Origin of the sequence: Microbacterium sp. LMI12-1-1.1, assembly GCF_040676455.1 — a bacterium.
In the GTDB taxonomy this organism is placed as follows: Bacteria; Actinomycetota; Actinomycetes; order Actinomycetales; family Microbacteriaceae; genus Microbacterium.
The window spans coordinates 851,174-906,862 of sequence record NZ_JBEGIA010000012.1 but is presented as its reverse complement, the minus strand read 5'-3'; the positions used below and the strand labels follow the sequence as shown (position 1 = coordinate 906,862).

The 55,689-nt window shown below is 70.0% G+C and carries 51 protein-coding genes (1 of these 51 running past the window's edge); 18 read left to right on the top strand and 33 right to left on the bottom strand.

Annotated features, from left to right (window positions below):
• Nucleotides 1-504, bottom strand: partial view of a TetR/AcrR family transcriptional regulator gene (locus tag MRBLMI12_RS12630; protein WP_349426226.1) — the 5' portion only. 120 nt of this gene lie to the left of the window's left edge; 504 of the gene's 624 nt are visible here — the first part of the coding sequence; it begins with the start codon at nt 502-504; its stop codon lies beyond the left edge, outside the window.
• A gap of 129 nt (nt 505-633) precedes the next feature.
• Here MRBLMI12_RS12630 and MRBLMI12_RS12625 point away from each other — a divergent pair, with 129 nt between their 5' ends.
• Together MRBLMI12_RS12625 and MRBLMI12_RS12620 are read left to right on the top strand one after the other, a co-directional pair.
• Entirely contained in the window at nt 634-1,440 is an 807-nt protein-coding gene (locus MRBLMI12_RS12625) for a sugar phosphate isomerase/epimerase family protein (RefSeq protein ID WP_363356822.1), read from the top strand.
• Nucleotides 1,440-2,567, top strand: a complete 1,128-nt coding sequence (locus MRBLMI12_RS12620) for a Gfo/Idh/MocA family protein (RefSeq protein ID WP_363356821.1) — start codon at nt 1,440-1,442, stop codon at nt 2,565-2,567. The genes MRBLMI12_RS12625 and MRBLMI12_RS12620 overlap by 1 nt, the downstream gene beginning before the upstream one ends.
• Before the next feature lie 117 nt (nt 2,568-2,684).
• Here MRBLMI12_RS12620 and MRBLMI12_RS12615 read toward each other — a convergent pair whose 3' ends face one another.
• The 7 genes from MRBLMI12_RS12615 to MRBLMI12_RS12585 form a co-directional block, all read right to left on the bottom strand.
• Nucleotides 2,685-5,423: a Tat pathway signal sequence domain protein gene (locus tag MRBLMI12_RS12615; protein ID WP_363356820.1), complete on the bottom strand. Its 2,739-nt coding sequence runs from the start codon at nt 5,421-5,423 to the stop codon at nt 2,685-2,687.
• Between the two features lie 57 nt (nt 5,424-5,480).
• Nucleotides 5,481-5,618: a LacI family DNA-binding transcriptional regulator gene (locus MRBLMI12_RS12610; protein ID WP_363356819.1), complete on the bottom strand. Its 138-nt coding sequence runs from the start codon at nt 5,616-5,618 to the stop codon at nt 5,481-5,483.
• The gene (locus MRBLMI12_RS12605; protein WP_363356818.1) at nt 5,618-6,247 is read right to left on the bottom strand and encodes a hypothetical protein; all 630 of its coding nucleotides are present in this window, start codon (nt 6,245-6,247) and stop codon (nt 5,618-5,620) included. Before MRBLMI12_RS12605 ends, MRBLMI12_RS12610 begins: the two co-directional genes overlap by 1 nt.
• Before the next feature lie 4 nt (nt 6,248-6,251).
• A complete protein-coding gene (locus tag MRBLMI12_RS12600; RefSeq protein WP_363356817.1) occupies nt 6,252-7,139 on the bottom strand; it encodes a carbohydrate ABC transporter permease in 888 nt (295 codons plus the stop codon).
• Nucleotides 7,136-8,098, bottom strand: coding sequence for a carbohydrate ABC transporter permease (locus tag MRBLMI12_RS12595; protein WP_363356816.1), 963 nt, complete (start codon nt 8,096-8,098; stop codon nt 7,136-7,138). The genes MRBLMI12_RS12600 and MRBLMI12_RS12595 overlap by 4 nt, the downstream gene beginning before the upstream one ends.
• Before the next feature lie 61 nt (nt 8,099-8,159).
• Nucleotides 8,160-9,491, bottom strand: coding sequence for an ABC transporter substrate-binding protein (locus tag MRBLMI12_RS12590; protein ID WP_363356815.1), 1,332 nt, complete (start codon nt 9,489-9,491; stop codon nt 8,160-8,162).
• Between the two features lie 115 nt (nt 9,492-9,606).
• Nucleotides 9,607-10,683 carry a substrate-binding domain-containing protein gene (locus MRBLMI12_RS12585; RefSeq protein WP_363356814.1) on the bottom strand — a complete coding sequence of 359 codons (1,077 nt, stop codon included), beginning with the start codon at nt 10,681-10,683 and terminating at the stop codon, nt 9,607-9,609.
• Between the two features lie 85 nt (nt 10,684-10,768).
• Between MRBLMI12_RS12585 and MRBLMI12_RS12580 the strand changes: the two genes are divergently transcribed.
• Nucleotides 10,769-12,766, top strand: coding sequence for a DUF2264 domain-containing protein (locus MRBLMI12_RS12580; RefSeq protein ID WP_363356813.1), 1,998 nt, complete (start codon nt 10,769-10,771; stop codon nt 12,764-12,766).
• On the top strand, nt 12,763-13,764 hold the full coding sequence (locus tag MRBLMI12_RS12575; RefSeq protein ID WP_363356812.1) for a hydroxyacid dehydrogenase: 1,002 nt from the start codon (nt 12,763-12,765) through the stop codon (nt 13,762-13,764). The genes MRBLMI12_RS12580 and MRBLMI12_RS12575 overlap by 4 nt, the downstream gene beginning before the upstream one ends.
• 38 nt (nt 13,765-13,802) lie before the next feature.
• On the opposite strand, the gene iolD is transcribed toward MRBLMI12_RS12575, so the two are convergent.
• The 5 genes from iolD to iolC are packed head-to-tail and all read right to left on the bottom strand — an operon-like array spanning nt 13,803 to nt 20,106.
• Complete coding sequence (gene iolD / locus MRBLMI12_RS12570; protein WP_363356811.1) at nt 13,803-15,716, bottom strand: 3D-(3,5/4)-trihydroxycyclohexane-1,2-dione acylhydrolase (decyclizing); 1,914 nt, start codon at nt 15,714-15,716, stop codon at nt 13,803-13,805.
• Entirely contained in the window at nt 15,716-16,630 is a 915-nt protein-coding gene (gene iolB, locus MRBLMI12_RS12565; protein WP_363356810.1) for a 5-deoxy-glucuronate isomerase, read from the bottom strand. The genes iolD and iolB overlap by 1 nt, the downstream gene beginning before the upstream one ends.
• A gap of 41 nt (nt 16,631-16,671) precedes the next feature.
• Entirely contained in the window at nt 16,672-18,225 is a 1,554-nt protein-coding gene (locus MRBLMI12_RS12560; RefSeq protein ID WP_363356809.1) for a CoA-acylating methylmalonate-semialdehyde dehydrogenase, read from the bottom strand.
• Nucleotides 18,226-18,253: 28 nt separating this feature from the next.
• Complete coding sequence (locus MRBLMI12_RS12555) at nt 18,254-19,150, bottom strand: class I fructose-bisphosphate aldolase (protein WP_363356808.1); 897 nt, start codon at nt 19,148-19,150, stop codon at nt 18,254-18,256.
• Complete coding sequence (iolC, locus tag MRBLMI12_RS12550; RefSeq protein WP_363356807.1) at nt 19,147-20,106, bottom strand: 5-dehydro-2-deoxygluconokinase; 960 nt, start codon at nt 20,104-20,106, stop codon at nt 19,147-19,149. Before iolC ends, MRBLMI12_RS12555 begins: the two co-directional genes overlap by 4 nt.
• A gap of 172 nt (nt 20,107-20,278) precedes the next feature.
• Here iolC and MRBLMI12_RS12545 point away from each other — a divergent pair, with 172 nt between their 5' ends.
• Entirely contained in the window at nt 20,279-21,037 is a 759-nt protein-coding gene (locus MRBLMI12_RS12545; RefSeq protein WP_349426218.1) for a GntR family transcriptional regulator, read from the top strand.
• Nucleotides 21,038-21,107: 70 nt separating this feature from the next.
• Here MRBLMI12_RS12545 and MRBLMI12_RS12540 read toward each other — a convergent pair whose 3' ends face one another.
• The 5 genes from MRBLMI12_RS12540 to MRBLMI12_RS12520 all read right to left on the bottom strand — a co-directional run bounded on the left by MRBLMI12_RS12540 (nt 21,108) and on the right by MRBLMI12_RS12520 (nt 26,409).
• Complete coding sequence (locus tag MRBLMI12_RS12540; protein WP_363356806.1) at nt 21,108-22,037, bottom strand: cation-transporting ATPase; 930 nt, start codon at nt 22,035-22,037, stop codon at nt 21,108-21,110.
• 253 nt (nt 22,038-22,290) lie between these two features.
• On the bottom strand, nt 22,291-23,031 hold the full coding sequence (locus MRBLMI12_RS12535; protein ID WP_363356805.1) for a cupin domain-containing protein: 741 nt from the start codon (nt 23,029-23,031) through the stop codon (nt 22,291-22,293).
• 21 nt (nt 23,032-23,052) lie between these two features.
• The gene (locus tag MRBLMI12_RS12530; RefSeq protein WP_363356804.1) at nt 23,053-23,967 is read right to left on the bottom strand and encodes a PmoA family protein; all 915 of its coding nucleotides are present in this window, start codon (nt 23,965-23,967) and stop codon (nt 23,053-23,055) included.
• Nucleotides 23,964-25,073 (bottom strand): Gfo/Idh/MocA family protein, encoded by a 1,110-nt coding sequence (locus MRBLMI12_RS12525; protein WP_363356803.1) that lies wholly within the window; start codon nt 25,071-25,073, stop codon nt 23,964-23,966. Before MRBLMI12_RS12525 ends, MRBLMI12_RS12530 begins: the two co-directional genes overlap by 4 nt.
• 22 nt (nt 25,074-25,095) lie before the next feature.
• Complete coding sequence (locus tag MRBLMI12_RS12520; protein WP_363356802.1) at nt 25,096-26,409, bottom strand: ABC transporter substrate-binding protein; 1,314 nt, start codon at nt 26,407-26,409, stop codon at nt 25,096-25,098.
• A gap of 134 nt (nt 26,410-26,543) precedes the next feature.
• Between MRBLMI12_RS12520 and MRBLMI12_RS12515 the strand changes: the two genes are divergently transcribed.
• Entirely contained in the window at nt 26,544-27,551 is a 1,008-nt protein-coding gene (locus tag MRBLMI12_RS12515; protein WP_363356800.1) for a LacI family DNA-binding transcriptional regulator, read from the top strand.
• A 32-nt stretch (nt 27,552-27,583) separates the two neighbouring features.
• Here MRBLMI12_RS12515 and panB read toward each other — a convergent pair whose 3' ends face one another.
• From panB to MRBLMI12_RS12495, 4 genes are all read right to left on the bottom strand, one after another.
• The gene (gene panB, locus MRBLMI12_RS12510) at nt 27,584-28,444 is read right to left on the bottom strand and encodes a 3-methyl-2-oxobutanoate hydroxymethyltransferase (protein WP_363356799.1); all 861 of its coding nucleotides are present in this window, start codon (nt 28,442-28,444) and stop codon (nt 27,584-27,586) included.
• Complete coding sequence (gene panC / locus MRBLMI12_RS12505) at nt 28,444-29,295, bottom strand: pantoate--beta-alanine ligase (protein ID WP_363357052.1); 852 nt, start codon at nt 29,293-29,295, stop codon at nt 28,444-28,446. Before panC ends, panB begins: the two co-directional genes overlap by 1 nt.
• Nucleotides 29,292-30,086, bottom strand: coding sequence for a DUF2520 domain-containing protein (locus tag MRBLMI12_RS12500; RefSeq protein ID WP_363356798.1), 795 nt, complete (start codon nt 30,084-30,086; stop codon nt 29,292-29,294). Before MRBLMI12_RS12500 ends, panC begins: the two co-directional genes overlap by 4 nt.
• A 68-nt stretch (nt 30,087-30,154) precedes the next feature.
• Complete coding sequence (locus tag MRBLMI12_RS12495) at nt 30,155-31,612, bottom strand: purine-cytosine permease family protein (protein ID WP_363356797.1); 1,458 nt, start codon at nt 31,610-31,612, stop codon at nt 30,155-30,157.
• 123 nt (nt 31,613-31,735) lie between these two features.
• On the opposite strand from MRBLMI12_RS12495, the gene MRBLMI12_RS12490 reads away from it, so the two are divergent.
• The 3 genes from MRBLMI12_RS12490 to MRBLMI12_RS12480 all read left to right on the top strand — a co-directional run bounded on the left by MRBLMI12_RS12490 (nt 31,736) and on the right by MRBLMI12_RS12480 (nt 35,197).
• Complete coding sequence (locus MRBLMI12_RS12490; protein ID WP_363356796.1) at nt 31,736-32,368, top strand: TetR family transcriptional regulator; 633 nt, start codon at nt 31,736-31,738, stop codon at nt 32,366-32,368.
• 148 nt (nt 32,369-32,516) lie between these two features.
• On the top strand, nt 32,517-34,655 hold the full coding sequence (gene helR, locus MRBLMI12_RS12485) for an RNA polymerase recycling motor ATPase HelR (RefSeq protein ID WP_363356795.1): 2,139 nt from the start codon (nt 32,517-32,519) through the stop codon (nt 34,653-34,655).
• A gap of 77 nt (nt 34,656-34,732) precedes the next feature.
• The gene (locus tag MRBLMI12_RS12480) at nt 34,733-35,197 is read left to right on the top strand and encodes a hypothetical protein (RefSeq protein ID WP_363356794.1); all 465 of its coding nucleotides are present in this window, start codon (nt 34,733-34,735) and stop codon (nt 35,195-35,197) included.
• Between the two features lie 82 nt (nt 35,198-35,279).
• On the opposite strand, the gene MRBLMI12_RS12475 is transcribed toward MRBLMI12_RS12480, so the two are convergent.
• The 3 genes from MRBLMI12_RS12475 to MRBLMI12_RS12465 are packed head-to-tail and all read right to left on the bottom strand — an operon-like array spanning nt 35,280 to nt 39,339.
• Nucleotides 35,280-36,659 (bottom strand): L-serine ammonia-lyase, encoded by a 1,380-nt coding sequence (locus tag MRBLMI12_RS12475; RefSeq protein WP_363356793.1) that lies wholly within the window; start codon nt 36,657-36,659, stop codon nt 35,280-35,282.
• The gene (locus MRBLMI12_RS12470) at nt 36,659-38,059 is read right to left on the bottom strand and encodes a DUF3100 domain-containing protein (RefSeq protein ID WP_363356792.1); all 1,401 of its coding nucleotides are present in this window, start codon (nt 38,057-38,059) and stop codon (nt 36,659-36,661) included. The genes MRBLMI12_RS12475 and MRBLMI12_RS12470 overlap by 1 nt, the downstream gene beginning before the upstream one ends.
• A 50-nt stretch (nt 38,060-38,109) precedes the next feature.
• Nucleotides 38,110-39,339 (bottom strand): amidohydrolase, encoded by a 1,230-nt coding sequence (locus MRBLMI12_RS12465; RefSeq protein WP_363356791.1) that lies wholly within the window; start codon nt 39,337-39,339, stop codon nt 38,110-38,112.
• A gap of 142 nt (nt 39,340-39,481) precedes the next feature.
• Here MRBLMI12_RS12465 and MRBLMI12_RS12460 point away from each other — a divergent pair, with 142 nt between their 5' ends.
• The 4 genes from MRBLMI12_RS12460 (at nt 39,482) to MRBLMI12_RS12445 (ending at nt 46,053) form a co-directional block, all read left to right on the top strand.
• A complete protein-coding gene (locus MRBLMI12_RS12460) occupies nt 39,482-40,477 on the top strand; it encodes an Lrp/AsnC family transcriptional regulator (protein ID WP_363356790.1) in 996 nt (331 codons plus the stop codon).
• 171 nt (nt 40,478-40,648) lie between these two features.
• Nucleotides 40,649-41,863 (top strand): MFS transporter, encoded by a 1,215-nt coding sequence (locus tag MRBLMI12_RS12455; protein ID WP_363357051.1) that lies wholly within the window; start codon nt 40,649-40,651, stop codon nt 41,861-41,863.
• Between the two features lie 136 nt (nt 41,864-41,999).
• Complete coding sequence (locus MRBLMI12_RS12450; protein WP_363356789.1) at nt 42,000-43,502, top strand: flotillin family protein; 1,503 nt, start codon at nt 42,000-42,002, stop codon at nt 43,500-43,502.
• A gap of 184 nt (nt 43,503-43,686) precedes the next feature.
• Entirely contained in the window at nt 43,687-46,053 is a 2,367-nt protein-coding gene (locus MRBLMI12_RS12445) for an arylsulfatase (protein WP_363356788.1), read from the top strand.
• A 9-nt stretch (nt 46,054-46,062) separates the two neighbouring features.
• Here the strand turns inward: MRBLMI12_RS12445 and MRBLMI12_RS12440 are convergent, their stop codons facing one another.
• Nucleotides 46,063-46,719, bottom strand: a complete 657-nt coding sequence (locus MRBLMI12_RS12440) for a response regulator transcription factor (protein ID WP_363356787.1) — start codon at nt 46,717-46,719, stop codon at nt 46,063-46,065.
• A complete protein-coding gene (locus MRBLMI12_RS12435; RefSeq protein WP_363356786.1) occupies nt 46,716-48,119 on the bottom strand; it encodes a sensor histidine kinase in 1,404 nt (467 codons plus the stop codon). Before MRBLMI12_RS12435 ends, MRBLMI12_RS12440 begins: the two co-directional genes overlap by 4 nt.
• Before the next feature lie 110 nt (nt 48,120-48,229).
• Between MRBLMI12_RS12435 and MRBLMI12_RS12430 the strand changes: the two genes are divergently transcribed.
• Entirely contained in the window at nt 48,230-48,919 is a 690-nt protein-coding gene (locus tag MRBLMI12_RS12430) for a DedA family protein (protein WP_363356785.1), read from the top strand.
• Nucleotides 48,920-48,960: 41 nt separating this feature from the next.
• On the opposite strand, the gene MRBLMI12_RS12425 is transcribed toward MRBLMI12_RS12430, so the two are convergent.
• Nucleotides 48,961-49,563 (bottom strand): hypothetical protein, encoded by a 603-nt coding sequence (locus MRBLMI12_RS12425; protein ID WP_363356784.1) that lies wholly within the window; start codon nt 49,561-49,563, stop codon nt 48,961-48,963.
• A gap of 155 nt (nt 49,564-49,718) precedes the next feature.
• Here MRBLMI12_RS12425 and MRBLMI12_RS12420 point away from each other — a divergent pair, with 155 nt between their 5' ends.
• On the top strand, nt 49,719-50,162 hold the full coding sequence (locus MRBLMI12_RS12420; protein ID WP_363356783.1) for an SRPBCC family protein: 444 nt from the start codon (nt 49,719-49,721) through the stop codon (nt 50,160-50,162).
• A gap of 19 nt (nt 50,163-50,181) precedes the next feature.
• Here MRBLMI12_RS12420 and MRBLMI12_RS12415 read toward each other — a convergent pair whose 3' ends face one another.
• Nucleotides 50,182-50,595 (bottom strand): hypothetical protein, encoded by a 414-nt coding sequence (locus MRBLMI12_RS12415; RefSeq protein WP_363356782.1) that lies wholly within the window; start codon nt 50,593-50,595, stop codon nt 50,182-50,184.
• Between the two features lie 209 nt (nt 50,596-50,804).
• Here MRBLMI12_RS12415 and MRBLMI12_RS12410 point away from each other — a divergent pair, with 209 nt between their 5' ends.
• Nucleotides 50,805-51,713, top strand: a complete 909-nt coding sequence (locus tag MRBLMI12_RS12410; RefSeq protein ID WP_363356781.1) for a hypothetical protein — start codon at nt 50,805-50,807, stop codon at nt 51,711-51,713.
• A gap of 34 nt (nt 51,714-51,747) precedes the next feature.
• Here MRBLMI12_RS12410 and MRBLMI12_RS12405 read toward each other — a convergent pair whose 3' ends face one another.
• The 3 genes from MRBLMI12_RS12405 to MRBLMI12_RS12395 form a co-directional block, all read right to left on the bottom strand.
• Entirely contained in the window at nt 51,748-52,338 is a 591-nt protein-coding gene (locus MRBLMI12_RS12405; protein ID WP_363356780.1) for a dihydrofolate reductase family protein, read from the bottom strand.
• Between the two features lie 86 nt (nt 52,339-52,424).
• Nucleotides 52,425-53,222 carry an ABC transporter permease gene (locus MRBLMI12_RS12400; protein ID WP_363356779.1) on the bottom strand — a complete coding sequence of 266 codons (798 nt, stop codon included), beginning with the start codon at nt 53,220-53,222 and terminating at the stop codon, nt 52,425-52,427.
• Nucleotides 53,219-53,992 carry an ABC transporter ATP-binding protein gene (locus tag MRBLMI12_RS12395; RefSeq protein WP_363356778.1) on the bottom strand — a complete coding sequence of 258 codons (774 nt, stop codon included), beginning with the start codon at nt 53,990-53,992 and terminating at the stop codon, nt 53,219-53,221. Before MRBLMI12_RS12395 ends, MRBLMI12_RS12400 begins: the two co-directional genes overlap by 4 nt.
• A gap of 137 nt (nt 53,993-54,129) precedes the next feature.
• Between MRBLMI12_RS12395 and MRBLMI12_RS12390 the strand changes: the two genes are divergently transcribed.
• Nucleotides 54,130-54,672, top strand: a complete 543-nt coding sequence (locus MRBLMI12_RS12390) for a helix-turn-helix domain-containing protein (RefSeq protein ID WP_363356777.1) — start codon at nt 54,130-54,132, stop codon at nt 54,670-54,672.
• 44 nt (nt 54,673-54,716) lie between these two features.
• Here MRBLMI12_RS12390 and MRBLMI12_RS12385 read toward each other — a convergent pair whose 3' ends face one another.
• On the bottom strand, nt 54,717-55,325 hold the full coding sequence (locus tag MRBLMI12_RS12385) for a hypothetical protein (RefSeq protein ID WP_363356776.1): 609 nt from the start codon (nt 55,323-55,325) through the stop codon (nt 54,717-54,719).
• Between the two features lie 48 nt (nt 55,326-55,373).
• Between MRBLMI12_RS12385 and MRBLMI12_RS12380 the strand changes: the two genes are divergently transcribed.
• On the top strand, nt 55,374-55,643 hold the full coding sequence (locus MRBLMI12_RS12380; RefSeq protein ID WP_349426195.1) for a hypothetical protein: 270 nt from the start codon (nt 55,374-55,376) through the stop codon (nt 55,641-55,643).
• Nucleotides 55,644-55,689 lie beyond the last annotated feature (46 nt).

The window sequence follows — 55,689 nt, the reverse complement described above, 5'->3', positions numbered from 1 at the left end:
GATCACGAGTGCGGCGACGGCCATCGGGTCGACGTCGGACCGGATGCGTCCGGTCGCCTGGTTGCGGCGCACGCGCGCGGCGAGATCGGCGCGGACGCGCGCGAAGCGGGTGGTGGCGAACTCCCGTGCGGCCGGATGCCCCTCCTCGAGGGCCGACGCCACGAGCGTCGAGTAGAGCTGCACGAGTCCCTGCACCTCGCGGTTCGACTCGGTCCAGCCGCGCAGCATCTCCACCGGCGTCATGTCGGCGTCGGCCGGGTGCTCGTCGTCGCCGCGACGCTCGGACTCGCGGTACACCTCGACGAGCAGCTCTTCGAGCGAGCCGAAGTAGTGCTTCAGTGCGGCGTGGGTGACGCCGACCTCCTCGGCGATGGCGCGCAGGCTCGTGCGGTCGGAACCGCGCCGCGCGAACACCTCGATGGCCCGGTCGAGGATCTCCTGGCGGCGGGCCACGCCCTTCGCGTACGACCCGCGCAGGGCCGGCTGGTGCTCCTCATCCGCCATGCGAACCATGCTACCGAATAAAAACCTCCACCTGGAGGTTTTCGTGATAACGTGATGCGGTCCGGGCGATCCCCGTCCGTCGACGCCACTCAGACACCCGTCAAAGCAGACAACGAAGGAGCGCGACCGATGCCGGTCCAGACATCCATCCAGCTGTTCACCGTCAAGGACGCACTCGAGGCCGACCTCGACGGCACCCTCGCCGAACTCGCCTCCCGCGGCTTCACCGCCGCCGAGCCCTACGACTTCGTGCGACGGGCCGAGCCCCTCGCCGCCGCCCTCAAGGCCAACGGCATCGCCGCGCCCACCGGTCACGCGTTCCTCGCGTCATCCTCGTTCGTCAACCCCGACGGCACGACGACGACTCGTCCGGTTCCCACTCCCGAGGCCGTCTTCGACGCCGCGGACATCCTCGGCATGACGACGGTCATCGAGCCCTACACCGACCCCGCCCTCTGGCAGAGCCGGGAGCACATCGCCGAGATCGCCCGGCAGCTCAACGCCGCCGCCGAGATCGGCGCCGCGCGCGGCATCCGCGTCGGCTACCACAACCACGCCCACGAGCTCGAGACGACCTTCGACGGCAAGACCGGCCTCGAGGTCCTCGCCGACCTGCTCGATGAGCGCGTCGTGCTCGAGGTCGACCTGTACTGGGTCGCCCGCGCCGGCGTCGACTCGCCGACGCTGCTGCAGACGCTCGGCGACCGCGTGATCGCCGTGCACGTCAAGGACGGCACGCTCGACCCCGAGGCCGTCGCGGCCTACCCGCCGGCCGACCAGGTCCCCGCGGGTCAGGGCGTCGTGCCCCTCGAAGAGGCGCTGGCCGCGGCATCCGCTCTCGAGGTCGCGATCGTCGAGTTCGACCACTTCAACGGCGACCTGTTCGACGCCGTCGAGCAGAGCCGCGTCTTCCTGGACGAGAAGGTCGCCGTCTGATGGCCGCCTCTTCCGGAGCCGTCGGCGTCGGCATCATCGGCGCGGGCAACATCAGCGACCAGTACCTGACGCACCTCACCAGCTTCCCCGACGTGCGCGTGATCGCCATCGGCGACGTGATCGAGGACCGCGCCAAGGCGCAGGCCGAGAAGTACGGCGTGCCGCGCGCCGGCGGCGTCGACGTCGTGCTGAACGACCCCGACATCGAGATCGTCGTCAACCTCACGATCCCGGCCGTGCACGTCGAGGTGTCGGAGGCGATCATCGCCGCCGGCAAGAACGTATGGACCGAGAAGCCGATCGGCGTCGACCGCGAGGAATCCCAGCGACTGCTGCAGAAGGCGGATGCCGCGGGCCTGCGCGTCGGCGTCGCACCCGACACCGTGCTCGGACCGGGCGTGCAGACCGCGAAGCGTGCGATCGCCCGCGGCGACATCGGCCGCCCGCTGTTCGCGACGACGACCTTCCAGTGGCAGGGTCCGGAGCTCTGGCACCCGAACCCGGCGTTCCTGTACGCCAAGGGCGCCGGTCCGCTGCTCGACATGGGGCCGTACTACGTGTCCACGCTCGTGCACGTGTTCGGCCCGGTCGCCTCGGTCGCAGCGCTCGGCCTCCGCGGCGTCGAGACCCGCACCGTGAAGTCCGGAGAGCTCGCCGGCCAGGAGTTCCCCGTCGAGATCCCGTCGACGCTGTCGGTGCTGATGGAGTTCGAGCAGGGCGGTCAGGCGCAGAGCCTGTACAGCACCGACTCCCCGCTGCTGCGCCACGGCATCGTCGAGATCAACGGCACCGAAGGCACGATCGTGATCCCCGACCCGAACACCTTCGGCGGCGACATCACGATCACCCGCCCGCTCACCGACGTCTCGGTGCGGGAGCAGGAGATCCTCCAGGTGCCGCAGGAGGGCGTCCTCGCCGGTCGCGGCCTCGGTCTGCTCGACATGGCCCGCTCGATCCGCGACGGCCGCCCGCACATCGCCACCGGCGAGTTCGGCTACCACGTGCTCGACACGCTGCTGTCGATCGAAGAGGCCGCCGAGTCGCGCACCTACGTCGAGGTGCAGAGCACCGTCGGCGAGGTGGGCTCGCTGGCCGCGGACTTCGATCCGCTCGCCTCCACGCTCTGACCCACACCGGTTCACTCGAAGACCCCCTGCCACACGGCAGGGGGTCTTCGTGCATGGGAGAGCGGATGCCGCGACCCGCGGCATCCGCCGACTTCGCGAGCGTGCTCGTCGCCCCGATCAGATCTCGTCGCCGACCAGTGCGAGGCACTGCATCGCGGCGAGCCCGTACTGAGCACTGGCGTTGGTGCTGAACGGCGCCTCGTCGATCGGGTTGAGAACGGTCGGCCCCTCGATGCGCGTCGCAGTGAACGCCAGGCTCTCGGGGTAGCCCGCGTGCCCGGTGCGGAACTCCTTCCAGGCTCGTTTGGCGAGGGTTGCGTCGCCGAGCTGATGCGCGGCGTACGCGGTCGCGCGGGAGTACGCCTGGCGCAGGTTCTGATTGCCCCACGACGAGCCCGTGATCGCGATCTGCTCCGCCGAAGTGGCGTTGTAGAGGCGGCAGTAGTTCACCCACTGTTCGGTCACCTCGGGGTCGTCGATGAGGTCGATGAGCTCGGTCATGAGCTCGAACAGGCCGAAGACGGAGTCGAGCGAACCCACCTCGACGCTCTTCTCGCTCGGTCCGCTGAACGTCCCGTCCGCCAGGTTGTAGCGCACCTCGCCGCCTTGCGACCATCCGTTCGGAAGCGCCGCGATCGTCTTGGCTCCGTTGACGAGCTTCGCCTCGGCGATCGGATCGCCGTTGCGCTCCCATTCGGCGAGCCAGGCGAGCGCGAGAGCGCCCCAGTCCGTCGTGGTGGAGACGCCGAGCGCGTCGGGCTGCGGGTTGTAGACCTCGTCGCGGATCTTGCGTGCCGGATCCAGCACGAGGAAGGTCTTGTCGGCATCCACGAGATCCTTCATCAGGTCGCCGACGCGCTCGTCTGCAGTGAGGAAGTAGTAGAAGCGGCGGTAGCCGGCATTGCTGATGCGCTGCTGTTTGGCGCTGTCGGCCCAGTGCATGATGCCATGGCGGGTGCCGAGGTCACGGTATTTGCCGAGGTGATACACGTCCACCTCGCCGGTGTGCCGCGTCATCGCCTCCGCGAAGCGGAATGCCGTGGCGTCTCCCGTGCGCAGGTAGTGGTACCAGAGCCACATGTCGGTGCTGAGCTCGGAGTTGTCCCACGCGTAGCCGCCGACGTCGTACCGCCAGACATGGCGATCGCGATCGAACTCGTGCATCACGTCGCCGTAGTCCCAGAATCCGTACCACGAGCGTTGATCCACCTGGTTGATGTAGTGCTGGTGCATGAAGGCGAGCTTGTCCTCGACCGCGATCTTCGCGAGGTTGGACCGATCGACCGGCGCCCACGAGCCGAACACGCCGGCGGAGTGGTTGTGCTCCGGCGCGCTGATGAGAAGGGGCGGTGTCGCGTTGGCGTCGGCCAGCGCGCTGAAGTCCCCGGCGGTCGGCGTCGCGCCGAGCGCCCAGAAGCTCAGCTCCGTGGTCCGCGCCACGCCATACGGAGAGCCGAAGCCCGGCTCGTAGTCCTCGTAGGTGATCTCCAGCGCGTCCAGCTGCTTGGCGTAGGTGTCCTGGCCGAGCCCGTCGTGGTAGAACCGCAGGTCCATGGCCCCGGCCTTGGGCGACCACATCCACGCCGTCGCGGTGGCCCTGTCTGTCGCCGCACCGGAGATCTCGAGCTCGGTGGGGTGCAGCTGCCAGAAGTTGCGCATTCCGAACGCCAGGCCGCCGGCCGGGCTGCCGACATACGCGAGCCCGCGGGCCCGGCGTCCCGCGTCGACGCGGATCCACGAGTGCCCCGCGGATGTGCGCTTGCGGATCTCGAAGCCCTGCGCTGTCAGCTGGCTCAGGCTGTAGTCGCCCCACGCGGGGATCCACTGCAGCCGTGAGGTCACACGCTGGTCCCACGTCGCCGGATCGGGCGTCCACGTGCCCGCGATCTGTGCGCTCCGCGCCGCGGCGCCCGGATCGCGACGGAGGCCGGTGATCCCGCGCACCGCTTCGCCGAGGACGCCGGCGCCGTCGCCCGCGAACCGGATGTGCCGATCGTGCAGCTGGGCGGCCAGGGGCACCGAGAACGTGAAGCCGATCCCGGTGATGAAGTCGGCGTTCTCGTCGCCGTCGAACACGAAGCTGTGCACGACGCGCACCCCGTCGGAGCCTGCGTACAGATAGAACCGCACGTCGAACGGCAGCCAGGTGCGGTTGCCCCTCTTGTGGGTGCCGGTGACGCGCACCACCGCACGCACCGGGCCCTTCTGCTCGACCTTGACCGCCGACACCTGGCTCTGGAACTGCTCGCGGACCACCTTCTCGGCACCATCGGTGTCGGGCTTGTCCTGGCGCATGGCCACGAGCCTGCCTTCCTCGGCGATCACGGTGTCACCCCGGCGGATCGATGAGACGAGGTGCGCCCCGTTCTTCGGGAACTCGACACGGATGACGCCGGTGTCGACGACGACCCGCCCCGGGTTGTCGGAGACGGAGATGGCGGATGCCGGGGCGGCGGGAGCGCCGGGCTGCAGCGAGTAGCCGGCGGCGCGACCAGACGCCCCGCTCACCGCATGGGCCGTCCATTTGACCGAGCCGTCAGGCCACCAGCCTGTGGGCCAGCTCTGGACGGGGACCGACTCGCCCGAGTCGGCGACGAGCGCGAAGGTCTGGTCCGGGCTGAGCGCGCCACGGGGCCAGGGCACGCCCCACGTCGTCCCTGCGACGAGCTGGGCGGGCGTTGAACCCTCCAGCCAGCGCAGCGGGATCGGCCCGTGGCCCGTGAGCGCCTGTGGGACGACCTGACCGAAGGCGCCGCGCAGCCCCGGCGCCGCGTGCGCGGCCGACGGGGACGCGAACGCCGCGGCGACTCCGGCTGCGACCGTCGACTGCAGCAGTGTTCGACGACTGATGTCCATGGCGATGACTCCTCGATGAATCCGCGGAGCCGTCGCTGGCTCCGACCGCCACCGAAACTAGGCCGGAACTTCGCACCGTCTGATCAATCGGACAAAAGCGTTCAGCACGCGGGAGGCCGTCGATTGCGACACACCGGCCGCGCGCGCGACGTCCTCGAGCGTCGCCTCGGCCGGGACCAGCGCGTCGGCGGACATCAGCGGGATCGGGTGGCGACCGCTCTGGTGGCCAGCACCAGCATCCCGGGAACGAGCACGACCAGCGGCGCGAACATCCAGACGATCAGCGCGCTCAGCGCGAGGGCCAGCAGGAGAAGGAGCGACCCCGCGATGTCGCGCGCGGACTTCTCGGCGGCCTCGCGGATGAGCGCGCTCCACCGCGAGGCGGGGTCCCAGCCGCCGGCCGCTCGGAGCAGCACCACTGCCGCCATGACACCGATCGCCCCCGAGCTCCAGCGGAACACCTCTCCCCCCGGCATCCCCTGCATGGCGGGCGTCGTGAGCGTGACGGTGACGGCGGCGAACGCAACGGCGCTGGCGACGCCCCAGACCCACCCGCTGCGCAGCGCGCGCAGGAAGTCCCGCCCCAGCTCGACGAGCGAGTCCGACTCGCCCTCGACGTGCCGGCGGAAGTGGGAGGCTCCGGCCGCCATCGCGGGGAGCGCCGTCACCGCCGGGATGGCGAGCACCGCCACGGCGAGACTGACGACGATCGTCTCGGAGAACAGCGTCAGACCCCGGCTCGAGAGCAGCCGCGCGACCCGCCGCGGCCCCTGCCGCGACGGGTGCGCGCGGCTTGCGGCGCCGGCCGTGTTCACGTGCGTCATCGCCTCAGCCCTTCAATCCCTGGGTCGCCACGCCGTCCACGAGGTACCTCTGGAAGATGAGGAAGAAGAGGAAGACCGGGATCAGCGCGAGCACGGCCATCGCCATCTGCGCGCCGTAGTCGGCCGACGAGCTCTGGTCGACGAACAGCCGCAGCGCGATCGGCAGCGTGTACAGGTCGGGGTCCTTGAGGTAGAGGAGAGGCCCGAAGAAGTCGTTCCACGTCCAGATGAACGTGAAGATGGCGCTCGTGACCAGCGCGGGCTTCAGCAGGGGCAGCATGATCGCACTGAACGTGCGGTAGTGCCCGGCGCCGTCGATGCGCGCCGCCTCGTCGAGCTCGCGCGGCAGCCCCCGCATGAACTGCACCATCAGGAAGACGAAGAAGGCCTCGGTGGCGAGGAACTTTCCGAGCAGCAGCGGCGTGAACGTGTTCACGAGTCCAAGTGCGTTGAACATGATGTACTGCGGGATGATCACGACGTGGAACGGCAGCAGGAGCGTCGCGATCATGATCCCGAAGTAGACGTTGCGTCCCGGGAAGCTGATCCGGGCGAACGCGTAGGCGGCGAGCGCGGAGGAGAGCACCACGCCGATCACCGACGCCACCGCGAGGATGGTGGAGTTCTGGAAGAAGGTCCAGAACGACACCCCGCCGATGCCGCTGAGCGCTCGCTCGTAGTTCTCCGCCGTCACCTCGCGCGGGAGAAGCTGGGCGTTGCCGACGATCTGCTCCGACGGCTTGAAGGTCGACAGCAGCATCCAGGCGACCGGGTAGAGGATCACCACGAGCAGCGCGAGCACCACGACGTGGAAGACGATCTCCTTGCCGGTCCAGCGCCGACGCGGCCGGCGCGCGGTCTTCGCGGTCACGAGCAGTTGCGTGGCGCTCATCGTCCTTCATCTCCTGCGTAGTGGACCCAGAATCTCGAGCTGCGGAAGAAGATCACCGTGATGAACGCGATCACGAGCACGAGGATCCAGGCCATGGCCGAGGCGTACCCCATCTGGAAATCGCGGAAGCCGCGGAAGTAGAGGTACAGCGTGTAGAAGAGCGTCGACCTCGCGGGACCGCCGGTGCCGCCCGAGATGATGAACGCCGAGGCGAACACCTGGAACGCGTTGATCGTCTCGAGGAGCAGGTTGAAGAAGATCACCGGGGACAGCATCGGGATCGTGATCGCCCAGAACTTGCGGAGGGGACCGGCGCCGTCGACGGACGCGGCTTCGTACAGCTCTTGGGGGACCTGCTTCAGACCGGCGAGGAAGATCACCATCGGCGCGCCGAACTGCCAGACGGCGAGCAGGATCAGCATCGGCATCGTCTTGTCGGGGTCTCCGACCCATCCGCCGGCAGGGACTCCGAAGAACTGCTGGATGCTGTCCACGGGGCCGTCGTCGATGAACATGGCCTTCCAGACCACGGCGATCGACACCGACGCACCGACGAGCGACGGCAGGTAGAAGGCGGAGCGGTAGAAGCCGCTGCCGCGGAAGGTCGCGTTCAGGACGAGCGCGACGCCGAGCGCCGCCGCGAGCTTGAGGGGCGTGCCCACGAGCACGTAGGTCGCGGTGACCTTCCACGCCTGCAGGTAGTCCGGGTCGCTCCACAGCCGCACGAAGTTGTCGAAGCCGACCCACTGGGGAGGGCTGAAGAGGTTGTAGTCGGTGAAGGCGAGGTACAGCGACGCGATCATCGGCCCGGCAGTCAGCAGAAGGAAGCCGATCAGCCACGGGGCGAGGAAGACGTAGCCGGCGCGGATGTCCTCCCACCGGCGTCGGGGGCGGCGTGGCGGGGGCTGCGTGGGCGGCGTCTCCGGCGGCGCCGGCGGTGCGAGTGTGTCAGCGGTCATTGCAGTGCCTCTTCCGGATGCTGCGGGCGGCGCGCATCGCTGCACGCCGCCCGCGTCAGGATCACTTCAGTGCGTTGTCGGCCTCGGCGAACCAGCGCTCGGCCGCCTCCTCGGGCGTGGCCGCACCGTAGGCGACGTCCTGGCTGATCGCCACGAACGTCTGCTCGAGCGTGCCCAGGCCCTGGACGGCGGGCGGAGCCTGACCGTCGAGCTGGTCGGCGACCGCCTCCTGGTAGGCGAGGATCTTCTCGTCGAGCTCGTTCGCCTCGATGCCCGCCGCGGCCGTCGACGACGCCGGGACGCCGCGCGACATGCCGAAGATCGCACCCACCTCGGGATCGTTCACCAGGAAGTCGATGAACGCGGCCGCCTGAGCGGGGTGTTCGCTGTTGGCGCCGATCGAGAGCATCAGACCGGGCTTGAGGAACATCCCGGTGCTGTCCTCGTCGTCGTAGGGCGGGATGGCGAGGGAGAGCTCGGGGGCTGCGGGACCCTCGCTGAAACGCGCGAGGAAGTTCGCCCAGCTGACGTCGCTGGCGATCTCGCCCGCACCGAGCGCGTCCACGCCCTCCAGCTGCGCCTGTCGTTCGGCGGGCATGGCCGCGCCCGACTCGTGCAGCGGGGCGCTGCGCGACCACCAGTCGGCCAGGTCGCTCTGCTCGAAGCCCAGTTCGCCGCCGTCGATCAGCGACAGGCCCTGCTGGCCGAGCCAGATCTGGAACAGCCAGAAGTACTGCGTGTAGTCCAGCGAGCCGTACACCACGGGATCGTTCGATGCGCCGGCGGCCGAGACCTCGGCCAGGAACTCGTCGTACTCGTCCCACGTCACCGGCCCCTCGGGCACGTCGACGCCCAGCTGCTCGAGCAGCGGCTCGTTGTACAGGGTCGCCAGCGTGCTGCTCGAGGAGGCGAGGCCGAAGATCTGATCGTCGACCGCGCCGGCCTCGACGAGCGACGGCTCGATGCCGTCGGTCGCGATGGCGTCGCCGAGGTAGTCATCGAGGGCGAGGACGTGGCCGAACCCGCCGTACTCGGCGAGATAGGCGAGATCCATCTGGAACACGTCGGGGAGAGTGCGGCTCGCGGCCTCGGTGTTGCGCGCGGTCCAGTAGTCGCCGAAACCGGCGTAACCGGTCTGGATGGTGATGTTCGGGTTCTGCTCCTCGAACAGGTCGATCGCCGCCTCGTAGCGCTCGGCGCGGCTGGCGTCGCCCCACCACGCGAAGTTCAGCGTGACTTCCTCGTCGGGATCGGCCGTCGCTGCGGGCGTCTCACCGCCGCCGGAGCAGCCGGTGAGCACAGCGAGTGCGCCGACCGCGAGGGTGGCCCCCGCGATGAGTGCGCCGCGCCGGGCGGTGGACCTGGTCGCACTGGTGAATGTTCGGGATGTCATCGGAGCCTCCTTGCTCGTTGCCTCTCGTCGCTCGCGCGGCGAGATCCCGCCGGGAGCGTGCAGAGACAAGGTAGATCGAGGCCCCGAGCGTTCCTGCCCAAGTGGACAAAAACGATCAGGCGATCGTGCCGCACGACTCCCGGACCGTCAGCCGGGGCAGCATCGTGATGTGACGTGCCGCCGTCGCCGAACGGTCCGGTGCGGCGATCCGCTCCGTCATGATCCGCAGCACCTCCTGGCCGAGGTCACGCCCCGGCGCGGTGACACTCGTGAGCGGCACCATCGCGAGGCCGGCCGTGTCGTCGTCGTACGCCACGATCGCGAGGTCGTCGGGAACCCGGATGCCGCGATCCGTCGCGAGCTCGACGAGCCGGGCAGCGTGCACATCGGTGTGGACGATCGCCGCCGCGGTCGAGGTCCGTCCGCACGCATCGAGGAACGCGACCAGGGCGTCGTCGAGCGGTTCGTCATCGCCTTCGTCACCCTTCGGGAGCGCGGCGTAGGGAGCCTCGGCGAGTCCGAGCCGGGCGATCGCGGACGCGTGTCCCTCGCGGATGAGCGGGGCGGTCGGCGTGCGATCGAACAGGGCGAGCCCGACCGCCGCATGGCCCAGCGCGGCCAGGTGCTCGACGGCGAGCTGCGCGCCGCGCGCATGATCGGTGCGCGCGCTGTCGAACGCCGCGAGCGCCGTCGACTCCAGTCGCCGCTCGAGGAACACCACGGGCACGGGGATCGTGCGCACCCATTCGGCCAGCTCGATCTCGGTGCGACTGCGCATGGTGGGGGCGAGGATGATGCCGGCGACGCCGACATCGACCAGCCGCTCGACCTGCCGCTGCTCGAGCTCTTCCCGGTACTGCGACGTCGCAAGCACGATCCGTGTGCGGCCACCGCGGGAGGCGGCATCCATTCCTCGCACGATCTGGGGAAAATGGCTGACCGACGAGGGAACGACAACACCGATGTTCGCACGTGCCGGCTGGGCGACCGGCGGCGCACCCAGGGCGATCGCGCCACCGTGGACGCGAGCGAGCCTGCCCGCCTGCTCGAGCTCGACGATGTCTCGCCGCACCGTCACCTGCGAGACGCCGAGCTGCTCGGCGATGTCGGCGGCGCTGACGCTGCCGTGCAGCTCCAGCTGCCGCAGCAGGTGTGCGTGCCGAGTCCTGGGAAGAGCGTTCTGTCCCACCATGTGCGAAGTCCGTTCGTCGCAGTCTGATCCGGGTGCCCGTTCGTGATCGAATTTGTCCGAAAGAGCGGATGAGTACAGGAGCGTAATGCACGATCGACGGGTGACGACGATGTACCGGGATGCCGCAGCGACGCCGACGACCGCACGCGACCGGTGGCAGCAGCTCGCCGATGAACTGCTGCAGGCGGCCGGTGCGCACGCGTCCCCCAGCGGCTCCCTCATCACGCTGCCGGGACCTGTCAGCGCGTCGGGCCGGTGGAGCGACGGGCTCGAAGGATTCGCCCGCACGTTCCTGCTCGCGGCGTTCCGCGTGCGGGGCGCCGACGGGGCCGACCCCTCGGGAGTCCTCGAGCGGTACGCCCGCGGTCTCGTCGCAGGAACGGATGCCGCGAGCCCCGAGCGGTGGCCCACCATCGCCGAGCGCCGGCAGGCCGTCGTGGAGGCGGCATCCGTCGCGATCGCCCTCTCGGAGACGCGGCCGTGGCTCTGGGATCGGCTCGACGACGCCGTGCAGAGCCGCATGGTCGAGTGGCTCGGCGGCGTCGTCGGCACGAGCGGCTACACGAACAACTGGATCTGGTTCCAGAACGTCATCGAGGCGTTCCTCGCCTCCGTCGGCGGGCCGTGGAAACAGGACGACCTGGATCGCAACACCGAGATCCAGGAGAGCCTGTACATCGGCGACGGCTGGTACTCGGACGGGAGCGGACCCGACGGCGTCCGCCGCAGCTTCGACTACTACGCGGGCTGGGCATGGCACGTCTATCCCCTCCTGCACGCCCGCATCCGAGGCGTCGAACTCGAGGAGCTGCACCGCGAGCGCCTGCGGGCCTTCCTCGACCAGGCGCGGGACCTCGTCGGGTCGCACGGCGACCCGCTCTTCCAGGGACGCTCGCTCACGTACCGCTTCGCGATGCTCGCGCCGTTCTGGGCCGGCACGCTGGCGGGCGCCACTCCGCTGGAGACGGGCGCGACCCGGGGCCTCGCCGATTCGGTGCTCGACCGGTTCCTCTCGGCAGGAAGCGTCGACGACCGCGGGCTGCTGTCGATCGGATGGCACCGCGAGTTCCCCCCGATCCGGCAGGTGTACACCGGCTCGTCCTCGCCGTACTGGGCGAGCAAAGGGATGCTGGGGCTCTTGCTTCCGCCCGAGCACCCGGAGTGGTCGGCCTCGGCGCCCGCTGCCGACCGGCCCGCCGTCAGCGTGCGCGCACTGCCCGCGCCCGGCTGGCTCGTGGTGCGCTCCGAGCAGGACGGCATCGTGCGCGTGCTCAACCACGGCTCGGACGGATTCCGTGGACCGGCCGGAGCCCCGCGCGCCGACAACCCGTTCTACCAGCGCCTCGGCTACTCGAGCTCGACCTCGCCCGCACTCACCCGCGCCGGCGTGGGGCGGCCGCTGGAGTCCCACGTCGCGCTGCTCGACGCGGGCGGGCATCCGTCGCATCGCGACGCCATCGAGCCGGTGCACGTGGGCGGGCGCGTCGCGGTGTCGCGCTCCCGCGTGCACTGGCTCGACAGCGGGACCGATGCGGCCCCGGCCGACGTTGCCGGATGGGCATCACTGCGGCGTGGACCCCGGGTCACCGTCGCGTCCGTGGCGAACGGCGTGCACGAACTGCGCCTCGCCTGGTGGAGTCCCGCGCCCCCGGTCGCGACGCCGTCGGCGTCCGCCGATGCGGACTCGGTGTGGCCGGTAGACGAGGGCCCATGGACCTTCCGCGTCGGAGGGTGGCCACTCCCCGTCGACGCGGGACAGTGGGCCGGTGAGGGCGCGAAGGCTTGGAGGGCCGACGGGCTGACCACCGCGGTGCGAGGGGTGCGCGGGCTCGCTGAGACCGGCCTCGACCGCCGCGAGGACGGCGATCCGTTCGCGTCGGGCGCCGTCACCCCCTGGGTGGCCGGGGCCGAGCCGGCGCATCGCGGCCACATGGTCGCCGCGCTCGTCACGCTGGGCGCCGTCGGGGCGGGCCTCGACCTCGCCTTCGTGCCGGCCGTCGAAATCGAGTCCGACAGCATCGTCGTCCGCTGGCCGGACGGAACCGTCGATGTCGTCCCGACCGACGGCGAGGTCATCGGATGACCCGTCCGCCCACCCTGCTCGCCATGGAGTCGCCGCAACTCGCCGGCGACCTGTTCGACGCGCGGGCGCGCCGTGACCTCGATCGCATCGTCGCGGTCCACGCCGAGGTGCTGACCCCCGAGCTGTCCGCCATCCCCGCCTCGACCGAGGACGTCGAGATCCTCATCACCGGATGGGGTGCACCGCGGCTCGACGAGGCGACCCTCGCCCACTGGCCACGGCTTCGGGCCGTGGTGCACGCGGCCGGGTCGGTGAAGCGCCTGGTGACTCCTGCCGTCTGGGAACGCGGCATCCGCGTCTCCAGCGCCGCCGGCGCGAATGCCGTCCCTGTCGCGGAGTACACGCTGGCGGCGATCCTGCTGAGCGCGAGCGATGCGCTGCGCTCGGCCCACGACTTCTCGCGGACGCAGGACATGCTCGCGGCGCGCCCGCGCGGCGACGTCGGCGCATTCGGCATCACGGTGGGCGTGATCGGCGCATCGCGCATCGGGCGACGCGTGGTCGAACTGCTGCGGCCGTTCGACGTCGACTGCCTCATGTTCGACCCGTCGCTCACCGCCGAGGAGGCAGCCGCGCTCGGCGTCGAAAGGGTGTCGCTGCCCGAGCTCCTCACGCGGTCGCGGGTGGTGTCGATCCACGCGCCCGCGCTTCCCGAGACGCATCGCATGATCGGTCGCACCGAGCTCGCACTCATGGCCGACGGCGCCACCCTCATCAACACCGCGCGGGGTTCCCTGGTCGACACCGATGCCCTGGTGGACGAGCTCAGAGCCGATCGGCTGCGGGCGGTGCTGGACGTCACCGATCCGGAGCCGCTGCCGGCCGGCCATCCGCTGTTCTCGCTTCCGGGCGCCACGCTCACACCGCACATCGCCGGGTCGATGGGCAATGAGCTGCGACGCATCGGCCACCATGTCGTGGCCGAGGTCCAGCGGTTCGTCCACGACGGCGCGCTCGCCGACGAAGTCACCTCACCCGATCTCGTCCGCATCGCCTGACGCGCGACCTGTGGACGCCACAGCGTGCGGCCGCCGGCTCAGCCGAGCAGCGGGCGCTGAGCCTTCTGCTGCGACAGGTACGCGTCGCGGGCCTCCTGCGTGCTGTCGAGCGTCGAGACCTCGGCGACAGGCACATCCCACCAGCCGGCACCGTCGGGGGCGTAGATCAGCGGGTCGCTGTTGATGTGGATGAACGTGGACCGGTCGGATGCCTTCGCCTGCGCGACGGCCGCCTTCAGGTCGTCGATGGCGGAGGTGCCGGGCTCGACCTCGATGACGTCGAGGCCGTAGCTGCGCGCGTTCATCGCGAGATCGACGGGCAGGACCTTCCCGCCCTGGAAGTTGCGGGCCTCGCCGTCGTACTCGCGGTACCAGGTGCCGAAGCGCTCGGAGCCGACCGTCTCGGAGAGGTGCCCGATCGACGCGAAGCCGTGGTTCTGAATCAGCACCACGATGATCTTGATGCCCTCGGCGACCGCGGTCACGAGCTCGGTGTTGAGCATGAGGTACGACCCGTCGCCGACCATCACGATGACGTCGCGGTCGTCGCCGTCGGCGAGGAGCCCGCGCTTGGCCCCGAGCCCGCCCGCGATCTCGTAGCCCATGCACGAGAACGCGTACTCGACGTGGTAGCCCAGCGGGTCGCGGACGCGCCACAGCTTATGGAGGTCGCCCGGCAGCGAACCCGCGGCCTGCACGACGACATCCTCGGGGGCGCTGGCGGACTGCACCACGCCGAGGATCTCGGGCTGGCCGGGCAGCGCGCGCCCCGAGGGCGCGAACGCCGCGTCGACCGCGGCATCCCACTCCGCCTTCTCGCGCGCGATGCGCTCGGCGTACCCGCCCGCGACCGCGACGCCCTCGAGCTCGAGGGCGAGCGCCGCCAGCGCCTCGCGGGCGTCGGAGATCACGGGCAGCTGCGAGCCGTGCTTGTACGCGTCGAACGAGGCGACGTTGATGTTGACGAACACGACATCGGGGTTCTGGAACGCGGTGCGCGACGCGGTGGTGAAGTCGCTGTAGCGCGTGCCGATGCCGATGATGACGTCGGCATCGGCAGCCAGGCGATTGGCCGCGAGCGTGCCGGTCGCTCCGACCCCTCCGAGGTTCTGCGGGTGGTCCCAGTTCAGGGCGCCGCCGCCGGCCTGCGTGGTGCCGACCGGGATGCCGGTGGCCTCGACGAGCGCGCGGAGCTGGTCTTCGGCGCCGGAGTAGATCACGCCGCCGCCCGCGACGATGAAGGGGTTCTTCGCGCCGCGGATCGCCGCGACGGCACGAGCCAGTGCACCGCGCTCGGGCAGCGGACGACGGAGGTGCCACTCGCGGTCCTGCAGGAACTCGACGGGCACGTCGAGCGCCTCGGCCTGCACGTCCTCGGGGAGGGCGATCGTCACGGCGCCCGTCTCGACGGGGTCGGTGAGCACCCGCATCGCCGCGAGGGCGATCGAGTACAGCTGCTCGGGCCGCTGCACGCGGTCGAAGAACCGAGACAGCGGGCGGAACGCGTCGTTCACGGTCAGGCCGATATCCCACGGCTGCTCGAGCTGCTGCAGCACGGGGTCGGCGACCCGGGTCGCGAAGGTGTCGCTGGGAAGCAGCAGCGCCGGGAGGCGATTGGCTGTCGCGAGGGCGGCGGCGGTCAGCATGTTCGCCGCGCCCGGACCCACCGAGGCGGCCGACGCGTACGTTCCGCGTCGCCGGTGCATGCGCGCGTAGCCGACGGCCTGATGCACCATCGCCTGCTCGTTGCGGGCCTGGTGGTACGGCATCAGGGAGGGATCCTCGACGTTCAGCTGCTTGAGCGCCTGGCCGATGCCCGCGACATTGCCGTGGCCGAAGATGCCGAACATGCCGGGGATCGTGCGCTCGCGGATCTCGCCGTCGACGGTCCACTGGTGGGCCAGGAACTCCACGAGCGCCTGGCTGACCGTCATCCGTTTCGTCGCGCCCATCAGCTGCGACCCTCCTTGTGCTCGGTGAACGGCAGCCGCTCGTCGATGGTCTGCCCGGTCCAGGTGTCCCGCACCCAGGCGTGCGCGGGGTCGTCGCTGATCAGCCACTGGCGCTCGGGATCGGGGCCGGCCATGACGTTGAGGTAGTACAGGTCGTAGCCCGGAGCCGCGACGGCCGGTCCGTGGTACCCGAAGGGCACGAGCGCGATGTCGCCGGTGCGCACCATCGCGTTGATGTCGATCTCACCCGCGGGCGAGGAGTAGGTGCTGAACATGCCGAAAGCGGCATCCGCCGCCGACGGCGCCCCCGCCACCGGCGCCGTCTCGAAGTAGTAGATCTCCTCGAGGCGCGACTCGTGACCGGGCACGTGCTCGTCGTGCTTGTGCGGCGGGTACGACGACCAGTTCTCAGCCGGCGTGATCACCTCGCACACGATGAGACGGGCCGCGTCGATCGCGCGCGGGGTGCCGAAGTTGTGCACCTGGCGGCTCGAGCGCCCGGCCCCCCGCAGTTCGACGAAGGTGTCGGATGGCGGGACGTACTGCCAGTGCCGCGCCTCGGTCGTCGGCGCCTCGGCGATCGCCACGCGCCCGCGGCCGCGGATCTCCGCCGTTGTTCCCGTAGGGAGGTACAGCACGTCCGTCGGGCCGTCGAACACGGAGCGCCGGCCGCGCAGTCGGGTCTCCCACTCCCCCGGGTCGTGGCGGTGCAGCACACTGAACGATCCGGCGAGCGGGACGACGATCCGCTCCACACCCCGGTCGTCGAGCGTCAGCGACTGTCCCTCTGCGATCTCGGCGACACGGATGCCGGTGTGCTGCCATCCGGCAATCGATGCGTCCACGACGCTCTCCCACCCCTCCCGGGCGAGGTCGCCGCGGCGGTGGAACCAGCGCTGGTCCGTAGTGCTCATCTCGTGCTCTCGTGAATCGATCGTATGGACGGATGCCGAGGTCAGTTGTTCTGGGGGAAGCCGAGGTTGATGCCGCCGTGGTGGGCGGGGTCGAGCCAGCGGCTGGTGATGGCTTTCTCGCGGGTGTAGAAGTCGAAGCCGTGGACGCCGTAGGCCTTGGCGTCGCCGAACAGCGACTGCTTCCAGCCGCCGAAGGAGTGGTAGGCGACGGGGACGGGGATGGGAACGTTGATGCCGATCATGCCGACCTGCACCTCGTTCTGGAACCGGCGGGCGGCGCCGCCGTCGTTGGTGAAGATGGCGGTGCCGTTGCCGAACCGGCCCGAGTTGATCAGCTCGAGACCCTCGTCGTACGACTGCACGCGCACGACGGAGAGGACCGGTCCGAAGATCTCCTCCTGGTAGGCGCGGCTGGTGGTGGGGATGTCGTCGATCAGGGTGGGGCCGAAGAAGAACCCATCCTCGTGCCCCTCGACGGTGAAGCCCCGGCCATCGACGACGATCTTCGCGCCGTCCGCCTCGGCGATGTCGACGTAACTCGAGACCTTGTCGCGGTGCACGTCGGTGATCAACGGCCCCATGTCGGGCTCGACGCCGTCAACGCCCGCGCCGTTGCCGATGCGCAGCTTCGCGATCCGCTCCTGGATCTTGGCGATGAGGTCGTCGGCGACCGGCTCGACGGCGAGCACGACGCTGATGGCCATGCAGCGTTCGCCGGCGGCACCGTAGCCCGCATTGACGGCCTGGTCGGCCACGAGGTCGAGGTCGGCATCGGGCAGCACCAGCATGTGGTTCTTCGCGCCACCCAGCGCCTGCACCCGCTTGCCATGCTTCGACGCCGTCTCGTAGATGTACTGCGCGATCGGGGTGGACCCGACGAACGAGATGGAGGCCACGTCGGGGCTCTCGAGAAGACCGTCGACGGCGAGCTTGTCGCCCTGCAGCACCGTGAACACGCCGTCCGGCAGCCCGGCTTCACGCCACAGCGCCGCGAGCCACAGCGCCGCCGACGGATCCTTCTCGGACGGCTTGAGCACGACGGCGTTGCCGGCCGCGATGGCGATCGGGAAGAACCACATCGGCACCATCGCCGGGAAGTTGAACGGGCTGATGATGCCGACGACCCCGAGCGGCTGCTTCAGCGAGTACACGTCGATCCCGGTCGACGCGTTCTCCGAGAAGGCGCCCTTGATCAGGTGCGGGAACCCGCACGCCAACTCCACGACCTCCTGACCGCGCAGGATCTCCCCCATCGCATCCGAGACCACCTTGCCGTGCTCCGCGGTGATGATCTCCGCCAACTCCCGCTTCCGCGCATTCAACAACTCCCGGAAGCTGAACAACACGCCCTGCCGCCGCGCGATCGACCACCCCGACCACACCTGGAACCCACGCACCGCCGACGCGATCGCCGCGTCGATCTCCGCCTCATCCGCCAACGCCACCCGCGCCGACACCACACCCGTCGCCGGATTGAACACCGGCGCCGTCCGCCCCGACGACGACGGCACCTCCGCACCATCGATCCAATGCGAGATCACCCGCACATCGGCGTCGACGTCGGTCTGCGTGGGGATGGTCTCGGTGATGCTCATGGGTGTGGTCCTTCGTGAGGGGAGGGGTTCAGAGGTCGGTGTGGACGAGGCCGGCCGCGATGTCCACGGCGGCGGCGACGTCGTCGTCGGGCGGGTAGAGGAGTGTGCGGCCGACGGTCAGCCCGCGGACGCCGGGAAGCGACAGCGCGTCCTCCCACGACGCGAACGTCTCGTCGGGATCCACGCCCGAGTCGCCGCCGAGCAGCAGCGTGGGCATGGTGGTGGCCGCCATGACGCGCTCCATGTCGTCGACGACGGGCAGCTTCATCCACGTGTTCGCGCTGGACGCGCCCAGGCCGGAGGCGATCGCGATCGACAGGATGACGGCATCCGTCGACAGGTCGTTGACGACCCGACCGGCGCTGCGGGTGCTGAGGAAGGGCTCGAGCATGATCGGCAGGCCCGCGGTCGACGCCTCGGTGACGGCACCGGCCATCGCCGTGAGCGTCGAGACGGTGCCGGGGTCGGCGAGATCGATGCGCACGAGCGTCTTGGCGAAGTCGATGCCCGAAGCCACCATCGTGCGCACGTCGTAAGCCGTCATGCGGTCGTCCAGCTCGAACGATGCGCCACGCAGGCCGCCGCGGTTCATCGAGCCGACGACGATCTTGTCGTCGAGGAGGCCGAGTACGGCGAGGTCGTCGACGATGTCGGGCGTGCCCAGCACGCCGTCGACGCCCGGTCGGCTCAGCGCCGTGGCCAGCCGGTCGAGCAGGTCGTAGCGGTCGGCCATCGCGGTCGGATTGCCGCCCACCGCGAGGGCGCCGCGGGCGGGATGATCGGCGGCGACGATGAACAGGCGTCCGTCGCCGCGCAGCACGTCGCGACGTCGGCGGACGGTGAGGGCGTCGCGGATCGCCTCCGGCCGGGTCGCCCGGATGTCCCGGAGGCGGGTGAAGTCGTCCTCGGTGAGGAACTGGGTCATCGCAGCGCCCCCGCGTCGAGGATCGCCGTGACCTCCGCCTCGACGGGCATGGCCGTGGAGCACTCCAGGCGGGACGCGACGATCGCGCCGGCGACGTTCGCGAAGCGGAGGATGCGTTCGAGGTCCCACCCCGCGAGCAGGCCGTGGCAGAGGGCGCCGCCGAACGCGTCTCCGGCGCCCAGGCCGTTCACGACCTCCACGGGATACGGCGGCACGACGACGGACTCGTCGCGCGTCTTCGCCAGCACGCCCTTCGGCCCCTGCTTCACGATCGCGAGCTCGACCCCGCGCTCCAGCAGCGCGTCCGCCGCGCGCTCGGGCTCGGTCTCACCGACCGCGACCTCGCACTCCTCGCGGTTGCCCACGGCGACGGTCGCATGCTCGAGGGCCCGCGCCATCTGGACGCTCGCCTCCGCCGGCTCGGCCCAGAACATGGGGCGGTAATCGAGATCGAAGACGGTGTGTCCGCTGGTTCGCGCCTGAAGAGCCGCGTGGTGGGCGGCGCGGCTGGGCTCCTGGCTGAGCCCCGTCGCGGTGAACCACAGGATGCCGGCCGAGCGCACGGCGTCGAGGTCGAGCTCTGCCGGTGCGACGTCCAGGTCGGGCGCCTTCGGCTCGCGGTAGAAGTACAGCGGGAAGTCGTCGGGCGGGAAGATCTCGCAGAAGGTGATGGGCGTCTTCAGCGTCTGGTTCACCCGCACGTAACGGTTGTCCACGCCGAGGCGAGCGAGCTCCGCCAGAAGATAGCGGCCGAAGGGGTCGTCGCCGACGCCCGAGATCAGCGCGACGCGCCGACCGTGTCGCGCGGCGGCGACGCTGACGTTCGCGGCACTGCCGCCGAGGAACTTGCCGAAGGTCTGCACCTCCTCGAGCCCCACGCCGGACTGGAGGGGGTAGATGTCGACACCCAGCCGCCCGAAGGCGAGGACGTCGAACGCAGGGTTGCTCTCGGTCATACTCCGCTGTACAACTCTCCGCGTGCGCCGATCGACGCCCGCATCGGTGGACAATTTGTCCTGACAATAACACAACGATCGAGCCTACGACACTCCGCACCGTGGTCGACTGACAAAGTGGCGACGATGTAGCATTGTCGGGACATTATGCTGTCGGGACTTGGAGTGTGTGATGGCAGACGACGTGGTCAAGCTGGACGACTTGCTCGCCGACCTGGATCGCACCGGTCCGGTGCCGCTGTACTTCCAGGTGTCGAGCGCGATGGAACGAGCGATCCGCTCCGGTGAGATCCCACCGGGCGCGCGCCTCGAGAACGAGATCGCGATCGGCCAGCGTGCGGGACTGTCGCGGCCGACGATCCGGCGCGCGATGGAGGAGCTCGTCGACAAGGGCCTGCTCGTACGGCGGCGAGGCATCGGCACGCAGGTCGTCCAAGGCCAGGTCACCCGTCAGGTCGAGCTGACCAGTCTCTACGAGGACCTCAAGAACTCGCAGCACGAACCGGGAACACTCGTCCTCGAGCACGACACCCGCCCGGCCGATCCGGTGACGGCCGAGGCGCTGCGCGTTCCCGTCGGCTCGGACATCGTCTACCTCCGGCGCCAGCGCTCGACCGACGGCGTGCCGGTCGCGGTGCTCACGAACTACCTGCCGCTCGACTTCGCCGACATCACGACGGAGCAGCTGCAGCAGAAGGGCCTCTACGAGATCATGCGCGCGCGGGGCGTGACGATCCGCGTGGCGAACCAGAAGATCGGCGCTCGCCGCGCGCACGGCGACGAGTCGGGGCTCCTCGACATCGACAAGGGCGGTCCCGTGCTCACCATGGAGCGGGTGGCCTTCGACGCCTCCGGTCGTGCCGTCGAGTTCGGCCACCACTGCTACCGCCCCGACATGTACAGCTTCCAGACGACGCTCGTCGCGAAATAGGCCCTTCCGCGACCGCGGAGGACGGATTCCCCACCCATGTGCGGGATCCACCCATCGCAATGCCGACGGATCAGCCGAAGAGGTCGCCGAGCCCCGGGATCTCGAAGCTCGACAGCTGCTCGCCGATCCCCGAGACGGCCTCCCCCGCACCCGAGACGAGATCGCCCGCACCGCCCAGGTCGACGCCACCTGCGATCGCGTCGAGGTCCACCGCACTCGCGACGGCGTCGAAGTCGATCCCCGTCGCCACCGCCTGCGCCAGCAGCGGGGCCGCGACGGCGCTCACCACGGCGGCACCCGCGACCGCACCCAGCAGCCCGCCGGCACCGACGAGCGCGGCGCTCTTCGCCATCCCACCGCCCTGCGGTGCCCGGCTGCCGCGACCGACCCGCGCGAGCAGCCCGGCCATCGCGCCCGGTCGGAGAGCCTCGGTGCGGGCGGCGGCGCGCGCCAGCTCGGGCGCCTCGGCGGTGCGCGGCTGCTCCGACGGGCGCAGCTCCGAACGCATGCCGGCCTGCACCTGAGCACGCTGCTGCGGCGTCAGCCGTGCGAAGGCCTCGCGGTGGATGGCCTCGACCTGGTGCGGGTCCGACGTCTGCAGCAGGTACTCGTAGCGTGCGATCGCGGCGCGGTCCGCGGCGGTCGGGGTGACAGCGCTTCCCGGCACGGCGGGAGCCGACGGCGCCGGAGGAGTGACGCCGAGGACGTGCGCCGCAGGAGGCGTGACACCGACCCCGGTCGCCGCAGGAGGCGTGAGGCCGACGCCCGGCGCCGGCGTCGCCGCGGCCGGCGGGGTCCAGCTGCCCGGCGCCGCGGGCGGTGCCGCCGACCGGGGCTCGCCGGTGACGGCGCCGGCGACGTCGCGCACCATCGCGCGCCAGTCGCGTCCGTTGCCGGATGTCTGCGGGCCGGAGGATGTCTGCGAGCCGGAGGAGGACTGCGAGCCCGAGGAGTCCAGTGCCTTGGCGGCGAGGTCGAAGAGGCGGTTGAGAGAGCCCATGGAGGTTCCTTCCTATCGGAGACGTGGCGTGTGAAAGACCGCCAAGGTCTCCTCCGCCCCGAAGGGCCGGCAACCCGGGATCCGGCGCTGGATCCGTAGTGACGAGTGTGCCGCAGGCGGGAGTACTCCCCTTGTGCTCTCCACCCTACGGTCGGCGGCGCATCGCACCGGCCGCTTCGGCGAGCTCATCGGGCTCTCTCAGCGAATTGATCGGATCCGGCTGCGTCGGCCGCGGCATCCGCTCCCCACCGGGTCAACGCGGGACGAGCGCCTCGCTCACGTCGTACGCCCGCAGTCGCCCGCACATGCCGAAGCCGCGCTCGCCTGCCGGCTCGGCGGCGAGGGACACCGTCGCCGAGGCGAGATGCGTCGCCTCGCCGCCGGCGATCGCGCGCGTGATGTCGAGGCTCTTCGCCGCCTGCGCGACCGGGCCGCGCTCCACGATGTCGGACCACGCCGCCGCGCGCTCCCGGACCAGTGCGGCCGCTGCCGCGTGGAACGCTCGCAGCGGGCCGAAGTCCCCGGCGGCCGCGGCGTCGCGGATCACACGGAACCCCTCGACCGCGAGGTCGCGGCGGCGCGACGCGGCGGCCGCTCTCGCCTCCAGCGGCGCATGAGGCAGCGTCGCCGCCGCAGCGTATCGCTCGGGGTCGGCGACGATGTCGGCGGGGAACGTCATGACGGCATCCCCGGCCTCGGGAAGTCCCGCGTTGCCCATGACCACGAGGACCTTCAAACCCCCGTGGTTGACTGCGCGGTGGATCGTCCCGGGCGTGAACCAGACGACGGAGCCTTCGCGCAGCTCGGTCTCGCGGACGCCGGTCGGGTCGACCGTGCGCAGCGCCCCGCGTCCTCCGATCACGACGTAGCACTCGGTCGAGGCCAGGTGCATGTGGGGGCTGCCGCCGCGGAGTCCGTCGGGGCCGAGGTCCTCGTAGACGTCGAGCAGGGTGACGGAGGTCGCTCCGGGAAAGCTCGGGGCGGTGTCGACCACGTTCGCTCCTCTCCTCTTGCCTCAGACTACGACCGGCTGAAGGATGCCGCGCAGCGCGTCGGCGAGCGGCTCCGCGGCATCCGCTCCCCCGTCGCCGATCCCCACCGCGTACCGGAACCGCACCGTCTCGCCCGGGGCGACGACGACCTCTTCGCTGAAGAAGGGGGCGGGGTTCAGCGCGGCGAACTCCGCGGACCGGGCGAACCACTGCGGTGGGTGGTGCGGGTTGGTGGCGTCGTCGAGCATGAGCACGAGCGACGTGGCGTCGCTGTCGTCGTGGTGGCCGACGTAGCCCATCCACTCGAAGCGCGCGCCGCGCACCTCGTCGCCGGCGCCCGAGACGCCGGGGGCGACGAGGGTGCCGTTGGTGAACGAGCGCGGGCCGCGCCAGAACAGCCCGCCGTAGCCGGCGTTGTCACGGCCCCGGGTGGTCGGGGAGCCGATCGCGATCGGCGCAGCGGTGACGTTCGTCAGGCGGGTGTCGAACGTGAGCGCCCACGCGTCTTCCGACACGATCTCGGCGCTCAGCTCCCGCTGCTCGGCGAAGATGTCGTCGCCCGACTCCGTGATCCACCGCAGCGCGTGCGAGACCGCGGCGCGGGCGCCGGACTCCAGCTCGATCTCGCCCTCGTGCTGCTGCACGCCGTTGTTCGGCAACTGCACGTAGAACTGGCCGTGCACGTACGTGGGGCCGCCCCAGAAGTTCTCGTCGTTCACGACCGGCAGCGCCCAGGCGATCCCCTTGTGCCACACGTGGTCATGCGGCCGGAACAGGCTCACCACGTGACCCGCCCGCGTTCGGATCGGGTGAAGGTACGGCTTCGGCGACTCCAGCGCCACCGTCGTGGGCGCGTAGACGTAGGTGAACAGGTCGACGTCCCCGTCGCGGACGCTGACCGCAGAGCCGGACTCATGGGTGACTCGCAGCGCGCTCATACGAGGACCTCCTTGACGGGCGCCCACGGGACGATCCCGCCGCTCATGGAGCGGACGAACGGGTCGGCGCCGGCGAGTTCGCCGGCCTCGACCGTCACGCCGCGGAACGCCGACGCGTATGTGGCCGCCGCGAATTCGATGGTGCGGCGCGCTTCGGTCAGGTCGACCCCGGGAGCCTCTCCCGCCTCGAGTGCGTCGAAGATGGCCGAGATCTGATCGCGGTGGCCGCTGATCGCACCTGAGTCGAGGCCCTCCGCCCAGCGGGCCGTGAGGTGCTCGTGTCCTGGGGCCGGCGTGAACGTCCAGTCCTCGCTGGTGTAGCCGTACAGATGCTGCACCTCGACCGACGCGTACTCGAAGTCGAAGCGCAGCCGGGACGTCTCGTGCGGCGAGACGAGCGAGTTCACCACCGTCGCGAGGGCGTCGTTCTCGAAGCGCACCAGCGCCATCGAGACGTCTTCGGTGTCAGTCGGCCGCAGCTGCCGCGCCGCGAAGGCGCTCACCTGCGACCAGCGGCCGAAGATCGCGAACAGCAGATCGAATTGATGGATGCCGTGGCCCATGGTCGGACCGCCGCCCTCGACATCCCATCGCCCCCGCCACGGCACGTCGAAGTACTCGTCGGGGCGGTGCCACAGCGTCTCGCAGGTGGCGACGAGCGGGCGGCCCAGCTCGCCCGCTCCGGCGAGCGCCGCCAGGTGGCGGGCGGCCGCGCCGAAGCGGTGCTGGAAGACCGTGAGGACCGGCACGCCGGTCTCGGCCTGCACAGCGGCGAGCTCGTCCATCTCGCCGAGGCTGAGCGCCGTGGGCTTCTCGACGAGCGAGGTGACACCGGCGCGCATCGCCTGGATCGCGAGCGGCGTGTGCGTCTGCGGCGGGGTGCAGATGTGCACGAGGTCGAGCCGCTCGTTCGCGAACAGCTCGGCGGCGCCGGGGTAGACCCGGTCGACGCCGAAGCGCTCGGCGAACGCCTCGGCGCGAGCGCGGTCGAGGTCGACCACGCCGGCGATCTCGACGCGCGGCCGCAGGCTTGTCAGGGCGTCGGCATGGGCGTGCGCGATGCCGCCCGTGCCGATGATCCCGACGCGGAGGGGGGAGGAAGACATGAGGGGTCCGTTTCGGTCGTGACTACTGGTTGACGATGACGTCGATCTCGGCGAACAGCTGATCTACCGCGTCGTCGACCGTGATGGTCCCGAAGCCGAGCTCCTGACCGAGCGCCTTGAACTTGGCCTCGACCGAGCCGTAGCCGACGATCGGCACCGGCGGGGCGTCGCCGATGCGATCGGCGATCGACTCCTCGTAGTCGATGATCTGCTGGGCGGTCTCGTCGAGCTCCACGCCTTCGAGCTGCGTCTGGGATGCCGGCATCCCTCGGTTCGTCCCGAAGATGGCGCCCACCTCGGGGCTGTTCACCAGGAAGTCGGTGAACAGGGCGGCGGCCTCGGGGTGCTCCGTGCTCGCCGCAGCGGAGATCAGCATGCCGGCCTTCTTGTACAGGTCCTTGGCTCCTTCTTCCGTGACCGGAGGCGCGACGAGGTTCAGGTCGGGATACGCGTCGCCGAGGTTCGCGAGGTACGGAGCGCCGAAGTTGTCCCACACGATCTCGGTGAGCGCCTGGGCGGAGTCGAAGGCGCCCTTGGGAGAGACCTCCTGGATCCGCTGCTGCGGGGTGACGACGCCGTCTTCCCGCAACGCGCCGCCACGATTCCAGAAGTCGGCGAGGTCCTCCTTGGTGAAGCCGACCTCCCCCTCCTCGGTGAAGACCGACTTGCCCTCGGAGCGGAGCACGAGCTCGAAAGGCTGAATGAAGCCCGTGGGGTCCGCACCGCCCCACACCTCGAGTCCCGCGGCCTCGGCGGCATCCCGGGCCTGGTACAGCCACTCGTCGTACGCCTCCCAGTCGCCACCGGCGAAGGGCTCGACGCCGACCTGGTCGGTGAGGACCACGTTCTCGAACATTCCGATCGCGTTCGTCGAGACGGGCATGCCGGCGATCGTGTCGTTGATCGACGCGATGTCGAGCACGCTCTCGTCGTAGCCGTCGGTGGCGATGAGGTCGCCGACGTAGGGCGTGAGGTCCAGGAGCAGCCCGTTCTCGGAGTACTGGCGGGCGTAGGTCATGTCCATCTGGAACACGTCCGGGAGGTTCTTGCCGGCGGCCTCGGTCTGGCGCTTCTCCCAGTACTCGTCCCACGCCAGGAAGGTCGAGTTCACGGTGATGTTCGGATACTCCTCGTTGAACGCGGCGATCGCCTCGTTGTACATCTCGGCCCGGACGTCGTTTCCCCAGAACGCGAAGTCCAGGGTCACCTCCTCGTCCGGGTCATAGGTGGCTGCGGCTTCGCCGGGTGCCGATCCGGCGCAGCCTGAGAGCGCCAGGCCGAGGGCCGTGACGACCGCCGCAGCGGCGATCGCCGTCTTCTTCCTGCCAGTGAACATCGTCGTCCTTTCCGGGATCCCTGCGCGGTGAGCGTGGGGTGAACCTTCACTTAGTGATCGATCACTAAGTTCGAGAAGTGAGAATAGTGAAGGTTCACAATCTGTGTCAACATGGATGTCGAGGGAAGGCGCCCATGACAGACACCGCAGCGCACCGCCGGCCGACGATCATGGAGGTCGCCCGTCTCGCCGACGTCTCGCATCAGACGGTGTCGCGCTACTTCCGAGCCCCCGACGGACTGAAACCCGCCACCAAGGCGAGGGTGCAGGCCGCGGTCGAGCAGCTGAACTACCGCCCGAACCTCGTCGCCCGTTCCATGCGCACGCGCCGGACCGGCAGGCTCGCGGTAGTGGTGCCGACCCTCGCGTACAGCCCGGCCCGCATGCTCGCCGGCGCCAGTGCCGCCGCGCACGCAGCCGGCTATGCCGTGGAGGTGCTGAGCCTGGAGGGCGGCGCGGACGAGCGCACGCAGCGCGTCGCCGAGCTGGCGGACTCCGGCCAGGTCGACGGCATCGTCGCCTTCGCCCCGGTGAACGCCGCGGCGGAGCTGGAAGCGTCGAGTGGGACTCCGATCGTCGCCTCGGCCGACTTCGACGACGAGATGCGCGGCATCGGCGAACTGGCGGATGCCTCGGCCGTGGGAGAACTGATACGCGGGCTCGCGGACCTCGGGCACCGTCGGTTCCTCCACATCACCGGTGATCTGCAGTTCGCCTCCGCCCGCGCACGACGCGACACCTACCTGGCGGCGATCGAGACGCTCGGGCTGGAATCCTTCGACGTCGTGGAGGGCGACTGGTCCTCGGAATCGGGCATGGCAGCGATCCGGAGCCTGCCCGACCGCGGGCGTCCCACCGCGGTGGTGGCGCCGAACGACCTCGTGGCCGCCGGCGCGATCCGCGGCGCCATCGACCGCGGCTGGGCGGTGCCCGACGACCTCAGCGTCACCGGGTGGGACGACCAGCCGCTCGGGCGCCTGCTGCGTCCGGCGCTGACGACCGTGGAGGTCGACCTCGAGGGCCTGGGCTCACGCGCGATGGCACGGCTCATCAGGGCGCTGCGTGACGAGCCCCTCCCGACCGAGGTCCGACCGATCCACCGCGTCATCTGGCGCGAGTCGACCGGCGCCGCACCGCGCTGACGGGTTCGGACACCGCGGGCCGCGGCATCCGCTCAGTCCGTCGCGGGCGTGGCGAGCGCGTCGCGGGCAGCGGAGACCGCAGCCTCGTTCGCGCTGTACCCGTGCTCGGCGCCGGGGAACACGCCGCCGCGCACCTCCGCCGCGTACGCCGCGACGCCGCCGACCATCTCGTCGCCGACGGCCGCGAAGCGCTTGACGAAGGCCGCCGTCTTACCCTCGGTGATGCCGAGGAGGTCGTGCATCACCAGCACCTGGCCGTCGGCGCGACCCGCGCCGATCCCGATCACGGGGATGTCGAGGGCAGGAAGCACCACGTCGACGACCTCGGCCGGCACCGCCTCGACCACGAGCACGCTGGCGCCGGCCTCCTGCACCGCGACCGCTTCACGGGCGAACCGCGCCGCGGACTCGGCGGTGCGGCCCTGCGCGCGCATGCCGCCGAGCGCCACCGCGGTCTGCGGCGTCAGCCCGACGTGCGCGACGACCGCGATGCCGGCCGCAGCGATCGCGCGGATGCGGCTCAGCCGCGCCTCGCCGCCGCCCTCGAGCTTCACGGCGTCGGCCCCCGCCTCCCGGACGAACCGCACCGCTGTCGCGACCGCCTGCTCGTCCGACACCTCGGTCGAGCCGAACGGCAGATCGCACACGACGAACGCCGACCGCACGCCGCGACGGACCGCGCGGGCGAGCACGAGCATCTCGTCGATCGAGACCGCCACGGTCGAGTCGTAGCCGAGCACCACCTGCGCGCCCGAATCGCCGACGAGCACCATGTCGACCTCGGCCCGCTCGGCGACCCGCGCCGTCGGATAGTCGTAGGCCGTCACCATGACGATGGGCTCGTGGCCGGCCTTCATGTCTTCCAGCCGCCGAAGCGTCACCTGCGGGCGCATCACGAACCTCCTGCGTCGATCACGGTGTTGTCGATGAGCCGCGTCGCGCCGACGCGCGCGGCGATGGCGACCAGTGTCGGGCGATCGACCTGGGGAACCGGCTCGAACGTCTCCGGGTCGACGAACGCGACGTATTCGAGCGCGATCATCCCCTGGGCCAGCACGTCCAGCGCCCGGTCGCGCAGCGCGCGGGAATCACGGATGCCGGATGCCGCGGCATCCGTCACCGCCTGAAGTGCGCGCGGAATGGCCAGCGCGCGTGCGCGCTCATCGGGCGACAGCCGCGCGTTGCGGCTCGAGCGGGCGAGGCCGTCGTCATCGCGGGACGTCGGGCACACGACGAGCTCGACCGGCACGTTGAGGTCGGCGGTCAGCCGGCGCAGCACCGCGACCTGCTGCGCGTCCTTCGCGCCGAAGTAGGCGGCATCGGGGAGCGCTGCGAGCAGCAGCTTCGTCACGACGGTCGCGACGCCGTCGAAGTGCGCGCGCCCGCGCTGGGCGCCCTCGAGGGTCTCGGCGACGGATCCGGTCACGCTCACCGTCGTGGAGAAGCCGTCGGGATACATCTCGCCGCCGTCCGGGGCGAACACCACGTCGACACCGGCTTCCTCGGCGAGCGCGACGTCGCGCTCCTCGGTGCGCGGGTAGGCGGCGAGGTCGGCCTGCTCGGTGAACTGCGCGGGGTTCACGAAGATCGACATCACGACGGTGTCGTTGTCGGCGCGAGCCGCCCGCACGAGCGTGAGGTGTCCCTCGTGCAGCGCGCCCATCGTCGGCACCAGGCCGATGGATCCGCCGCGGCGCTCGCGCAGGGCGGCGCGCAGGTCGGCGACGGTTCGGACGACGATCACCACGAGGTCTCCCCCGCTGCGGGTCCCGAACCACGGACGACCGTCGTGGCGTGCGCGGCGGCCAGTTGCCGCGTCGCCGTGACGAGGGCGTCGAAGAGTTCGGCCTGCTCGGGCATGCGCTCCCGCACCGCCGCGCGCTGGCGTGCCACTGTCTCGTCGTCGCCGCGCGCGATGGGGCCGGTGAGGGCCGAGGCACCGCCGGCATGCCAGTTCTCGACGGTCGCGCGCACGAGCGGTGCGAACGCGTGGCGGGGGACCCCGGCCGTCGCGGCGAGGTCCTCGGCGAACCACTCGAGTGTCACGAGGAAGTTCGAGGCGATCGATGCCGCCGCGTGGTACGCGGCGCGATCGGCGTCGGCGACCTCGAACGGCGCCATCCCCAGGGCGTCCGCGAGGGCACGTGCGGCAGCGTCGGCGCGAGGGGTCGAGCCGGCGACGGCGGCCGGAACCCCGTCGAACGACACGGCCGCACCCGCCACCGTCGTGAGGGGATGGATGCTGAACGCCTCGTGCGGTGCGAGCGGCTCGAGCGTCGACGCACCCGAGAAGTGCCCCACGAGGGGTCCCGGCACGATCACAGCCGCGGCTGCCGCGATCTCGGCATCCGGAACGGCCAGCAGCACGAGATCGGCACCGTCCGCGGTGTCACCGCGGCCGAGCGGTCCGCGCACCTCAGCGCCCGCGGCCCGCAGTGCGGCAGCCATCGACCGGCCGACACGCCCATCGCCGACGATCGCGATCACGCCGAAGGCACCGCGGGCGCGCGCGTGATCGGGGTCGAGGTCCGGCATCGTCGTCGTCTCCCGTCGCGCGCGGTGTAAGTGAACCTCGTTCAAAATACCCCGTTGCGCGGAGGACGTCAGACGCGGGCGGGCCGCCCCGCCTTTCCGAGCGGCGTGCGCAGCAGCACGGTGTAGACGCCGACCGACACCAGCATCCCGACCGGCACCGAGAGATCGACGTAGCCGAGACTCTCGGCGATGGGCCCGGTCCAGACCTCGGTCGACAGGCACAGCGCGGTCGCGATGCCGCCGATCACGACAGCGGCCATGCCCGGGATGCTCCATCCGCCGCTGTACCAGAAGCGGCCGCCGCGCTCCTCGTCGAAGAGCTCGACGCCGTCGTAGCGGTTGCGGCGCATCACGACGTCGGCGACGAATACCGCCATCGTGGGCGCCGAGACGATGACGAGGAACTGCAGCATGAGGTTGACGGCATCCAGAAGGTTCGTCGACAGCACGAGGTAGATGGTGAGCGCGGTGCCGATGACGCCCACCACCACCGCGGCCGGGATGCGGCGGATGGGGATGCCGATGGCCTGCAGCGCCATGCTCGAGGTGTAGGTGGTCATGCCGTTGAGCGCGATGGTGTTCGTGATCACGCCGATGACCAGGACCGGCCCGAGCCACGCGGGCAGCATCGCGAGGAGAGCGGATTCGATGCCGGCCTCCATCACCGCGCCGGCGGCGACGGTCGCCAGCAGCGCTCCGACGATCGTGAACACCATGCCGGGCAGCGCTCCGCCGAGGGCGGTGGCGGAGATGATGTGCGAGGGCTTCGTCGACCGCGGCAGGTATCGCGCGATGTCGGGGCTGTTGATGAACGAGATCGGCGACGAGGCGATGATCGTGAAGCCGATCGTGATCGCCGACCACAGCGGCACGCCCGACAGCGGCTCAGGCTGCTGGAAGCTCCAGTCGACCTGCGGCAGGATGAACGCCGCGACGGTCACGAAGATGACGGCCAGCACGATCGTCAGCCACGAGTAGACGCGCAGGATCAGCGCGTGGCCGTAGACCGCCACGAGCACGGTGAGCGCAGAGATCACGAGCGTCACGGCGATCGGCACGACGACGGGGTCGCTCAGCCCCATTCCCGCGAGCAGGCCCGCGCCCAGGAACGACGACGCGAGCCAGTTGAGCGCCAGGAACACCGCTCCGATCAGCCACCCGGTGAACGCCACGACGGGCTTGTTGCCGATGATGCCGTAGATGGCCCGCGTGATGACCGAACCCGAGGTGCCTGCCGCAGGCCCGCTGATCGCGATGAGGCCGGGGAAGACCCACAGCACCGATCCGGCGATCACGACGAGCACCGCCTGCCACAGTTCCAGCCCGAGCAGCACGAGCGTGGCCCCGACGGTGAAGTTCAGGATGCTGACGCTCGGCGCCGCCCAGACGAAGAAGAGGTCGCGAGCCCGGCCATGACGCTCGCCGGCTCCGATCAGCTCGATGCCGCGCGTCTCGGGCTGGTTCGGGGCGTCCACGAACTCGGCCGGTGGCGCCGGCGCCTGCGCGGTCTGCGGGTGCTGTGACACGGTGATCCTCTCGGGCGGACCGGACGACGTGCTCGGACCGCGGCTTCGTTGCTCTCGGGACACGGTTTCTATTGGCCGTGTGGACAATAGGCTATTGGTCACACATCCAATAGCATGGACGGCATGGTGTCAAGCGGCGATGCGCGACGGGTTCGCAAACGGCCGGAAGAGCGGCGCGAAGAGATCCTGGCGGCCGCGGCCGACATCGCGCTCACCGAGGGCCTCGAGCGCATCACCCTGCGCGCGGTCGCCGACCCGCTCGGCGTGCGTCCGGGGCTGATCACGCACTACTTCCCCGCCGCCGAGGATCTCGTCGTCGCCGCGTTCGCGCGCGCGGCTGCCGCCGAGCGCGCCGAGCTCTTCCCGAGGGAGGGCACCGCGACGCAGCGGCTGGCACGCCTGGTCACCGGGTTCGAGAGCCGAGACTCGTGGGATCTCGCGCGGCTGTGGCTGAATGCCCGCCACCTCTCGCGTTTCAGCCGGCCGCTGAACGAGGCGCTGGTCGAACAGGAGGCGCTCAACCGGGCCGGCATCGTCGACATCATCGCGCACGGCATCAGCGCCGGCGAGTTCGCCACCGTCGATGCGCACGCGGCGGGCATCCGCATCCTGATGGCCGTGGATGGGCAGAGCGCCTCGGTGAACAACAGCCACGATGCCGGTGACGGCGCGCACGAGCAGTTCGTGTCGGACGTCGCCGAGTGGACGCTGGGTCTGGAGCCGGGAACCCTGCGGGCGACCGCCCGTTCGAACTGAGTTCCCCCCCGCCCGCACTTCCAGGATACCGGGCGGAGGGGGCCTTGCGGCAAGGGCCCCCTGGGGGCGCATACTGGTCGATCGCGACGCCACCCCGCCCCTTCCTTCACCGAACGCCGCGTCGCGATGTCCGCCAGGAGCAGATGCCGTGAATCCCATCCAGACCAGCCCTTTCCAGCTGCCCGAACGCCTCTCCGCCAAGTCCGACCCCGCGCTGATCAGCGCTGACGAACGGCAGTTCGCCGCCATCGCCGAGAGCCTCGCCCGCTCCATCGACGGCCTCGAGGAGCGCCTTGCGGAGCTCCGTCGGCGCCCCGGCGGGCACGGGCAGGCCGGTCTCGAGCGCGACCTCGAGATCCATCGCCTCTCGGCACGCCTGCGCGTGCTGCGCCGCTTCACGATGGACGCGTGCCTCGGCCGCATGGTGCCCGCGGACGGCTCCGAGACCGTCTACATCGGCCGCTTCGGACTCACGGATGCCGGTGGCCGGCGCCTCCTCGTCGACTGGCGCACGCCGGCTGCCGAGCCGTTCTTCGCGGCGACCCATGCGCACCCCTCGGGCCTGGTGAGTCGTCGCCGCTACCGGTGGACGGGCGGCCGCGTGACCGACTACTGGGACGAGGTGTTCACGGCCGACGGGTTGGAGCAGAGCGCCGCGCTCGACGACCAGTCCGCGTTCATCGCGAGTCTGGGTGCGAGCCGCTCGCCGCGCATGCGCGACGTGCTGGGGACGATCCAGGCGGATCAGGATGCGATCATCCGCGCCGGCTCGCGTGGCTCGCTGGTCGTCGACGGCGGTCCGGGCACCGGCAAGACGGTGGTGGCGCTTCACCGCGCCGCGTATCTCGTGTACTCCGACCCGCATCTGGGCGAGGGCCGCGGCGGCGTGCTGTTCGTCGGCCCGAGCCCCGCCTACCTGTCGTACGTCGAGGACGTGCTGCCGAGCCTCGGTGAGGAGAGCGTGCAGACGTGCACGCTGCGCGACCTCGTCGCCGAGGGCACGACCGCCGAGCCCGAGCGCGACCCGGTCGTCGAGCGGCTCAAGGCCGATGCGCGCATGGTGGACGCGATCGAGCCGGCGGTGCGACTGTACGAGGAGCCGCCCGCCGATGGCCTCGTCGTCGAGACGCCGTGGGCCGAGCTGTGGCTCAGTCCCGAGGACTGGGCGGAGGCGTTCGTGTCGGCCGAGCCCGGTACGCCGCACAACGAGGCGCGGGACCAGGTCTGGGAGACGGTTCTCGACATCCTCACCGACCAGGCGGACGGCGAGGAGGTGCCGCCGCATCAGCTGCGGCGAGCGCTCGCGCGTCACGAGGAGTTGACCCGAGCGTTCGGGCGTGCGTGGCCGCTGGTGGAGGCATCCGTCCTCGTGTCGGACCTCTGGTCGGTGCCCGCCTACCTGCGCCGCTGCGCACCGTGGCTCACGCCCGAAGAAGCGGCTGTGCTGCAGCGAGGCGACGCCACCGCGTGGACAACGTCGGATCTGCCGCTGCTCGACGCGGCACGGCGCCGGCTCGGCGACCCCGGCGCCTCGCGCCGTCGGCGGGAGCGCGAGGCGAAGCTCGCGCAGGAGCGCGAGTACATGGCGCAGGTGGTCGACCGCCTCAAGGAGGCCGGCGACGAGATCATGCAGTGGCTCGACGGCGACGACCTGCGCAACAGCCTCGTCGACGACTCGGTGGTCGACGCGCACGACCCCGACCTGCTGGCGGGGCCGTTCGCGCACATCATCGTGGACGAGGCGCAGGAGCTCACCGACGCGCAGTGGCGGATGCTGCTGGCGCGCTGCCCGTCGCGCAGCTTCACTGTGGTCGGCGATCGGGCCCAGGCGCGGCACGGGTTCCGAGAGTCGTGGCAGGAGCGACTCGAGCACGCGGGGCTCACCGACGTGAGCATCGCGTCTCTCACCATCAACTACCGCACGCCGAGCGAGGTCATGGCGGAGGCCGAGCCGGTGATCCGCGTCGCGATCCCCGGCGCGAACGTGCCCACGTCGATCCGCTCCAGCGGAGTCCCCGTGCTCCGCGCCGGTGCGGCGGAGCGCGACGGCATCCTGAGCGCCTGGCTCACGGCGCATCCCGAGGGCACCGCCTGTGTCATCGGAGACCCGTCGTTCGTCGCCCAGGACCGCGTGCGCTCGCTGACGCCGGAGCTCGCGAAGGGCCTGGAGTTCGACTTCGTCGTGCTCGTCGAGCCGTCGAGGTTCGGCGAGGGGATCGAGGGCGCGGTGGACCGCTACGTCGCGATGACGCGCGCGACGCAGCAGCTCGCGGTGCTGGAAAGGTAGGTGCGGACCTGATCAGTGAGCCCATCGACGGTGTGCGTGGGCGGGCGTAGTCTGACGCCTATCGGGCAGGAGGGGTCGTGAAGAGGCGGCACGCACACCACGCGATCAGTGAAGACGAGCAGATCGCCCGCTACGCCTACGTTCTGGGGAACGTTCCGGCGAGCGTCGCCGACAAGGCGTACGCAGCCGCGTACTCGCGGCTCTCACCTTCGCAGCGTCAAGAACTCGTCGGCCAGCTGGGCTCGCAGGTGCCCGGCGCGCCGCAGGAAGCAGCATCCGTCGATCCCGAAGCATTTGCCGTGCTCATGCGTGACCTGCGTTCGCGCGACGCCTTCGTGCGCCTCGAGGGTGCCGGTGCTTTCGCGGCCGCATTCGTGGGGAGTCCTCCCATCGCCGCGTACTTCACGGCCGGCGCGGGTTCGGTGACGATCGACCAGCACCCGCCCTGGGTGCACGAACTGGCAGGCCATGAGACGGCCCCGATCGACGGGGGAACGGTTCACCACCGCCGGGCGCAGAGCTATGGCGAGTGGTACGGCTGAAGCCGCGACCCGCAGCGCGGTCCCCGATGCCCCCTGCACCGCCGGCCCGTGAACGGGAACGGGTCGAATCTCGGGGACGGGGTCAGCACTCGACGACGTTGACGGCGAGCCCTGCCGCGCTGGTCTCCTTGTAGCGGGACGACATGTCGGCGCCGGTCTGCCGCATCGTCTCGATCGCGGTGTCGAGGTCGACGATGTGGCTGCCGTCGCCGAGCAGCGCCAGGCGGCTCGCGGTCATCGCCGTCGACGCGGCGACCGCGTTTCGTTCGATGCAGGGGATCTGCACGAGCCCTGACACCGGGTCGCACGTGAGGCCGAGATGGTGCTCGATCGCGATCTCCGCCGCGTTCTCGATCTGCGCGGGCGTGCCGCCGCGCACGGCCGTCAACCCGGCGGCCGCCATTGCGCAGGCGCTGCCGACCTCCGCCTGGCAGCCCGCCTCGGCGCCCGAGATCGAGGCGTTGGCCTTGATGATCGAGCCGATCGCGGTCGCCGTCAGCAGGAACCGGCGGATGAGCTCGGGGGCGAAGCCGGTGGCGGCGACCGACTGGTAGAGCACGGCGGGGAGAACGCCCGCGGCGCCGTTCGTCGGCGCGGTCACCACTCGTCCGCCCGCCGCGTTCTCCTCGTTGACCGCGAGTGCGTAGACCGAGACCGCCTCCGCGGCATCCGTCGACTCACCCCGTTCGGCGAGTCGGCGCCACGCCGCGGCCGCCCGGCGCGGCACGCGCAGGCCGCCCGGCAGCACGCCGTCGGAGTGGAGGCCGCGCTCGATGCACGCCCGCATCGCCATCCAGATCGCATCGAGCCCGCGTCGGGCCGCGACCGCGCCGTGAACGGCGACCTCGGCCTCCCAGGCGACATCCGCGATGCTGCGTCCGCGCGAGAGGTCGAGCAGCTCCCGCATGCTGTGAAAGGCGGGGGCCGCCGACGTCACCGGCCGGGGGTCCGCCGACTCCGCCACGGTGGGCTCGCCGAGACGCCGGATGAAGCCGCCGCCGACCGACAGATACGTCTCCTCGACGACGCCGCCCCCGGCGAGCTCCGCGAGCAGCGTGAGGGAGTTCGGATGCCCGTGCGGACGCTCGCGCGGCGCGAACGTCATGTCGCCGCGTGCGAACCGCACGCCGCCGATGTCGAGCACACGACCCGTCTCGAGAAGCGCCCAGGCGCCGTGGACGACCGCCGGGTCGACGGTCTCGGGGCGGTGTCCGCGGAGGCCGGCGATGACGGCATCCGGAGTTCCGTGTCCCACTCCCGTCGCGGCGAGCGAGCCGTCGAGGCGGCAGCCGAACCGGACCACGGCTGCCAGGACCCCGCCGTCGGCGAGACGGTCGCGGAAGTCGGCGGCCGCACGCATCGGGCCGACGGTGTGCGAGCTCGAGGGGCCGATGCCGATCGAGAAGAGGTCGAGCGCGGAGGTGTACACCCCGCGCTCGACCTGGACGGCGGTGCCGGTCATCAGCCCCACAGTCCCAGCGCGAACTCGGCGACGATCGCCGAGAGGATGAACGACGCCGTGATGGCGACCGTCCCGACGGGGATGATCTTCCAGCCGATGCTCTTGAGCATCGGCAGGTCCTTGCCGAGGCTCAAGCCTGCGATCGTCAGCATCACGGTGATGAGCGAGAGGAAGTCGATGGTGTCCGAGACCGTCGTGAACCACCCGGCGACGGGTGAGATCGGCGACGTGAGGAACGCGCCCACCGTCATCACGACGATGATCGCCGGCACCTTGCCGCGGGTCACCTTGGCGAGGCCGATTCCGCCCGCGACCAGTGCGCCCATGACGAGGTACGCGATCACCATGTCCCACGAGAAGCCCTTCGCCGCGATCGCGGCGACGACCAGGCCCGCGAAGCCGATGATGAGCAGCGACACCCAGAGCGGCACGCGCACGTTCGGCTTCTCGAGCACCGTCTCGGCCACGGTCTTGACCGCCGCCGTCGGCATGGCGCCCTTGGCCTTCGACCGTCGGCCCGGCAGCGCCGCGTCCTTGTTGCGGGTGAGGAGCTTGTAGAAGCGGTCGGCGAGGGGCAGCGACACCCAGACCCCGATGTAGATGCCGAGCACCCCCGTGATCAGGTTCGAGGTGGCGGCGAGCGCGAGCACCTGGTCCTGCATGTCGGGGTGGGCCGACACGATGACGGATGCCGCGGCCGCCATCATCGATCCCGAGCCGACGCCCGCACCCATCGCGAGGGCGAGCGGGTCGAAGATGCCGAGCGAAGCGGCGATCGAGGCGATGAGGCTCACGATGACGGCGCCGAAGATGGTGCCGAAGACGTACATCGACAGGACTCCGCGGTACTGCGGCGAGTCGGAGCCGTAGCGCTCGCTCACCATCGCGAACGAGCCCTCACGGTCGATCGAGAACGTGGCGCCGACGGTCGCCGGCCCCATGCGCAGCAGCACCGCGAGCGGGAGCGCCAGTGCGATGGTGCCGAACAGGTGACCGACCTCCTGCAGCAGCAGCGCGGGGCCGGCCTGCAGGAGCAGCGGGATGTTCGGGCCGATCGTGAACGACAGGCGCGCGCAGAGGAAGAGCACGGCGACGCCCATGATCACGGTGGCCGCCTGCTGCAGGTCGATCGGCAGCGGCTTGAGACGCTGCCCCGAGACGACGGCGCCCGCGGTGATGCCCCAGATCATCGGCAGCAGCGTCACCGACGCGATGCCGATAGGGATGACGATCGGCCCGATCGCCTGCGCAGCCGCCGAGATGGCGACGACGAGTGCGATGAGGATCCACAGCCGCGGGCTGCGGAATCCGAGGGCTATGACGGATGCCGTCTGCTGAAGGCGGCTGGGAGACTGCGGTCCTGTCGAGGCGACGTTGCCTTCGTGGGTGGGAGCGGTCATGTCGGGTTCTCCAGGTGGGGAGGCGGTACGGTCCGCGTCAGCGGGGCCGGTCACGCCTCGAGCGTGGTCCGGGTCGCCCCGACGGGGCGCTCGGCGGTGCGGTGGAGCAGGTCGGCGCGCAGGGCGTCGTCCAAGGCGACGTCGAGCACCGTCCACGCGAGGATCGTGGCGGCGTCGATGACGGCCTCGTCGGCTGCGGGGGTGGCCGCAGCAGCGGTGAACTCGGGGTTGTGGGCGGGGCCCGTCTGTCCGAGGAAGGCGATGGTGGGGTGGATCGAGGGCACGACCTGCGACACGTTCCCCATGTCGGTGGAGCCGCCGCCCATCTTCGCCTCGCCGATCGTGCGGCCGCGCGCCACGAGGTTGCGGTCCCACAGGGCGCCGAGCGATGCGTCGTGCTTCACGGGCGCGTAGGGATGCTCGGTCGGAGACCACTCCCAGCGGCATCCCGTCGCAATGGCCGCGCCTTCGAAGCACGAGAGCACGCGCTTCTTCATGTCACGCCACACGTCGATGTCGTACGCGCGCAGCTCGACCTGCACCACGGCGCGGTCGGGGATGATGTTCGTCGCCTCTCCGCCGTGCGAGACGTACGCGTTGAGATTCGTGTCCTTGGGCAGCTGCTGGCGGAGGAAGGCGACGGCGGTCTGGGCGATCGCGGCGGCGGACGCGGCGTTGAGCCCCTGCTCCGGCATGCCGGCGGCGTGTGCGGTCCTGCCGTGGAAGACGACCTCGAACCGGTCGACGGCCGTCGCGCTGAAGGCCGTCGCCGAGATGTCCTCTCCGGTCATGCCGTGCACCATGAGCGAGAAGTCGACGTCTTCCCAGGCGCCGGCGAGAAGCATAGCCACCTTGCCGCCGCCGTGCTCCTCCGCAGGCGTGCCGAGCAGCTTGACCCGCACGCCGGCCGCGTCGGCGAGGGGTGCCAGCGCGAGGGCCGCGCCCACTCCCGAGGCGGCGATGACGTTGTGCCCGCAGCCGTGGCCGATGCCGGGAAGCGCATCGTACTCGGCGCAGATCGCGACGGTGAGGTCGCCGGTGCCGTACACCGCCTCGACGGCGGTGGCGACGCCGTACGCCCCGACCTCGACGTCGAAGCCGGCGTCCTGGAGCGCCCGGGCGACGAGGGCTGCGGCGTGGTGCTCCTGCCACGACAGCTCGGGGTTCTCGTGGATCGCGTGGCTCAGGCCGATGAGCTCGTCACGGCGTGATTCGACGTTGTCGGCGGCATGGCGCTTCAACTCGGTGAGGGTGACGGCGTCGGTCGTGATGAGGCTCACGATGGTCCTTTCGTCGGTGCGATCGATGCGGCAATGGTGCGCTTGTGCATGTTTCGAACACGTGAATCCGCGGGCTATCTGCGCTAGATCGATGTTCGATGCGTCAGAATTGCGCTACCGATGCCCTCTCGGAAGGCCGCCAGTGCAGGAGATCACCCTCGATCCGATCGATCGAAGACTCGTCCATGCCCTCCAGATCGAGCCGCGTGCGAGCTGGAACGAGCTGTCCCCCGTCATCGGCGTCGACGCCAGCACGCTCGCGCGCCGGTGGGCACGGCTGCGCGAGGAGGGCATCGCGTGGGTCACGGGGCATCCCACGATCGGGCAGGTGTCGATCATGGAGATCGACTGCGAGCGGGCGAAGATGGATGCCGTCATCCAGGAGCTGCAGCGCGACCCCGCGGTCTACGTTCTCGACGTCACCTCCGGGTCACGCGATCTCATGGCGATCGTCTTCGCCCCCGACATCGCCGGGCTGTCCGACTATTCACTGCACCGCCTGGGCAGGCTCGACGGCGTCCGATCGGTGCGCACGCACCTCGTCAACGAGACGCTCATCGACGGCGCGAGCTGGCGGCTGCGCGCGCTGGAACCGGCCGAGGCCCAGGGCGTCCGCCCACCGAGGCCGCCGCGGCCCCGTGCGGCGCAGCGCGTGCCCGACGACCTGCGGCAGGCGATCGAGCGCGAGGTGTGGGCGGACGGCCGCGTCCCGATCGCCACGATCGCCGAGCGCAGCGGGTTCGCGCCGCAGCGTGTGGCCGATGCGCTCGCGACGCTTCGCGCGAGGGGAAGCCTGCGCTTTCGCACCGACATGGCGCGCGCGGCATCCGGCTGGCCCATCTATGCCTGGTACTTCGTCGAGGCACCGGCACAGGTGCTCGAGGTCGCCCGCACCGCCATCACGTCCGTGCCCGAGGTGCGGCTCGCGATCACCGCGGCCAGTCGTTACAACCTCATCCTGGCCGTCTGGCTGCGGCGGCTGGCCGACGTCAACCGGTTCGAGCTCGCCCTCGAGAACGCCCTGCACGGCGCCCGCATCGGCGACCGTGCCGTCGTGCTGCGGATCGCGAAGCACATGAACCAGACCGTGGGCGCCGACACCCGCGCGACCGGCTTCGCCGGCCCCGCCTCCGTATAGCGGCGCGAGCGCCCGCCGCGGCGACCCCGTGGACGGCTTCGGCCGGGAGGGATACTGTCGCGGTGTCGGCCGAAGACCCCGTGGAAAAGAGGCGGTGCCGCCATCTCCAGGACCAGTTCCGCGCCATCGCTGCCCACTCCCCGCCGAGTGCAGGGCACGTACTACACGCTGATGCTCGGCAACACGCTCGCAGCGTCCTTCATCTGGGGCATCAACACCCTCTTCCTCCTCGACGCCGGGCTCACGAACCTCGAGGCCTTCTCGGCGAATGCCTTCTTCACCGCCGGGATGCTGATCTTCGAGATCCCGACGGGCGTCGTGGCCGACACCGTCGGGCGCCGGGCGTCGTATCTGCTCGGCACCATCACGCTGGCGGTGACGACCGTCATGTACTGGCTGCTGTGGGTCTGGCATTCGCCGTTCTGGGCCTGGGCGATCGTGTCCGTGCTGCTCGGACTCGGCTTCACGTTCTTCTCCGGCGCCGTGGATGCGTGGCTCGTCGACGCGTTGAAGGCAACCGGCTATCCGGGCAGCCTCGAGACGGTGTTCGGCCGGGCGCAGATCGTCGGCGGCATCGCGATGCTGTCGGGCTCGGTGCTGGGGGGTGTCCTCGCACAGGTCACGAACCTCGGCGTGCCCTTCCTCGTCAGAGGCGGAATCCTGCTGGTGATGTTCGTCGTCGCCGCCCTCCTGATGCGGGATCTGGGCTTCACACCTGACCGCAGCCAGAGCCCGCTGCGGGCGACGCGCACGGTGCTGCGGGCGTCCTTCCATTACGGCCTCGGCGATCCGCCGGTGCGCTGGCTCATGCTCGCGAGCCCCTTCACCGCGGGTGTGGGCATCTACGTGTTCTATGCGCTGCAGCCGTATCTGCTGGAGCTGTGGGGCGACGAGGAGGCCTACTCGATCGCCGGGCTCGCGGCGGCTCTGCTGTCAGGGGCCTCCATCGTCGGCGGCGCGCTGGCACCCTGGGCGCGCCGGCTCTTCCGCCGCCGCACCTCGGCGATCCTCCTCGCCACGATCTCGAGCGCCGTGGTGCTGATCGGGCTCGGGCTGATCCGCAACTTCTGGGTCGCTCTCGTGCTGGTGGCGCTCTGGGGCATCGCGTCGGCGATCGACGACCCCGTGCACCGCGCCTACCTCAACGACATGATCCCCTCGAAGCAGCGCGCCACCGTGCTCTCCTTCGACTCGCTGATGGGTTCTGCGGGCGGGGTCGTGTTCCAGCCGGTGCTGGGACGAGCTGCGGATGTCGGAGGATACGGCGCATCGCTGCTCTGGAGCGGTGTGATCTCGGCGGTCGCCGTGCCGTTCGTGCTGCTGAGCAGGGCGCAGCGCCCGCCGGCCGACACGGCTCGCGAAGTCACCGCGCCGGCGGATGCGTAGCGGTTCGAGGCGGCACGGACGCTGAACGGCGCGCTGGCGACCCGCTTCCGGCCCCTGCGGTCGAGGGACATGCCTGGTTGCGCATAGATTCGGTGCATGGCCCGCAATCGGCGGGCTCAACCTGGAGAACCCCCACATGGATCTGTTCGGCCTCATCGGCATCGCAGTGGCTGCCGGAGTCATCCTCGTCGTCGTCCTCATCGGCTTCATCCTGTTCCGCGCCTGGTACCAGGTGCCCAAGGCCGACGAGGCCATCGTCATCGTCGGCAAGAAGGCCCGCGACAGCACCGAGGGCGAAGCGAACAAGATGACCGTCATCAGCGGTCGGGGTGCGTTCGTCAACAAGCTGACGCAGCGCTCCGACAAGGTCTCGCTGCGGTCGCGGCAGATCAAGTTCGAGCCGACCGCTCAGACCATCAACGGTGTCACCATCGACCTGACCGGCGTCGCCCTCGTGAAGATCGGCTCGACGCCCGACCAGGTCCGCCGCGCCGCGGAGCGATTCGCGTCGCAGGACGATGCGATCGTCGTCTTCACGACCGAGCAGCTCGAAGGCGCGCTGCGCGGCGTCGTGGCGAAGCTGACCGTCGAGCAGGTCATGCAGGATCGGCAGAAGCTCAGCGACGAGATCGCGCAGGGGATCTCCGGCGATCTGCTCGCGCAGGGGCTGGTGCTCGACTCGTTCGCGATCCAGGGCATCACCGACAAGAACAACTACATCTCCGCGCTCGGCGCCAAGGAGGTGCAGCGCGTCAAGCGCGAAGCGGATGTCGCAGAGATCGACGCCACGCGCGAGGTGAAGAAGCGCCAGCTCGCCGCCGACGAGGCCAACCTGATCGAGCAGACCGCCCTCGACAAGAACACCGCCGCCGCGAAGTCGGAGGTCGGCCGGGCGAACGCGCAGGCCGAGCAGTCCGAGAACCTCGCCCGCGCCGAGGCCGAGCAGGGCGTGCTCCTGCAAGAGGCCAACAACACCCAGGCACGACTGGATGCCGAGGTCAAGAAGGTCGCCGACGCCGACAAGTACAAGCAGCAGACGCTGGCGGACGCCGAGGCCTACCAGCAGCAGATCGCCGCCGACGCGGAAGCCTACAAGCGCGAGAAGAACGCCGAAGCGGACCGCAAGGTCGCCCAGGAGCGCTCAGATGCCGAGGCGTACGCGGTGAAGGCGCAGGCCGAGGCGCGTGAGGCGTCCGCCTCCGCCGAGGCTGCAGCCGTCCGGATGAAGGCCGAAGCCGAGGCCGCCGCGGTTCGCGTGCAGGCGGAGGCCGAAGCGGAGGCGATCCGTCTTCGCGGCAATGCGGTCGCCGAGGCCGTCGCCGCCGAGGCGGCTGCACTGCGCGAGAACCAGGACGCGATCCTCGCGAAGGAGATCATCGGACAGCTGCCGCAGCTCATGGCGGAGTTCGCGAAGGGCTACGAGAAGATCGGCACCATCACGATGATCGGCGGCGACAGCGCGGCGACGCACCTGGCCCGTGAGCAGTCGGCGAGCCTCACGGCGACCTTCGAGAGCGTCAAGGCGGCCACCGGACTGGACCTCGGCGCGGTCGTGCAGGGCCGGTCCTTCGGTCGCGGCGTCGCAGAGGGGACCCAGGTGACCACCACGCCCGTCGACCCGGAGCCCGTCACCTCCTGATCTCGTCCGTCGTCAGCGCCCGCCTGCGATGCAGGCGGGCGCTGTCGTTCGGTGCGAGGGAGACCGGCGGGAAGTCGACCGTCGCTCTGTGCAACGCTCGCGCCGGCATCCGTTCACTCAGATGAGGTGATGTGCGCGCGGCGGTGTGCGGTAGCGTGCGCTTGGGGAACCGAGGAGGAAGACAATGACTGTCGATCGCCATGCCCGCACGATGCTCCCGATTCCCGACCGGCCGCGCCCGGGGTTGACCACCTACGACGCGAAGGACCCCGCAACCGCGTATCCGCCCATCGAGCCGCTGCTGCCACCCGCGGGCGCGCCGAATGTGCTGGTCATCCTTCTGGACGATGTGGGTTTCGGCGCCTCGAGCGTGTTCGGCGGCCCGTGCCGCACACCAGTCGCAGAGCGACTCGCGGCCGGGGGCCTCACGTTCAACCGCTTTCACACCACGGCCCTGTGCGCGCCGACGCGGCAGGCGCTCCTGACCGGCCGCAACCATCACTCCGTGGGTATGGGAAGCATCACCGAGACCGCGACCTCGGCCCCGGGGAACAGTTCGCTGCGCCCCAATACGAAGGCGCCGCTGGCGATGACGCTGAAGCTCAACGGCTACTCGACCGCCCAATTCGGGAAGTGCCACGAGGTGCCCGTATGGCAGTCCTCGCCGATAGGCCCGTTCGACGCGTGGCCGTCCGGAGGTGGCGGGTTCGAGACCTTCTACGGCTTCATCGGCGGCGAGAACAACCAGTGGGAGCCCGCGCTCTACGAGGGGACGACGCCCGTCGAACCGCCCGCGACGCCGGAGGAGGGCTACCACCTCACCGAGGATCTCGCCGATCGGGCGATCGGCTGGATCCGCACACAGAAGGCGCTCGCTCCCGACAAGCCGTTCTTCGTCTACTTCGCGCCGGGAGCCACCCACGCACCACATCATGTGCCGGCCGAATGGGCGGACCGGTACAAGGGTGAGTTCGCGGACGGGTGGGACGCGCAGCGCGACAAGACGTTCGCACGCCAGAAGGAGCTCGGCGTCATCCCGGCCGACGCCGAACTGACCGCGCGGCACGACGAGATCCCCGCGTGGGACGACATGCCCGAGGACCTGAAGGCCGTGCTCGAGCGCGAGATGGAGGTGTACGCGGGGTTCCTCGAGCACACCGACCATCACGTCGGAAGAGTCCTCGACGCGGTCGAGGATCTCGGGATCCTCGACGACACTCTCGTCTACTACATCATCGGCGACAACGGCGCCTCGGCAGAGGGCACGGTCAACGGCGCCTTCAACGAGATGGCGAACTTCAACGGCATGGCTGCGCTCGAAACGCCCGAGTTCATGCGGTCCAAGATGGCGGAGTTCGGCTCGCCGACCTCGTACAACCACTACGCCGTCGGCTGGGCGTGGGCGATGGACACCCCGTTCCAGTGGACCAAGCAGGTCGCCTCGCATTGGGGAGGCACCCGCAACGGCACGATCGTGCACTGGCCGCGGACGATCCACGACAAGGGTGGCCTGCGGTCCCAGTTCACCCATGTCATCGACATCGCACCGACGATCCTCGAGGCGGCCGGGCTTCCCGAGCCGACACAGGTCAACGGCGTGCAGCAGTCGCCCATGGAGGGCCGCAGCATGCTGTACGCGTTCGAGGACGCCGACGCCCCCGAGTCGCACGACCTGCAGTACTTCGAGATGTTCGGCAACCGCGGCATCTACCACCAGGGCTGGAGCGCCGTCACCAAGCACCGGACGCCCTGGGTCATGGTGGGCGGCGCACTGCCGGCCTTCGACGACGACGTGTGGGAGCTCTACGACGGAGCGACGGACTACAGCCAGGCGCGCGATCTGGCGAGGGAGCACCCCGAGAAACTGCACGAACTGCAGAGACTCTGGCTGATCGAGGCGGTCAAGTACAATGTGCTGCCGCTCGACGACCGCACCGCCGAGCGCCTCGACCCCGGGATGGCCGGACGACCGACACTCATACGCGGCGACTCGCAGCTCTTCTTCCCCGGGATGGGCCGGCTCTCGGAGAACAGCGTCGTGAGCATCAAGAACCGCTCCTTCTCCGTCACCGCGGAGGTCGACATTCCCGAACACGGCGGACAGGGTGTCATCATCGCGCAGGGAGGACGGTTCGGAGGATGGAGCCTCTACCTTCTCGACGGTGCCGCCCGTTTCATGTACAACACGCTCGGCATCCACCGCTTCACCATCTCGGCCGGAAGTCCCGTCGCCGCCGGTACCCACCAGGTGCGGGCGGAGTTCGCCTACGACGGCGGCGGCCTCGCGAAGGGCGGTGACGTCACCATCTACTACGACGGCGCCCCGGTCGGCACCGGCCGCGTCGAGATGACCCAGCCCATGGTCTTCTCGGCCGACGAGACGACCGACATCGGCTACGAGTCGGGCACACCCGTGAGCGACGATTACACGCCACAGACCAGCCGGTTCCGCGGCCGCATCAACTGGGTGCAGATCGACCTCGGCGCCGACGACCACGATCACCTGATCGACCCGGACGAGCGGGTGCGGATCGCAATGGCCCGCCAATAGCGACCGCCATCAGTCCGCCGCGACGATCCCGGCCCGATATGCCAGGACCGCGGCCTCGACCCGATTGCGCACGCCGAGCTTCACGAGGATGGAGCTGACGTAGCCCTTCACCGTGCCCTCCACGAGGTGCAGCTGCGTTCCGATCTCGGCGTTCGAGGCGCCGGCCCCGAGCAACGCCAGCACCTCCCGCTCACGATCGGTCAGGGCCGCGGCCGACTCGCGAGCCTCGGCGCTGCGCACACGGTCGCCCTCGCGGTACGGCGCGATCACGCGGCGCGCGATGTCGGGAGAGAGGTAGGCGCCGCCCTCCGAGACCGCGCGGACCCCCGCGATCAGCTCGCGCGGATCCGCTGCCTTCAGCAGGAACCCCAGTGCGCCACCGCCGAGCGCGCGCTCGATGTAGTCGTCCTCGCCGAAGGTCGTCAGCATCACGATGCGGGTGCCCGGCACGGTCGTCGCGATCTCGGTGGCCGCGCTCAGGCCGTCGAGGACCGGCATCCGGATGTCGAGCACGGCCACATCGGGACGGTGACGCTGGCTGCCGTCGATCGCCTCGCGGCCGTTCGCGGCCTCGAACACGACGTCGATCTCGGGGTCGGACTCGAGTATCGCGCGCACGCCCGCCCGCATCATGGCCTCGTCGTCGGCGATGAGCACGCGGATCATGACGCCTCCAGCAGTGTCTTCTCGACGAGCACACGCTGATCGAAGCACAGGCGGTACGTCGCGTCGGTGAAATGCAGCCAGCCGTCCCGCGCGGCGAAGTACTCGCACTCGGCTCCGTCGGGCATCGGGGGCTCGGCAACGATCGGCACAGGGCCCGGGATGCCCGCAGGCAGCAGCGGGGCGAGCTCAGCCCGCGTCGTGCGCAGTTCGATGCTCTCGTACACCTCGGACGTGATCGCGGTGTGCCCGAACGTGATCGCCTGAACGACCACGAAGCCGACGAGGGCGAGCCCGAGGATCACCGCCGGGACGATCGTCGCCTGCCAGACACGCCGGCGCGCCGTGCGCGCATTGGAACGCAGCGCTGGGTCGGGAGCATTCAGCGGACGCTGCGCGACAGTCTCGGGGCGCATCGGCGCGAGCAGCCTCAGCTCGAAGCCGCCGTCCTGCCGCGAATCCGCGTCGAGGGAGCCGCCGAGCAGCTCGGCGCGACGGCGGAGGCTCGGGATGCCGTGACCACTGCCCTGCGTCGCGGCCTCGGTCGACCCCTTCGAGACGATCGACACCGTCATGCCGCCGGCCTCATCCCGCGCCACGTCGATCACGACCCCCGCGCCGACAGCGTGTCGCGCGGCATTCGTGAGCCCTTCGCGGACGGTCCGCGCGGCCAACTCGGCGATGAGTGGATCCGCGGCCGAGACGACCCCATGATCGATGCGCGCTTCCACCCTCATGCCGGCATCGCGTGCCCCCGACACGAGCGCATCGATGCCATCGCCGCCGCGGGGATCGATTCGGCTCGGGCCTTCTTCGGGCCTCGTCATCCGCACCACGTCCCGCAGACGGTCGCTCGCCCGCACCGAGGCCTCGCGCAGCGCACGGAACTGCTCGCGCTGCTCGGAACTGAGACCCCGCCCGAGCTCGAGGGCACCCGCCTGCACCGCGATCAAGGCCAGCTCGTGGCCGATCGTGTCGTGGAGGTCATCGGCGATGCGCGCGCGTTCTTCCGCCTGCGCGCGGTCGGCGAGGATCGCGGCATCCGATTCCCGCTGCTCCTCTCGCAGCATCCGGTACCTGCCGAACCACCATGGAGCGACGACGGTGAGCAGTGCGATGAGGACGCTCGCCATCCAATCGCCGAGCGGCGCGGTGCCGGGCATCACGTAAGAGACCGGGAGCGAGACTGCCAGCACGACGGAGAAGGTGACCACGGCCGGGACGAGCCCGACCATGTGGCGCCCGGCCAGGTAGCCCGCGACCGCTGCCGGGATGAGGCTGAGCACCAACGCGGAGTCGCCCCACCGCGCCAACGGAAGCGCGATCGACGTCGCGAGGAACAGGAGGACGACGCCGAGCGGCGTCGACCACGACCCTCGCCGCAGACGGCCGGCACGGAGCATTCCCCCATCGTAGGAAGACAGGCGCGTGCCGCAGGACTGACGAAAGTAAGGTGCCGTCCCCTCCTTCGGTCGGATGTGCCGGTCTCTGACCCGCTCGTAGCGTCGCAGGCATGGACCTCCTCGCGACACTGACGACCCTCGTTACCGACCTCGCGGCATCGCCGTGGGTGTATCTGGTCGTGCTCACGGTGTGCGTGATAGACGGGTTCTTTCCGCCGGTTCCGAGCGAGACCGTCGTGGTCGGAGCCGCCACCGTCTCGGTAGTCACGGGCCAGCCGAACCTGCTGCTGCTCATCGGCACCGCCGCCGCAGGCGCCATCATCGGGGACAACATCGCGTACCAGCTCGGCCGGGTACTGGGCACGGACCGCTTCCGGTGGATGCGGACGACGCGCGCCACCAGCGCGGTCGATTGGGCGCGGCGCGGGCTGGACCGCCGCGGAGCGCTCCTCATCTTCACCGCGCGCTACATCCCGGTGGGCCGTATCGCCGTGAACATGACAGCCGGTGCCACGGGCTACCCGCTTCGCCGGTTCCTGCCGCTGTCGATCGCAGCCGGAGTCACCTGGGCCGCGTATTCGGCGATCTTCGGCATTGTGGCCGGGCAGTGGCTGCACGACCAGCCGCTGCTGGCCATCGTGCTCGCGATCGTGGTAGCCGCGGTCATCGGGACGGTGATGGATGCCGTCATCCGGCGCATGCTCAACCGCGCGTCGGGTGCGGCCCGCGTCGAGCCGGACGTCGAGCCACCACGCAGCGGAAGCCCGCAGGCCACCGTGGCCGGGCTCCCATCGGAATAGCCTCCACGGCGACACGAACAAGGCGTCGGCCGCGCGCGGGGCTATCCGAAGGTCTCGAGTGCGTGACGAAAGGCGTCCCTCGAGGCCATCGTGGCCTCGGTGATCATCAGCGCATTGTGGCCGACTCGCCTCGTGTGCTCGCCGCGGCAGGGGATCGTGACGATCTTGGTCATCCCTGCTCGCCAGGCCCGCACGACCGCATCGACGTCACGTCGCAACGGACTGTCTTCGAGGGAAGCGCGTCGGGAGGCGATCTTCGCCTCGAAGTTGGCTTGGTCCCAGTCCCGATGGGAAGGGTGGTCGAGCGCGTCGGGTCCGAACTGATCGCGCCATGTCGGACCGACGATTTCCTGAAGCGCGTCGAGTCGTTCGCGAGAACCGCTCGCCGTCCGCCTGAGCCGCTCGTGCAGCGCCGGGTCGGATTCTCTGCCCGCGTGCTGCAGTGCCGCGACCCACAGCAATGGCCAGGCGTTCTCCCACTCCTGCAACGTGGGCGCCGCCGGCGGCTGGTCGAGTGGATCGCGGCGAGGTGTGTCACTGAGCAGCGGAGGCAGGTCGTCACCGCGCGGGTGAAGTGCATAGGCCTCTCTGATCCACAGCAACTCGAGCAACGGTGCCGACCTGTCTTCGACCGCGATCACCATGTCGTGCGGCCACGGGTTTCCGGGGATCGGGTTGGTGGATCGCATGTTCCTCCGCTCGAAGACTCAACCATCGTGACGGAAATTGGCTCGACCCGGAAGCGCCCCCAGCACCCCGCGCGCGCGGCGTCCGTCTCGCCAGGCGTGAGGATGGATCCGTGCCTTCGACATTCACCCTTGTCACCGAATCGTCGCACTCAGTCGAGGCGCTCTTCGACCTCTCTCTCGACATCGACGCGCACGTGGCCTCGATGTCGCACTCGAAGGAGCGTGCGGTGGCCGGCGTGACGACCGGACGGATCGGTCTCGGCGAGAGCGTGACCTGGCGAGCCCGTCACTTCGGAGTCTGGTTCACCCTGGCCACGAAGATCATGGAGCTGGACCGACCCGCGCGGTTCGTCGATCAGCAGGTGCACGGCCCCTTCACGACATTCGTCCACGAGCACCGGTTCGAATCCACCGAGACCGGATGCCGCATGACCGACCGCATCACCGTCGGCTCGCCCATCTTCGGTCGGTCGGCGGAGCGACTGATCCTCGTCCCGTATCTCCGCCGGCTCATCGCCAGACGAAACAGGCGTCTTCTCGGCGCCCTGGCCTGACGCCCTGACTCAGCGTCTCTCAGTGCGTCACGGTCGATGTGGTCGTCTCTTTGTCGAACCCCGCCGACAGGTGGATCGGTCCGAGGTCGATCGACACCTCGTAGTGGTGCGTCTCGGTCGTGGTGCTGGTGGAATCAGCAGCGATCTCGGCAGGCCCCTTCTCGGCGGGTGTCGCCTTGGTCTTGGCGATCGAGACCCGCGTGTCGAGACCCGCCTCTTTGAAGATCTCCTCGACGCTCGCGCCGGCCTCTTTGTGTACGGCGTCGATGAGCCGTTGGGCGCGACCTTCATCGTCTGCGATCGCGCCTGCGAGCCGCTGGAGATCCGATGCGATGCCTTGCAGGTCCGCTCGATTGTGCAATCCGCGGGAGAAGTCCGGCGTGGAGCTGCCGGCGGACCCGGCAACCTCGGCTTCTTGCCCTTCCTCGTTCATGGTCGACCCCATTCGGCGAGCCATGGGGGCTCGCGCTTCGCGGTCATCGTAGAACCGGACAGTGCGCCTGTCTACGCCACCGGCCAGGGCGCGATTCCGATGCCGCTCTCCGACGTCACCCGCCGATCATCATGTGAACGTCGGCACCGATGTCAGGCTCGTTCGCGACGCCCCTTTCCCCGTGTGGGGCCCGGGCGGACAATGAGCGTATGGATGCCCCGCTGGGGTCGGGCGAGTTCGTGGAGATGGACGAGTTGGAGCGTCTGCGACGACGCGCCTACGGACCGGACGCCGACATCGCCGGGGACGCGGAGGCCGAGGGGCGTCTCGCGGAGTTGGAGGCCGCCCGACGCCGACAGCTGACGAACGTGGATGCCGCCGCAGAGGTTCCTGCTCAGGTCGGGAAACCGGTGGCCGTCGCTGCACCTGTCGATGGGCCGGGCGCGGATTCGACATCGATCCTGCAACCTTCGGACGAGGCGTTCGCCGAGAGTCTGCCAGGCCGAGGGTCGGTCACCGAGCAGGACCCCAGGAGGAGGCCGGTCAGCAACGGAACCCCGGCGGCACCGTGGTGGCGTCGCCCCCGCAGGTTGGTGATTCTCGGCGCCGCGATCGCTGCCCTCGCCCTGATCGCAGGCTACGTCGCCGGGACGTCGCGGCTCCTTGCTCCGGTGTTGACTCCCCCGGCCGAGTCGTCCACGGTGCAGATGCCGCCCGTACCGGACAGCTTTCCTCAGGGCCTCTACCTGCCCTCACCGCACGAGATCCTCGCACTGAGGTCGGTCGGCGAAGACGCCGATCGGCCGAACGATCGGCACGGCGTTCTCGAGTCGCTGGGTATCAGCCCCGATGAGCTGCGGCGCTACCAGAACTTCGACGGTCTCAACATCTGGGGCGGTGAGTCTCGTTACGGCATGGCATGCCTATTCGTGGCCGTCCCCGTTCAGGGAATCCGCGAGGGATACAGCGCCGAAGGGTGTTCCCCCGAAGGCTTCGACACCATTGCGGAACTGCCGCAGCAGGGGACCGACAGCGTCATGCGATTCGTCCTGGGGAAAGACCACGTCAGCGTGTACGTCTACGAGAGGACCGCGGATCCGAGGGGGTCGCAAGGCTAGCGCGACGTCGGCACCGGACTCTATCGAGCCCCGCTCAGATCGGCGAGCGGCGCACCCGGTATTGCAGGTGAAGCACCCGGTTGCCCTGAATCACCACCTCGGGATCCTCCAGCAGGTGCTCCGCGTGAACCGGCCCGAAGTAGCGCTTGCCAGACCCGACCACGACGGGTGCGACGTCCATGCGCACCTCGTCGATCAGACCCGCAGCGAGCACCTGCCCACCGACGTCGCCTGCGGCGACCTCGATGATGCGCTCACCCGCGAGCTCCTGCGCCTTGGCCATGGCTGCCTCGACCCCGTCGACGAAGTGAAACGGCGCCTCGGGATCCCAGCCCTCGGGCGGCGGCCGGTGCGTCACGACGACCACGTGGTCGACGCCGCTGGGAGGCGTCCCGTCCCAGCCATCCGTCACGTCGAACACGTGGCGGCCGACGATCGTCACCCCGATCTGGTCCCAATACGGCCGGACGTAGTCGTAGGACGCCTGCGAAACCTTCAACACGCCGCCCTCGTCCAACGGCACGTCCCCGCTGAGCAACCAGTCGAACAGTGGTCCGGGCTGATCATTCTCGTCTGCGATGAATCCGTCCACCGAGACCGAGCTGTACAGGACGACTTTGCCCACGACCCGCTCCTCTGCTTGGCTGCCCCTAAAGTAGCGCGTCCGCCGTGGCCGGGCCATCGCGGAGATGCGACGGCCGGTGGGCCTCTTCAGCGCAGGTCGCGGCGCAGCGGAACGGCCACCGCGACGCATGCCGCCGCCGCCGCATAGGCGAGCAGGACGAGCGCACCGATCGTCGGCGACGTCGGCACGGTCGCCGTCGTCGGGAGCTGCTCGGCTATGGCATCGCTGAGGAAGGTGAAGTCGGTGAGAGCCGCCGTCGCGCCTCCGGGGAGATAGGAGTGGATCGCGTTCACGCCGGGGATGATCATGAGCACGTGCTCGAGGAAGTAGAAGTACCCGAGCACGATGCCGACGGCGAGCAGCTGATGGCGTGCGAGCGCGCCGATGGCGACGCCGAGGATCATGTAGACGGCGGCCGCCAGCGAGAGACGTGCGAGCAGCGTGACGAGTCCGACCATCGGGACCCCGAGCTCGATGCCCTGCAGTGCCGCGCCGCCCAACACAGCTGCCCCGGCGAACAGCGACGCGACGACCCCGTAGGCGATGCCGAGCGCGGCGAACACGACGAGCTTCGCGGCGAGCAGTCGCCCGCGGCGAGGGGCGGCGAGGAAGGTGGTTCCGATGGTGTGATGCCGGTACTCGCTCGTGACGGCGATCGTGCCGATGAGCGCGGGTACGAAGAGCAGCAGGCCGCTCATGCCCACGACGATGCCGACGCCTTCGCCGGTGTCGAGTCCGGGCAGCGGCGGGGTGGCATTCTCTGGGCCGACGAGAGCCAGCAAGCCGGTCAGAGCGCCACCGCTGCCGGCGGCGATGATGAGCGACCACATCGGGAGCCGGGTAGCGAAGAGTTTCGTGAACTCGCCTCGGATCAGTCGATTCATGCGCGGACTCCTTCGGTGCGTGTTGCTCCGGATGCTGCGCGTGTGGCGTGAGACGCGGTCTCAGATGTGAGCCGCAGAAATGCCTCTTCGAGGCTCGTGCCGTGCACGGTGAACTCGGCGAGCGAACCCTCCCACGCCACGTGTCCGCGATCGATCAGCACGAGGTCGTCGACGCCGTGCTGGAGTTCCGTGAGGACGTGGCTCGAGAGCAGGACCGTACGACCGCTAGCGGCGAATTCGCGCAGGAAGGTGCGCAGCCAGACGATCCCCGCCGGGTCCAGCCCGTTCGACGGCTCGTCGAGCACGAGTACGTCCGGATCTCCGAGGAGTGCCGTGGCGAGGGACAGCCGCTGTCGCATGCCGGTCGAGAAAGTGCCCACACGGCGGTCGAGATATGCAGAGACGCCGGTGAGCTCGGCCACCCGCTCCGCATTCGCCGGCCCATGTCCGCCCAGCGCGCAATACGTGCGGAGGTGTCCGCGCGCCGTCATCGCGGGGTGGGCGGCGGCGATGTCGAGCACGGCCCCCACCGTGCCGGACGGCTCGTCGAGTTCGCGGTACCAGGCACCGCCGATGAGGGCCGTTCCCGCATCGGGACGCGTGAGGCCCAGAAGCATCCGGAGCGTCGTGGACTTGCCCGCTCCGTTCGGACCGAGGAATCCGGTGACCCGGCCGGGACGCGCGCTGAAGGTGACGTCCCTCACCGCGTCGACGCCGGCGAAGCGCTTGGCGAGTCCAGAGACCTGGACGTCCGTGCCGCGGCCGGTCATGATGCGCTCCCGGCCGGGGAAGTCGACATGAAGGGTCGAGGTGTCAGTCGAATGGCGGTCATCAGGGTGTTCCTCTCACCGACGTACGCTGGATCAGGTCTTGAGAATGTTATCACCGTGAGAATGGTTGGTGTGCCGTGTCGAAGAGCTCGCCCATCGCCGATGTCGTCATGCATCCCGTGCGCCTCCGGATCATCCAGCAACTCGGCACCCGCCAGGTCACGACCGCGGATCTTCGAGCCGCCATGCCGGATATCCCGCAGGCGACGCTGTACCGTCACGTCGCCGCACTCGTCGAGGCCGACATCCTCTCGATCGTGGAGGAGCGGCGGGTGCGTGGCGCGGTCGAGCGGACGTTCACCCTCGGTGGAAGGATGGCGCACGTCGACCGTGCAGAGCTCAGGGAGATGGGCGAACAGGAGTTGCGCCAGTCTTTCCTGACATTCATCGCCCACCTCGGCGAGACGTTCGATCGCGCGAGCGCTGCGGATGCCGATGGCGACTTCCGCGACTTCCTCGGCTTCGGAGAGGTGCAGCTGCACGTCACGACCGCCGACCTCAGCGAGATCCAGGCACGTCTCGGCGAGCTGCTCGCACCCTACCTGGCCGCCACGGGTCCCGAACGCCGCACCGTGACCTTCGCCACAGCTCTGATACCGGAACCGCCTCGCCAGGCGTGACGGTCGCCACGGCTCGGGACCGGGCGAGGGCTGTGTACCACGCGTCAGTCTCCGGAACTGCCGGGGAGGACGTCTCGGTCCACCCTGACCGACACGGAGTCCAAGCGGGGGTCGTCGCGGAGTCGTCGAAAGATCGACGGTTCCGCCGCCACGATGAGTGAATCCGGGTAGAGCCGGCTGCCCCACGCCAACCGCTTGTCCGCATCCCACGCGAACTCGGGAATGCGACGTCCCGATTCCACGTCAGCCGGAACGAGATCGGCTTCGAAGTACTCCTCCCCGAACACGCGGATCGGTGAATCGGTCACCGGCACCTCGCCGTAGCCGACCCAGCGAAGACATCGAAGCGACAGATCGCCGATGGCGTCGCGCAGCGCTTCCGCGGTCGATCCGTCCAGTTCGCCCATGCATGAGACGAGGTCGCGGACAGCCGGACGTTCCTCCGCGATCCGACGGGTCGCTTCGAACCAGTTCAGGGATGCCGAGTGCTCCTCGACGTCGACGAACCGAGACCAGCGGACTGCGGTCCCGTCTCTGTCGATGAACGGGAGATAGACACGCAGCATCGGCAGGTCGCGGTGGGACGCAGGGACGAAGTCGCGAGCGACAGTGCGCCATCCCGATTCGTCAAGCTGAGCCGTCCGGTCGACCATGCCCCTCACCGTATCGGGGCTGCGGGCACGAACCCGGATAATGGACGCATGTCTTCCCCCGTCGAACGCCGTTCCAACCCGACCGCCTGGGCCGCTTTCTGGTTCGCGCTGGCCGGCCTCGTGCTCATGCCCATCCCCCTGTTCATCGGCCTGATACTTGGCGGTGGCCTTTCGATCGTCGCCGCAGTCCTCGCCGTGATCGCACTCCTCAAGGGACTCGCGCGCAACGGCAAGGGCATCGCACCCGTCGTGTTCGCCGCGATCTTCATCGCACTCACGTGGGGCGGCATCTCGATCGGCGGCGGCACCGTCTGGTAGGTCGGCCGACCGCCGGATAGCATGGCGCCAATCGGCGTCCGGGTCA

Bases quoted from the DNA above. Each gene is read 5' to 3' on its own strand.
- MRBLMI12_RS12395 (WP_363356778.1), bottom strand. From the start codon at position 53,992: ATGACCGGCCGCGGCACGGACGTCCAGGTCTCTGGACTCGCCAAGCGC.
- MRBLMI12_RS12435 (WP_363356786.1), bottom strand. From the start codon at position 48,119: ATGCTCCGTGCCGGCCGTCTGCGGCGAGGGTCGTGGTCGACGCCGCTC.
- MRBLMI12_RS12530 (WP_363356804.1), bottom strand. From the start codon at position 23,967: ATGAGCGCGCTGCGAGTCACCCATGAGTCCGGCTCTGCGGTCAGCGTC.
- MRBLMI12_RS12440 (WP_363356787.1), bottom strand. From the start codon at position 46,719: ATGATCCGCGTGCTCATCGCCGACGACGAGGCCATGATGCGGGCGGGC.
- MRBLMI12_RS12545 (WP_349426218.1), top strand. From the start codon at position 20,279: ATGGCAGACGACGTGGTCAAGCTGGACGACTTGCTCGCCGACCTGGAT.
- MRBLMI12_RS12380 (WP_349426195.1), top strand. From the start codon at position 55,374: ATGTCTTCCCCCGTCGAACGCCGTTCCAACCCGACCGCCTGGGCCGCT.
- MRBLMI12_RS12595 (WP_363356816.1), bottom strand. From the start codon at position 8,098: ATGACCGCTGACACACTCGCACCGCCGGCGCCGCCGGAGACGCCGCCC.
- MRBLMI12_RS12560 (WP_363356809.1), bottom strand. From the start codon at position 18,225: ATGAGCATCACCGAGACCATCCCCACGCAGACCGACGTCGACGCCGAT.
- MRBLMI12_RS12525 (WP_363356803.1), bottom strand. From the start codon at position 25,073: ATGTCTTCCTCCCCCCTCCGCGTCGGGATCATCGGCACGGGCGGCATC.
- MRBLMI12_RS12410 (WP_363356781.1), top strand. From the start codon at position 50,805: ATGGATGCCCCGCTGGGGTCGGGCGAGTTCGTGGAGATGGACGAGTTG.
- MRBLMI12_RS12620 (WP_363356821.1), top strand. From the start codon at position 1,440: ATGGCCGCCTCTTCCGGAGCCGTCGGCGTCGGCATCATCGGCGCGGGC.
- MRBLMI12_RS12610 (WP_363356819.1), bottom strand. From the start codon at position 5,618: ATGTCCGCCGACGCGCTGGTCCCGGCCGAGGCGACGCTCGAGGACGTC.
- panB (WP_363356799.1), bottom strand. From the start codon at position 28,444: ATGCGCCCGCAGGTGACGCTTCGGCGGCTGGAAGACATGAAGGCCGGC.
- MRBLMI12_RS12455 (WP_363357051.1), top strand. From the start codon at position 40,649: ATGCTCGGCAACACGCTCGCAGCGTCCTTCATCTGGGGCATCAACACC.
- MRBLMI12_RS12415 (WP_363356782.1), bottom strand. From the start codon at position 50,595: ATGAACGAGGAAGGGCAAGAAGCCGAGGTTGCCGGGTCCGCCGGCAGC.
- MRBLMI12_RS12520 (WP_363356802.1), bottom strand. From the start codon at position 26,409: ATGTTCACTGGCAGGAAGAAGACGGCGATCGCCGCTGCGGCGGTCGTC.
- MRBLMI12_RS12590 (WP_363356815.1), bottom strand. From the start codon at position 9,491: ATGACATCCCGAACATTCACCAGTGCGACCAGGTCCACCGCCCGGCGC.
- MRBLMI12_RS12475 (WP_363356793.1), bottom strand. From the start codon at position 36,659: ATGACCGGCACCGCCGTCCAGGTCGAGCGCGGGGTGTACACCTCCGCG.
- MRBLMI12_RS12400 (WP_363356779.1), bottom strand. From the start codon at position 53,222: ATGAATCGACTGATCCGAGGCGAGTTCACGAAACTCTTCGCTACCCGG.
- MRBLMI12_RS12575 (WP_363356812.1), top strand. From the start codon at position 12,763: ATGACCCGTCCGCCCACCCTGCTCGCCATGGAGTCGCCGCAACTCGCC.
- MRBLMI12_RS12555 (WP_363356808.1), bottom strand. From the start codon at position 19,150: ATGACCCAGTTCCTCACCGAGGACGACTTCACCCGCCTCCGGGACATC.
- MRBLMI12_RS12385 (WP_363356776.1), bottom strand. From the start codon at position 55,325: ATGGTCGACCGGACGGCTCAGCTTGACGAATCGGGATGGCGCACTGTC.
- MRBLMI12_RS12580 (WP_363356813.1), top strand. From the start codon at position 10,769: ATGCACGATCGACGGGTGACGACGATGTACCGGGATGCCGCAGCGACG.
- iolB (WP_363356810.1), bottom strand. From the start codon at position 16,630: ATGAGCACTACGGACCAGCGCTGGTTCCACCGCCGCGGCGACCTCGCC.
- MRBLMI12_RS12585 (WP_363356814.1), bottom strand. From the start codon at position 10,683: ATGGTGGGACAGAACGCTCTTCCCAGGACTCGGCACGCACACCTGCTG.
- MRBLMI12_RS12600 (WP_363356817.1), bottom strand. From the start codon at position 7,139: ATGAGCGCCACGCAACTGCTCGTGACCGCGAAGACCGCGCGCCGGCCG.
- MRBLMI12_RS12615 (WP_363356820.1), bottom strand. From the start codon at position 5,423: ATGGACATCAGTCGTCGAACACTGCTGCAGTCGACGGTCGCAGCCGGA.
- MRBLMI12_RS12540 (WP_363356806.1), bottom strand. From the start codon at position 22,037: ATGGGCTCTCTCAACCGCCTCTTCGACCTCGCCGCCAAGGCACTGGAC.
- MRBLMI12_RS12430 (WP_363356785.1), top strand. From the start codon at position 48,230: ATGGACCTCCTCGCGACACTGACGACCCTCGTTACCGACCTCGCGGCA.
- iolC (WP_363356807.1), bottom strand. From the start codon at position 20,106: ATGACCGAGAGCAACCCTGCGTTCGACGTCCTCGCCTTCGGGCGGCTG.
- MRBLMI12_RS12490 (WP_363356796.1), top strand. From the start codon at position 31,736: ATGGTGTCAAGCGGCGATGCGCGACGGGTTCGCAAACGGCCGGAAGAG.
- MRBLMI12_RS12470 (WP_363356792.1), bottom strand. From the start codon at position 38,059: ATGACCGCTCCCACCCACGAAGGCAACGTCGCCTCGACAGGACCGCAG.
- MRBLMI12_RS12425 (WP_363356784.1), bottom strand. From the start codon at position 49,563: ATGGTGATCGCGGTCGAAGACAGGTCGGCACCGTTGCTCGAGTTGCTG.
- MRBLMI12_RS12605 (WP_363356818.1), bottom strand. From the start codon at position 6,247: ATGACGCACGTGAACACGGCCGGCGCCGCAAGCCGCGCGCACCCGTCG.
- MRBLMI12_RS12515 (WP_363356800.1), top strand. From the start codon at position 26,544: ATGACAGACACCGCAGCGCACCGCCGGCCGACGATCATGGAGGTCGCC.
- MRBLMI12_RS12625 (WP_363356822.1), top strand. From the start codon at position 634: ATGCCGGTCCAGACATCCATCCAGCTGTTCACCGTCAAGGACGCACTC.
- MRBLMI12_RS12500 (WP_363356798.1), bottom strand. From the start codon at position 30,086: ATGCCGGACCTCGACCCCGATCACGCGCGCGCCCGCGGTGCCTTCGGC.
- iolD (WP_363356811.1), bottom strand. From the start codon at position 15,716: ATGGGCGCGACGAAACGGATGACGGTCAGCCAGGCGCTCGTGGAGTTC.
- MRBLMI12_RS12450 (WP_363356789.1), top strand. From the start codon at position 42,000: ATGGATCTGTTCGGCCTCATCGGCATCGCAGTGGCTGCCGGAGTCATC.
- MRBLMI12_RS12445 (WP_363356788.1), top strand. From the start codon at position 43,687: ATGACTGTCGATCGCCATGCCCGCACGATGCTCCCGATTCCCGACCGG.